Genomic DNA, 54,408 nt, shown 5'->3' with positions numbered 1-54,408 from the left:
ACAAAAAAGCCCTCTCACGAGGGCTTTTGCATGTCAGGCGAAACCGCGCCGAAGAATCAAAGCTGCGGATTGAGCTTTTCGACCTTCGAATGCAGCTTGTTCAACGCCGCGATATACGCCTTCGCCGACGCCGCGACGATATCCGGATCCGTGCCCACGCCGTTCACGATGCGCCCGCTCTTCGACAGACGCACCGTGACTTCGCCCTGGGCCTGCGTACCGGTCGTGATCGCGTTGACCGAATACAGCACGAGTTCCGCACCGCTTCCCACCTTCGATTCGATCGCGTGCAGCGTCGCGTCGACAGGCCCGTTGCCGCCCGCCTCGCCCGTGACTTCGGTGCCTTCCACCGCGAAAACGACCTTCGCTTGCGGCTGTTCGCCGGTTTCCGAATGCTGCTTCATCGACATGAAGCGGAAGTGCTCCTTCGCCTGCGCCTCGGCGGATTCCTCGGAGACGATCTGCATGATGTCTTCATCGAAGATTTCGGCCTTGCGGTCGGCGAGGTCCTTGAAGCGCGCGAACGCCGCGTTCACGTCGGCCTCGGATTCGAGTTGCACGCCGAGTTCTTCGAGACGCTGCTTGAACGCGTTACGGCCGGACAGCTTGCCGAGCACGATCTTGTTGGCCGACCAGCCCACGTCTTCCGCGCGCATGATCTCGTAGGTGTCGCGCGCCTTCAGCACGCCGTCCTGGTGGATGCCCGACGCGTGCGCGAACGCGTTCGCACCGACCACCGCCTTGTTCGGCTGCACGACGAAGCCGGTGATCTGCGAAACGAGCTTGGAGGTGGGCACGATCTGCGTCGTGTCGATGCCCAGATCGAGGCCGAAGTAATCCTTGCGCGTCTTCACCGACATCACGATTTCTTCGAGCGACGTATTGCCCGCGCGTTCGCCCAGACCGTTGATCGTGCATTCGACCTGCCGCGCGCCGCCGATCTGCACGCCCGCGAGCGAATTGGCGACGGCCATGCCGAGATCGTCGTGACAGTGCACCGACCAGATCGCCTTGTCGGAATTCGGCACGCGTTCGCGCAGCGTCTTGACCAGGTGGCCGTAGAGTTCCGGCACGCCGTAGCCGACCGTATCCGCGATATTGATGGTGCGCGCGCCTTCGTCGATCACTGCTTCGAGCACGCGGCAAAGATAGTCGATGTCCGAGCGGCTGCCGTCTTCCGGCGAGAATTCGACGTCATCGGTGAACTTGCGCGCGAAGCGCACCGCGAGGCGCGCCTGATCGTAGACCTGGTCCGGCGTCATGCGCAGCTTCTTTTCCATGTGCAGCGCCGACGTCGCAATGAACGTGTGGATACGGAACTGGCCGGCGGGCTTCAACGCATCGGCGGCGCGCTGGATGTCCTTGTCGTTCGCGCGGGCGAGCGAGCAGACCGTGCTGTCCTTCACGAGCGACGCAATGGTGTTGATCGCGTCGAAATCGCCGTTCGAGCTGGCGGCGAAACCCGCCTCGATCACGTCGACCTTCATGCGCTCCAGTTGCTTCGCGATGCGGATCTTCTCTTCCTTCGTCATCGACGCGCCGGGGGACTGCTCGCCATCGCGCAAGGTCGTGTCGAAGATGATCAACTTGTCTGCTGCCATGTTGGGCTCCTGTGGGGAGATTTATCGATTGTTGGAGATATCGAGATGAAACTCAAAAGGGAATTCGGGTGTTCGCGCCACCGCTGGCGTCGAAAACCTGAAAAGGACGAGCAGACGGGAGGCGAGACGAATTAGCGCGGTAGGCGCGCTAGCAGCGATAGTGCGCGTAGCGGCGCACCAGCCGGGAACAACGAGAAGGGGAACGGGAAAAAGTTCATTCAAAAACTATAACGGCTTTTAGAGGCGCGTGCAATGAGGCTTTCCGATTGCCGCGCCTGCATAGCGCGAAAACAAAAAAGCCTGCATCCGATAAGGAAGCAGGCTTTTCCCGATGGCGACAGTCGATCAGTAACCGCCGATCGATGCGCTCACGCGCTGGCGCAGGTCCGAGCCATCGCCGACCTGGGCGTTCTCGATGCGGCGCGCGCCCTGAAAGCGCTTTTCCCAGTAACCGTCTTCCATGTCGTCGACGCGGATCGTGCTGCCGGTAGACGGCGAATGGACGAACTTGTTGTCGCCGATGTAGATGCCGACGTGCGAGAACGAGCGGCGCATTGTGTTGAAGAACACGAGATCGCCCGGCTTGAGATCGGCGACGGTCACTTTCTCGCCTACGCGACTCATTTCTTCGGCACGGCGCGGCAAGGTCATGCCGAGTGTGTCCTGGAAGACGTAGCGCACGAAGCCGCTGCAGTCGAGACCGGAATCCGGGGTGTTGCCGCCCCAGCGATAACGCACGCCGATCATGTTGAGCGCGCCGACGACGACGTCGCCGGCCTTGCTCGCCACGCCCGACAGGAACGACTTCGCGCCGCCCGGACTGCTGGCGGCGTCTGCGCTTGTTGCATCGCTGGATTTGCTGGAGGAGAAAATGCCGTTGGCGGCATTTTGGCTGCTACTGCTGACTTCATCGGCGAACGCGCCGGAAGTTGTTGTCATCAGAAGGCCGATTAACATGCCCGCGGCGGCGCGCGCGCATGTCTGAGTCATCGTTAGTGGCTGCATCGGTCGGTAGGTTTTACAATTAAAGGCTGCTAAATCAGGGAGATACGTGAAAGTTTGAAGGGATACTAGCCATAAAGTATTTAACTGTCAAAAGAAATAGAAAAATACAATTGAGTTGGGCACCCAATTGGTGAAAAAGAAAGATTTTTAGGAATCCAGGGCTGCTCTCAAAAGCTTTCTTGTGTATTCGTCGGAAGGGTTCGCAAAAATCTTCTCTACCTCGCCCGACTCCACGACAAAACCATTTCGCATCACCGCGACGCGATGCGCCATTGCGCCGATGACCTGCAGGTCGTGGCTAATGAAAACGTAACCGAGATTGTGCTTCTTCTGAATGTCGGCCAAGAGCGCAAGTACTTGAGTTTGAATGGAAACATCGAGTGCGCTGGTCGGTTCGTCGAGGATCAGGATGCTCGGTTCGAGCACAAGCGCGCGTGCGATCGCGATGCGCTGCCGCTGTCCGCCGGAAAATTCGTGCGGATAGCGGTCCAGCGCCGCGCGCTCCATGCCGACTTCGCGCAGAACCGCGATCACCTTCGCGCGCCGGGCGCTTGCATCGAGCTCGGGGCGATGCAGCGCGAGCCCTTCCCCGACAATCCGCTCCACCGTTTGGCGCGGCGACAGCGAACTGAACGGATCCTGAAACACCACTTGCAGATTCGAGCGCAGCACGGTTTTTTCGCGTCCGCGAAAATCGCCGATGGCGCGCCCCTGAAACTGCACCATGCCGGTCGAGATGCGCTGCAGGCCGAGCAGCGCCATCGCGAGCGTGGACTTCCCGGACCCCGATTCACCGACGATGCCGAGCGTCTCGCCCTGCCGCACGGTCAGCGTCACGTCGTCGACGGCCTTGAAGCGGCCGCGCCGGAACCAGCCGGCGAAACCCGGCAGTCGCGTCGGGTAATCGACGGACACGTCCTTCGCGTCGAGCAGCACCGGCGCGATGGGCAACACCGGCAGCACGGCGCGCTTCGGCTTGCTCTCTATCAGCCGCTTCGTGTACGGATGCTGTGGCGACGTGAAAATCGCCTCGACCGTGCCGCTTTCGACGAGCACGCCCTGCTCCATCACCGCGACGCGCTCGGCGAAGCGCCGCACGAGATTCAGGTCGTGCGTGATGAGCAGCACGGCCATGCCGCGCTTCTGCGCCTCGTCGCGCTGAAGCTCCAGCAGCAACTCGACGATCTGCGCGCGGATCGTCACGTCGAGCGCCGTGGTGGGTTCGTCGGCGAGCAGAAGACGCGGCCGGCACGCGAGCGCCATCGCGATCATCGCGCGTTGACGCTGACCGCCAGAGAGCTGATGCGGATAACTGTCCACGCGCCGTTCCGGCTCGGTGATGCCGGTGCGCGCGAGCAGCGCGATGGCGCGCTTTCTCGCCTCGCGAGGGCTCAGGCCGTCGTGCAGCTGGATCGTCTCGCCGATCTGGTCGCCGACCGTGTAGAGTGGATTGAGCGCGGTCATCGGCTCCTGGAAGATCATCGCGATGTCGGAGCCGCGCAGACCGCGCATCGCGTGCTCGCTCTTCGACAGCAGTTCCTCGCCGCCGAAGCGGATCGATCCGGTCACTTCGGCATCGCGCACGAGGCGCAGGACCGACAGCGCCGTCACGCTCTTGCCCGAGCCCGACTCGCCGACGAGCGCCACACGCTCGCCCGCGCGGATAGCGAGATTCACGCCGTCGACCGCGAACGTGTCGCCGAAGCGCACCCGCAGGTCTTCGATCGAAAGCAAAGGCTCGCTCACTGGCCCCCCCCCGCCTTCACCGCGTCCGCGATGCGCGTATCGAGCGCATTACGCAACGCATCGCCCATGAAGGTGAGCAAGAGCAGCGTCGCGACGAGCACGCCGAAGGTCGACAGCGAGATCCACCAGGCATCGAGATTGGCCTTGCCCTGCGCGAGCAGTTCGCCGAGCGAGGGCGTCGGCGACGGCACGCCCAGCCCGAGAAAATCGAGGCTCGTCAGCGCGAGAATCGCCCCGCTCATGCGAAACGGCAGAAACGTGATGACCGGCGTCAGGCTGTTGGGCAGCACGTGCCGACAGATGATCTGCCAGTTCGACAGGCCCATCGCGCGCGCGGCGCGGACGTAGTCCTGCGTGCGATTGCGCAGAAATTCGGCGCGCACGTAGTCCGACAGCCCGATCCATCCGAACAGCGACAGCAGGATGATCAAGAGAATCAGGCTCGGCTCGAATATCGACGCGAAGATGATGAGCAGATAGAGCTCCGGCAACGCGCTCCATATCTCGATCAGACGTTGCCCGGTGATATCGATCCTGCCGCCGAAATATCCCTGCACCGCGCCCGCGACGACGCCGAGCATCGTCCCGATCGCCGTCAGCACGAGCGCGAACAGCACCGACACGCGAAAGCCGTAGACGAGCCGCGCGAACACGTCGCGGCCGCGATCGTCGGTGCCGAGCCAGTTCTCGCGCGAAGGCGGCGCCGGGTTCGAGCCCTTCGAGAAATAGTTGAGCGTGTCGTAGTAGTAGTGATTCGGCGGATAGATCGCGAAGTTGCCGGGCACGCTGAACCGGTCGCGCACGAACGGATCGAGATAATCGGCGGGCGTCGGGAAATCGCCGCCGAAGGTCGTCTCGGCATAGGTCTTCACGAGCGGAAAATAGAAATGCCCTTGATAGCGCACGACGAGCGGCTTGTCGTTCGACCACAGCGGTCCCGCGAGACTGATGACGAACGCCGCGATGAACACGATGAGGCTCCAGTAGCCCAGCCGGTTGCGCTTGAAGCGCTGCCATACGCGCCGCCCGGGCGGCACCGATGCCTCGCCGCGCAGCGGTTGCGCATCGCTGGCGCTGGCGTCGCGCCGTGACGATCGGGGTGAAGCGGCTCGATTCAAATCAGCGCTCCAGTTGTTCGAATTGAATGCGTGGATCGACCCAGACGTAGCAGAGGTCCGAGATGAGCTTGGTCGCAAGGCCGATCAGCGTGAAGAGATACAACGTGCCGAGCACGACTGGATAATCGCGCCGCACGACGGATTCGTACGAGAGCAGCCCGAGCCCGTCGAGCGAGAACAGCGTCTCGATCAGCAGACTGCCCGTAAAGAACGCGCCGATGAACGCCGCCGGAAAACCGACGATCAGCGGCAGGAGCGCGTTGCGGAACACGTGCTTCCATAGCACGCGCCGCTCGCTCAGGCCCTTGGCGCGCGCGGTCAGCACGTATTGCTTGCGGATCTCGTCGAGAAACGCGTTCTTCGTGAGCATCGTGATGATGGCGAAGCTGCCGACCACCGACGCCACCACGGGCAACGTGATGTGCCACAGATAATCGAGAATCTTGCCGCCGGGCGAAAGCGTGGCCCAGTTGTCGGACGTGAGATTGCGCAGCGGAAACAGTTGCCAGAACGTTCCGCCGCCGAAGAGCACGAGCAACAGCACGCCCAGCACGAAGCCCGGAATCGCGAAACCGACAAGCACGACGAGACTCGTCGCGACATCGAATTTCGAGCCGTTCCTGACCGCCTTCGCGATGCCGAGCGGCACCGATATCAAATAAGTGATGAAGAAGGTCCACAAACCGATGCTGATCGACACCGGCAACTTCGACACGATCAGCGACCACACGCTCTGATGCCTGAAGTAGCTTTCGCCGAGATCGAAGCGCGCGAACTTGCCGAGCATCAGGAAATAGCGTTGCAGCGGCGGTTTGTCGAAACCGTAGAGCTTCTTGAGCTGCTCGACCTGTTGCGCATCGACGCCCGTATGCGTGCGCAGGCCGAAGCCGCCGCCGCCTTCCGACTGGCCGCGCCGCAGATCGTGCACGGCCTGCTCGACGGGGCCGCCCGGCACGAACTGGATCACGACGAACGTGAGCGTCAACACGCCGATGAGCGTCGGGATCATCAAGAGAATGCGTTTAAGGATGTAGCTCCACATGGCGCGTCCTCGTCACTTCGCGGCGTGCGCGGGCTTCGCCCACCACGTCGATATCACCCATTCCTCGGCGCCGTAGTACAGCGGCAATGTCGACGGATAAGCGAGCGTATTGCGATACGCCACCCGATGCGTCGCCGAGTACCAGTGCGGCACCACATAGTAGCCGTTCATCAGCACGCGATCGAGCGCGTGCGTCGCGTCGACGAGCTGCTCGCGCGTCTGAGCGGAGATCACCTTCTGCAGGATCGCGTCGACGGCCGGCGACTTCACGCCCGCGAGATTGTCCGAGCCCTGCTCGTCGGCGGACTTGCTGCCGAAGCGCGAAACCTGCTCGGTGCCCGGCACCTGCACGTCCGGCATGCGCACGCTCGTCATGTCGAAGTCGAACGCATCGAGACGCTTCTGGATCAGCGCGTAATCGACGGTGCGAAAGTTCATCGTGATGCCGAGCTTCTGCAGGTTGCGCCCGAACGCGGCCGCGACCGGCTCCATCGATGCGCCGCCGCCGGTGTCGTCGAGGATCTCGAAGACGAAGGGCTCGCCCTTCGCGTTGCGCAGCGCGCCGTCGCGATAGGTCCAGCCCGCTTCCGCGAGCAACTGGCGCGCCTTGATGAGATTGGCGCGCAGCGAGCCGGGCGGATCGGTGTCCGGCTGACGCGGCATCTCGCCGAACACGGACGGATCGAGCTGGCCCTTCAGCGGATTCAATATCGCCAGTTCGCCTTCGTTCGGCGTGCCCTTCGCTTGCAGGTCCGTGTTGACGAAGAAGCTGTCGATACGCTTGTACTGATTGAAGAACAATTGCCGGTTGAGCCACTCGAAATCGAGCGCGAGATCGAGCGCCTGACGTACGCGCACGTCCTTGAAAAGCGGCTTGCGCGTGTTCATGAAGAAGCCCTGCATGCCCGTGCCGTTGTGCTGCGGGAATTCGCGCTTGATGAGCTCGCCGCTGTCGAAGCGCTTGCCGATGTCGCGCCGCACCCAGCTTCGCGCGACGTACTCGACGAGCACGTCGTACTCACCCGCCTTGAACGCTTCGAGACGCGCGGTGGGATCGCCGTAGAGCTTGTAGTCGATATGCGCGAAATTGAACAGGCCGACGCGCACCGGCAGCGCCGCGCCCCAGTAATCGGGATTGCGCCTGTACGAGATCGTGCGCCCGTTGTCGTATCGTTCGATCAGATACGGCCCGCTGCCGATGGGCTTCTGGAATGCGATCTGATCGAACCGGATGCGCGTGCCGTCCGGCTTCATGCCCCACTTGCGCGAGAACACCGGAATGCCGCCCGCGAGCAGCGGCATCTCGCGCGTCGCGATCTTGAACTCGAAGCGGATCGTGAGCGGATCGACGATCACCGCACGCGCGATCTGACCGAAGTAGACCGAAAACTGCGGCGCGGCCTGCGGACTCTTGAGCGTCTCGAACGAAAACTTCACGTCTTCCGCCGTGACCGGATCGCCGTTGGAAAAGCGCGCCTTCGGATTGATGTGGAAGGTCGTCGACATGCCGTCGGGCGCGACCGAGATATCGTCGGCCAGCAGGCCATAAGCTGTCGACACTTCGTCGGAGCTGCCCGCCGTCAGGCTCTCGAACATCAGCGAAAGGCCGGGCGCGGGATTGCCGCGTAGTGTGAACGGATTGAATTTGTCGAAGCTCGTGAGCCGGTTCGGGTTTGCGAGCACGAGCGTGCCGTCGCGCGGCGCGTCGGGATTCACGTAGTCGAAGTGCTTGAATCCGGCCGGATACTTCGGCTCGCCGTATTGCGCGATCGCATGCACCGCGTGAGCCGGACTCGCGAACCCCGCGATCGATCCGCTGAACGCAAGCGCGATGAACATGCGTGAGGCGCCGGATGAGCGGATCGTCGTGCGAGTCGTCATGTGCCTCTTGGCGCGATGTGAAGGTGTGACGCGATTGAGTGACCCGGGCAGACGCCCGAAGCGAACGCCGCGAGAATCCTCGGCGGGGCATTGCGATGTGAGAGAATTCTACCCAAAATCACGCACCGTTCGGCCCGGCATCCAGGCGCATGCATGCGGGCCGATCGCGCGACGCACGCTACGCGCGGCATCCGCTATTTTTGTTCATCTCGGCGCCCGCGCGCGACACTGACATCAAAGAAGGAGCATTCATGGGCTTTCTCGCTGGAAAACGAATTCTGCTGACGGGCCTGCTGTCGAACCGCTCGATCGCTTACGGCATCGCCGAGGCTTGCAAGCGCGAAGGCGCGGAACTGGCGTTCACGTATGTCGGCGAACGCTTCAAGGAGCGCATCACCGAGTTCGCGACCGAGTTCGGCAGCGACATGGTCTATCCCTGCGACGTCGCCGACGATGCGCAAATCAACGCGCTCTTCACGTCGCTGAAAGAACGCTGGGACTCGCTCGACGGCCTCGTGCATTCCATCGGCTTCGCGCCGCGCGAAGCCATCGCGGGCGACTTCCTCGACGGCATGACGCGCGAGAACTTCCGCGTCGCGCACGACATTTCCGCGTACAGCTTCCCGGCGCTCGCCAAGGCCGCGCTGCCGATGCTGAAAGACGGCTCGTCGCTGCTTACGCTCTCCTATCTCGGCGCCGAACGCGCCCTGCCCAACTACAACACGATGGGACTCGCGAAGGCATCGCTCGAAGCGAGCGTGCGTTACATGGCGGCGTCGTCCTCGCTCGGCGGCAAGGGCGTGCGCGTCAACGCCATTTCGGCCGGCCCGATCAAGACACTCGCGGCAAGCGGCATCAAGGGTTTCGGCAAGATCCTGAACTTCGTCGAAGAAAACGCGCCGCTCAAGCGCAACGTGACGATCGAGCAAGTGGGCAACGTCGCGGCGTTCCTGCTGTCGGATCTGTCGGGCGGCGTGAGCGCGGAAGTCGTCCACGTCGATGCCGGGTTCCATGCGGTCGTCGGCGGAATGGGCGGCGAAGCGGAATAACCGCTCGCTCCCTGCATCAAAAAAGAAGCGCCGCTCACTTTTCGTGAGCGGCGCTTTTTCTTTTGCGAGGCTCGCGCGCCCAGCCCTCAACGATGGCCGTGCGGACCGCCATGTCCATTGCCGTGTCCATTGCCATGCCCCGGCGGCGGACCGTGCGGACGCGGCGGAGGCGGTGGCGGACGATGCCCGTGATAGCGATTCCAGTCGTAGCGGCTCCAGTAGCGGCGTCCGTCCCAGTATCGATTGCCGTGCCAGCCGATGACGACCGGCGGCGCATACATCGGCGCGGGCTGATAGACGACGGGCGGCGGCGGAGGCGCATACACCGGCGTAGGCGCGACATACACCGGCGCCGGAATGCCGATATTCACGCCGACGTGAACGTCCGCCGCTCGCGCGACGATGCTCGTCGCGCCCAGCGCCGCGATCGCCAGCACGCCCGCGGCCATTCGTCCGGAAAAGTTCTTTTTCATATGCACCCGACCTCGCCTTTCTGCTTGTTCGCTTCCGACGCAATATAACGGAAAGCTTTCAGTGCAATATTTCAGTTTTGTAAGTTGTTGCGCGACCTGGCCTTACGTCAGGAGAAAGCTTACCTTTTGTTACATTGCGTCCAGGTGGGAACTTCCCGGCGGTGTTGTTTTATCGGCAAATCCGCCCTTTGCTGCTCGAGCGGCAATGAAAAGGCCACCCTGAAACGGGTGGCCTTCGATAGCGGCCAACGCAGACGCCAGGCGATCAGCGCCAGCCGTTGTGACGGCCGTTGTCGTGTCCATCATGCCCGTGGCCGTGGTCATGACCGTAATGGCGGTAGTAATCGTCGTGGTTCCAGTAGCGACGGCCATCCCAGTAACGGTCGCCATGCCAGCCGATCACGATGGCCGGTTGCGCATAGACCGCCGGCGGAGGCGGCGCGTACACGACGGGCGGCGGAGGCGGCGCATACACCGGCGCAGGCGCGACATACACAGGCGCGGGCACCCCGATGTTGACGCCCACGGACACTCCCGCATTCGCCGCGCCGGACAACATCAGACCGCCGACCATCACGGCGCCAGCCAGCACGGAAGCCTTCGATACCTTGTTCATGTGAAGCCCCACCTCGATGGGTTGTTTGTTGTGTTGACGGGACTATATCGGACGGATGCCGTGCCAAGTGTTCGACTTCGTAACCTGCTATTACCGAGAGAAAACTTACAAAAAGTAAGCTTTGGCGCATGAAAAACGGCGGCCTTCCTCTTGAGAAGGCCGCCGTCCGCAAGAGGCGCTGCGCCGTCAGTTCGGCAACTCCTGCCCCTTGGTTTCCGGTGCGAGCGGAATCACCGCGAGGCCGATGAGAAACGCAATCGCGGTGATCGCGATCGGCGCGCCGAGCGTCTTCATGTTGAGCACCATCGCGCCGATGCCGAAGTTCACGATCGCGCCGAAGAAGCGGCCCACTGAGGTGCAGAACGCGAAGGCCGTCGCACGCACGCGGGTTTCGAACTGCTCGGGCAGCCACAACGAGAAGAGCGCGAAGTTGCCGCCGAAAAAGCCCAGCACGACGAGCAGCGCGATGAACGGCAGGAGCCCGTTCGGCAGATAGAACGCCCAGCCGAAGGCGAGCGCGATCGACGCCGCCATGCCGACGAAATACACCGCGAGCGTCTTTCTGCGACCGATCTTCTCGGCCATCGGCGGCAGCGCGAGACAGCCGACGATCGTGCCGATGGAAAGCAGCCCGGTCGCGATCGACGCCATGCGCGCCGCCTCGGCCTTGCTCATGCCGGCCTTGGTCGCGAGCTGAATCACCGCGGACGGCTCGTACACCGCGCCCGCCCACAGACCGATGATCGCCACCGTCAGCAGCACGGCCGCGACGGTCGTGCGCTTGCGATATTGCGCATTGAAGATCGCCTTGAGCGAGCTTTCGTGTTTGACATGCGGATGAGCGGACTCGGCGCGCTCCCACTTGTCGGTTTCCTTCACGCGCAACAGCACCAGGATCGACACGACGACCGGGAACAGGCCGACGAGGAACATCGCGCGCCAGCCGAACGCCGCGCCGATCGTATAGTTCAGCGCCGCGGCGAGAAAGAAGCCCGCGTAATAGCCGGTCTGCAGATAGCCCGCGCCCATTTTGCGACGATCCTCGGGCCACGCTTCCGCGACATACGTTCCCGCCAGCGCCCATTCGCCGCCGATACCCACGCCCGCGAAGAAACGATAGATGCCGAGCTCCCACACGTTGTGCGCGGTCGCCGCGAGGCCCGTGAAGATCGCGAACGTGAAGATGGTCGCCGCGAGCACCTTGGTGCGTCCGAAACGGTCGGCGAGCGGCCCCCAGATGAACGACAACCCCCATCCCACCAGAAACAGCGCGAAGAGAATCGAGCCTGCCAGCCCGATATTCGCCGGCGTCGCTTCGTAGCCGGAGCGCGGCAGCAACTCGGTGAGCGCGGGTGCCAGCACGAGCGCATAGATGAACGAATCCATGCCGTCGAGTGTCCAGCCGGCCCATGCGCCCCAGAAGCCGGTGATCTGCGACCGGTTGAGCGGCGTCTTCGTGGCGCGCGTGGCGCCTATCTGTCGATCCAGCGTTGTCGGCATGGCCATGTCTCTCCAAAGGAATTAACGACGCGCCGTGAATGGTGTTTGTTATGGCGTCTAGGGAAAGCACCGGGGGTTCCGTGTGCGTTTTTATATATAATATTTGAACATCGACACACGACAAGTCCGCACTTTCACCTAGCCATGCCGACAGATCTCTCCGCCGGATCGCAGCCTCCGGCTTCATTTCGCGACGCGCAGTTCGAACCGCGCCAGAGCACGTCGCGCTTCATCGCGGATGCGCTGCGCGCCGCGATCGTAGAAGGTTCGCTGCTGCCGGGCGAGCCGCTGCGCCAGGACGCGATCGCGCGGCAGTTTTCCGTCAGCGCGATTCCGGTGCGCGAGGCGTTTCGCCAGCTCGAAAGCGAGGGCTGGGTGACGATCGAGCCGAATCGCGGCGCGGCCGTCAGCCTGCAATCGGCCGACGAGGCGCGCGAGATCTACGAGATTCGCGCGTCGCTGGAAAGTCTCGCGATCGGCATCGCGATCGGGCATCACACGCCCGATACCCTCGCCGTCGCGAAGCACCTGCTCGAAGCCGCGGAAAGCGAGCCCGATCCCGCGCTCTACGTGGTGCGCAACGAGCAGTTCCATATGTCGCTCTACGCGCCCGCGGACCGCCCGCGCCTGATGGAGCTGATCGGCCAGATGCACCGGCGCGGCGAGCGCTATCTGCGCCTGAAGCTGGGACTGCCGATCCATAAGGACGCGTCCGATGCCGAGCATCGCGCGATCTTCGATGCGCTCGTCGCGCGCGATATCGAGCAGGCGCAGACGCTCGTCGCGCGCCATCTGCTCGCGACGGGCGAACTCATCCACCGCTTTCTCGCCGATGCGCAGGCGCTCGCACAATCGAGCCACGTCAAGAAGAAGCGCCGCGCATCTTCCCGAACGACCACTCCGAAGGCCGACCGATGAACTCATCCACCTCCGCCGACGCGCTCTCGTCAACCCGCAACTGGAACACGCGCGCGCAGGAAAAAGCGCGGCGTCTGAAACTGATCGAGCCGTGGATGAGCGGCCCGGTGCTCGATGCCGCGCGCATCGTCGATGCATTGAGCGCGCTCATCGTCGCCGGCGACCGTGTCGCGCTCGAAGGCAACAACCAGAAGCAGGCCGACTTCCTCTCGCGCGCGTTCGCGAAGCTCGATCCTGCGCGCGTGCACGACATCCATCTGCTCATCTCGAGCATCAGCCGGCCCGAGCATCTCGCGCTCTTCGAGCAGGGCATCGCGCACAAGGTGGACTTCGCGTTCGCGGGACCGCAGAGCCTGCGCGTCGCGCAATTGCTCGAAGACGGCCTGCTGGAGATCGGCGCGATCTATACGTACATCGAACTGTATGCGCGCATGTTCATCGATCTGACGCCGCAAGTCGCGCTAGTGTGCGCGGTGCAGGCCGACCGGCACGGCAATCTGTACACCGGCGCAAACACCGAGGACACGCCGACGATCGTTGAAGCCACCGCGTTCCGGCACGGCATCGTGGTCGCGCAAGTGAACGAGATCGTCGATGAACTGCCGCGCGTCGATATTCCCGGCTCGTGGGTCGATGTCGTCGTGGAGGCGGATCGCCCGTTCGCGGTCGAGCCGCTCTTCACGCGCGATCCGCGCCACATCGGCGAATTGCAGATCCTGATGGCGATGATGACGATCCGCGGCATCTACGAGCGCTACGGCGTCACCACGCTCAATCACGGCATCGGCTTCGATACCGCCGCGATCGAACTGCTGCTGCCGACGTACGGCGAATCGCTCGGCCTGAAGGGCAGGATCTGCACGAACTGGGCGCTCAATCCGCACCCGACGCTCATTCCCGCGATCGAATCGGGCTGGGTGCAGAGCGTGCATTGCTTCGGCAGCGAAGTCGGCATGGAGGACTACATCGCGGCGCGCTCCGACGTCTTCTTCACCGGCCGCGACGGCAGCCTGCGCTCGAATCGCGTGTTCTGCCAGCTTGCGGGGCAATACGGCGTCGATCTCTTCATCGGCTCGACCTTGCAGATGGACGCCGACGCGAACTCGTCGACGGTCACGCTCGGACGGCTCGCGGGCTTCGGCGGCGCGCCGAACATGGGGCACGATCCGCACGGCCGCCGTCATTCGAGCGAAGCGTGGCTCAAGCTGCTGAAGGACGACGGCCCGAATCCGAAGATCGCGCGCGGCCGCAAGCTCGTCGTGCAGACGGCCGAGACGTACAAGAAAGGCGGCGAGCCGACCATCGTCGATGCGCTCGACGCGATCGCCGTCGGCGAAAAGAGCGGCATGCCGATCGCGCCCGTGATGATCTACGGCGACGACGTCACGCACGTCGTGACGGAAGAAGGCATCGCGTATCTGCATGCGGCCGAAGGCGTCGACGAGCGGCGCGCCGCGCTCGCGGCGGTCGCGGGCGTGACGCCGATCGGCATGCGCGCCGATCCGTCGAAGACCGCCGAGCTGAGAAGGCGCGGGATCGTCGCGTATCCGGAAGACCTGGGCGTGCGACGCGGCGAAGCGAAGCGTTCGTTGCTCGCGGCGCGCAGCATCGACGATCTCGTCGCGTGGTCGGGCGGACTCTATGCGCCGCCGGCGCGCTTCAGAAGCTGGTGATCGCGATGACGAGCATGACAGCGGCCCAGCCCCTCTTGCGGCGCGGCATCGAAGCATGCGTCCCATCGCCGTCGATGATCGCCGCCCACGCCGTCGATGCGCTGATCGCCGAGGCGCGCCTCACGCCGAAGCCCGCGCTCGTCGATGAGCGCGGCAGCGGCGCGCATCGCGATCTCGATCTGGACACGATGCTGCGTTCCGCGCATGCATTGCATCCGACCTTTCTCGCGATTGCGCGCGCGGCGTCACATGCCGCGCCATCGCAAGTCTTGCGCGAGCAGCTGGCGCGCATCGGCCGCGAAGGCGAAGCCGCGATGATGCGCGCGACCGACGGCAGCAATGCCCATCGCGGCGCGATCTGGATCGTCGGTCTGCTGTGCGCGGGCGCGGCGATGCATGCGCCCGACGAGACCGAAGCGATCTGCATCTCCGCGGCGAAAATCGCGCGTTTCGAAGATCGCTATGCGCCGGCGGCATCGTCGGCAAGCCACGGCGCGCGCGTCGCCGAACGCTATCGCGTATCGGGCGCGCGCGGCGAAGCGCGCGATGGATTTCCGCATGCGCGGCGGGTCGGACTGATCGCGCTCGACGGCGCGCGCATGCGCGGTCTCACCGAATCCGACGCGCGCCTCGATGCGCTCATCGCGATCATCGCGTCGCTGGACGACACATGCCTCTTGCATCGCGGCGGACTGGACGCGCTCCACGCGGCCCGACGCGGCGCGAAGCAGGTGATGAATCGCGGCGGCGCGGGCACGCAGGAAGGACGCGCCGCGCTGATGCGACTCGACGCCGAATTGCTGGCGCTGAACGCATCGCCCGGCGGCGCCGCCGATCTGCTCGCGGCGACTCTCTTTCTCGACAGTCTCAGGCGCCTTGTTTAAGGCCCATCGAAGAGGAACGAACGATGGAAAACATGCGATACGAATATCCCGCCAAACGGACCGTCACGCGCCGCGCGCACGTGGGCGTGGTCGGCTCGGGCGATCTCGAAGTGCTGCTCTCGCCATCGACGGGCGCGAATGCGGAAGTGGTCATCCGCACGAGCGTCGATGGTTACGGTCACGTATGGAAGAGCGTGCTCGACCGCTTCTTCCAGCGCTACGACGGCGCGGCGAAATTCGAGCTGAACGATTTCGGCGCGACGCCCGGCGTCGTCATGCTCCGCCTCAACGAAGCCGTCGAGGCGAGCGAAGGAGACACGCCATGAACGCACACGACACGTTCCTCGCGCGGCACAGCTTCATCGAACTGACGGCACGCGAGCGCGCGCAGGCGCTGCTCGATCGCGGCACATTCCGCGAACTGCTCGGCCCGTTCGATCGCATCGAATCGCCGTGGCTCGCGATGCAGAACATCGTTTGCCAGTCAGACGACGGCGCGGTCATCGCGCGCGGCACGCTCGGCGGCGAGCCCGCGGTGATCGCGGCCATCGAGCCGGCGTTCCAGGGCGGCAGCATCGGCGAAGTATCGGGCGCGAAGATCGCGGCGGCGCTCGAACTCGCGCTGGGCGAATTCGAAGCCGGACGCGCAATCCGTCCCGTCGTCCTGTTCGAAACCGGCGGCGTGCGTCTGCAGGAAGCGAATCTCGGTCTCGCCGTCATCGCGGAGATTCAGGCGGCGATCGTCGCGCTGCGGCGGCATGTGCCCGTGGTCGGCGTGATCGGCGGAATGGTCGGCTGCTTCGGCGGCATGTCGCTCGCCGCCGCGCTCTGCAGCGAGCTCGTGATGACGCGTCAGGCGCGCCTCGGCATGAACGGGCCGGAAGTGATCGAGCAGGAAGCGGGCATCGAAGAACTCGATTCGGGCGACCGCCGTCTCATCTGGTCGATGATCGGCGGCGAGGAGCGCGTCGCGGTGGGTCTCGCGGACACGCTCGTCGAAGACGATACCGACCAGGTCCGCGACGCGGTGCTCGCCGCGTTCGAGCGCGGCGTGCCGGCGCGGCATCGCAGCGAGAATGTGGACGGCTTCATCGCGAGGCTCGCGGACGTGAACCCCGACGCCATCGATCCCGACACACTGCGCAAACTGTGGGGCACATCATGACCGACATACTCTCCCGTGGCGCGCGCTGGCTCGACGCGCTGACTTCGAATGCCGCGCCGGCCGACAGCGGTCCGATCCGCGCCCGCGACGGTCAGATCGGCGGCGAGCGCGCCAGCTTCTTCGCCGTCGTTCCCGATCCGCAGAACCGCTTTCCCCGCGCGACGGACAACGTCGTCGGACTCGAGCAAGGCTGGCTGCTCGCGCGCGCCGTGCGCCGTGCGACCGACGCCGATCGCGACGCCGATGTGAAGCGGCCGATCATCGCCGTGGTCGACGTGAAGAGTCAGGCATACGGACGTCGCGAGGAACTGCTCGGCATTCATCTCGCCTGCGCCGCGGCCGTCGACGCCTATGCGAGCGCGCGACTCGCGGGTCATCCGGTGATCGCGCTGATCGTCGGGCCGGCGATGTCGGGTGCGTATCTCGCGCACGGCTATCAGGCGAACCGCATCGTCGCGCTCGATGCGCCCGGCACCGCCGTGCACGCAATGGGCAAGGAAGCCGCCGCGCGCGTCACGCGTCGCAGCGTCGAGAGTCTCGACGCGCTCGGCGACACGGTCTTGCCGATGTCGTACAAGATGAGCACGTATGCGAAGCTCGGCTTGCTGCACGAACTGATCGACGGAGTCGACGCCGACGCGCCCTCTTCCGCCGACATCGAGCGCGTGAAGGCGTCGCTCGCGGCGGCGGTGAAGGATGCGCGCAACGGTCCACGCGATCTGTCGAACCGTCTCGCCTCCGCCGATGCGCAACGCACGCGCGCCGCGTCGATCGAAGTGCGCAGGCGCATGCGCGAGCAGTGGAGCGCGTGATGCAGCGCGCGCCGCGTCCGCACGATCTGCTGCGCGTCGCGCCCGACGCGCCGCCTCTGGCCGATGCGCCCGCATGGGTCGCCGCGTCGATCGCGCGCGCGCCGTTCGTCGTCGTGCGGCGCGCGCCTCGCATCGGCGATGCGATCGCGGTCGGCGTGCGCGGCATGACGCGGGCCGAACGCTTCGGCACCTGGCTCGAACCGCGCCGGATCAGCGCGATGCTCACGCCCGAAGATCTGTGCGCGCGCGAGCCCGATGCCGCGCGCCGCGACCTGCCCGCTTTCGCGTTGCTGCGCGCGGTCAGAGCGATCATCGACGGATGCGGCCTCGACTGGGGGCCGGCCGGCAGCGCGGGATTCGAACTGGCGAGCGCGATGCCGACGATCACGCGCGACAGCGACCTCGATATCGTCGTGCGCGCGCCGACGCCGTTGCCGCGCGAAACCGCATCGTCGCTCTTCGACGCGCTTTCTCGCGCCGCGCAACAGGAAGGCGCGCACATCGACGTGCAGATCGAAACGCCCGACGCTGCCTTCTCGCTCGCCGAATTCGCGCGCGCCAGTCTCCGTGTGATGCTGCGGCACACTGACGGCCCGCGTCTCGTCGCCGATCCGTGGGCGGCCGCATGATCGCGTATCTCTTTCCCGGACAGGGCGCGCAAACGCCGGGCTTCCTGCACCGGCTCGGCGGCGGCGAGCCGCATCCGGCGATCGTCCGCACACTCGGCGAAGCGTCCGATCTGCTCGGAGCAAACGTCCTCGAACTCGATGGCGCCGATGCGCTGAAATCGACCGTCGCGGTGCAACTCACGCTCGTCGTCGCGGGCGTAGCCGCGGCGCGCGCGCTCGCCGATTCGGGCATCGAGCCGCAAGCCGTCGCGGGCCTGTCGGTGGGCGCGTATGGCGCGGCGGTCGTATGCGGCGCGCTCGCCTTCGACGATGCGCTCGAGCTCGTGCGCCTGCGCGCCGAACTGATGGAAGAAGCCTGGCCGCGCGGCTACGGCATGCTCGCCGTGCTCGGGCTCAACGAAAGCGAGATCGCCCGCGCGATTGCCGACAGCGGCGCCGATGCCTATATCGGCAATCTGAACGCGCCGCGTCAGATCGTCATATCGGGCAGCGATGCCGCGCTCGCGAAGGTTCGCGACATCGTGCTGTCGCGCGGCGCCCGCCGTGCCGAGCGGCTGTGCGTGAGCGTGCCGTCGCACTGCGTGCTGCTGCAAAGCGCCGCCGAACGACTGATCGACGCGGCGGCCAACGTGCGGATCGAGACGCCGCGCATCGCCTATGTCGGCAATCGCGGCGCGCGCGTGCTGCGCCGTGCCGACGCCATCCGCGAAGACCTCGCCACCAATCTGCGCTATCCGGTGCGCTGGCACGATTCGACCATCGCGCTCTCCGAGCTCGGTGCGAAGGTGTTCGTCGAGATGCCGCCGGGACAGACGCTCACTCCGCTTGCGGCCGAAGCCTTGCCGGATGCCGCGTCGATCGCGATGGACGCATCGCCGGTCGCCTCCGTGGCGGCTCGCGTGCGCTCCGCATGCCGCCGCGCGCAGGATTGATTCGCTTCGCGCGCGCGACTGATGCACGTTTCGCGCTGGCGTTTCCATCGCTTTTGCCGACAAAATCGGAATTTTCGGCTAGCTTACAAGTCGACTGTCATTAGCATTTCGCTGCGCCCGCGCATTTTCGCGCGGCGACAACCATAACGACATTCGAAAGGCAAAACTATGACGATCTTCCGCATCGCGCTGGCGGCTTCCGCCGTGGTCACACTTGCGTCGTGCAGCAGCATGGGAAGCATGGATCCGACGCAACTTATGCAGTCCGGGCAACTGGCGACCCAGGCGCTCTCGCTCAGCGATTCCGACGTCCGCACGCTGTCCGACAAGTCGTGCGCCGAACTCGACAAGGAAAACCAGATCGCGCCGGCCAACAGTCCGTACACGCAGCGCCTGAACAAGATTTCGAAGCAGCTCGGCGACAACATCAACGGCGTGCCCGTCAACTACAAGGTTTATCTGACGAAGGACGTCAACGCGTGGGCGATGGCGAACGGCTGCGTGCGTGTCTACAGCGGCCTCATGGACCTGATGAACGACGACGAAGTGCGCGGCGTCGTCGGCCACGAAATGGGCCACGTCGCGCTCGGGCACACCAAAAAGGCGATGCAGGTCGCCTACGCAACATCGGCGGCGCGCACGGTGGCGTCGTCGGCGGGTGGCGTAGTCGGAAGCTTGTCGGGGTCGCAGATCGGCGATCTGTCGGAAAAGTTCGTCAACGCGCAGTTCTCGCAATCGCAGGAAACGGCCGCCGACGATTACTCGTTCGACACGCAGAAGAAGAAAGGCTACGACCCGAAGGGTCTCGTCACCGCGTTCCAGAAACTCGCGACCATCGACGGCGGCAAGTCGAGCATGCTGAGCTCGCATCCGGCGTCGCCGGCGCGCGCGAAGCATATCGAGGATCGGATCGCGTCGGGAAAGTGACGCCGGCCTGAGCGCGATGCGCGGGCGTCGGAACGCCCGCGCATCGGCGCGAGAAGAATCAGAAGAAGTAGTAATGCACGCCCACGGTCAGGCTGTCGTTGCGACGATGGCCGCCCTGGTAGCTCGCCGAATCGCCGGTGTACTCGCCGGCCACGCTCCAGTTCTTCGCGAACTTGTATTCGACGCCGCCGCCGTAATGCAGACGCGCATCGGGCCACGTGCCCGTGAAGCCGACGCGTGCGTACGGCATGATGTTCCCGTTGACGGGGATGCCGATCTTCAGGTCGATGCCGCCGTCCTTCTTGGTCGTCGAGCCGCCATGGAAATCCATGAAACCTTCGACACCGACCACGAAACGGTCGACGTCATAGTTCACGCCGGCCACGATGCCGGGAAAGAAGGTCGTATGCGTGGATTTCGGATTCGGACCCGTGATGTCCGACCAGTTGACGCCGAACTTGGCGCCCACATAGGGACCTGCGAACTGGCTATGCGGACCTTGTACACCCATCAATTTGAGAAGCGTCGGATCGAGCGCTTCCGAATGCGCCTGCGCAGTGCAAAACAACGTCAAAAGCGCCGGAGCAATGAACTTCCTGAGACTTGCCATAACTGAACTGAACCGTGAGAAGTCATTGCCCGAAGGCGCCGGCGCAACCGTGCAACGACTGTAAATCGGGACAACGAACACTTGCGTTGCGTTGCTCTCTGCTTGCGCACAGGCAAGCAAACCGCGAGATTAGTGATCTACGGTCATCATCGAAATCGGGAATGTCTTAAAGAGAAGTTGCCTTTTGTCACGGACACTTCGTGCAGGATGACGAATTAATGCACGATCACGTGGGCAAATTTGAACGCCAAAAGAAAAAGCCCCGCAAGTTTTTAACCTTGCGGGGCCTTTCTACGACAACTGGCGGAGACGGAGGGATTCGAACCCTCGATCCAGTTTTTAGCCAGATGCTCCCTTAGCAGGGGAGTGCCTTCGACCTCTCGGCCACGTCTCCCAAACTTTTCGTTGCACCGGGAGTGCAGTGCAACGAGATCGAGATAATAGCCTGTTCGCAGGCTCGGGTCAAATTCACATGACGATTTTTTTCAAAACAGCCAATATGGAATCACCTGCTTCGCGATCCGCAACGGTGCGAAGGACGTGAACTCGTCCGCGAGCCTTCGCATCCGCGTCACGAACTTACGCGCGATCCAGCTCGAACGCCTTGTGCAGCGCGCGCACGGCGAGCTCGGTGTACTTCTCGTCGATCAGCACCGAGATCTTGATTTCGGACGTCGAGATCATCTGGATGTTGATGCCCTCTTCCGACAGCGTGCGGAACATCGTGCTCGCGATGCCCACGTGCGAACGCATGCCGACGCCCACCACCGACACCTTCGACACCTTCGGGTCGCCCAGCACGGTTTCGGCCTGAACGTGACCCTTCACCTGGTTATTCAGGATTTCGAGCGCGCGCTGGTAGTCGCCGCGGCCGACCGTGAACGTGAAATCGGTCTTGCCGTTCACGCTCTGGTTCTGGATGATCATGTCGATGTCGATGTTCGCATCGGCGACCGGCCCGAGAATCTGATACGCGACGCCCGGCTTGTCGGGCACGCCCATGACCGCGATGCGCGCTTCGTCGCGCTGGAACGCGATGCCAGAAATCACTGCTTTTTCCATGTTCTCGTCTTCTTCAAAAGTAATCAGGGTGCCGGAGTGCATCTCGTCGGCGAGCGGCATCAGCGGATCGGTCAGGCTCGAGAGCACGCGCGTCTTCACCTGATACTTGCCCGCAAACTCGACCGAGCGAATCTGCAGCACCTTCGAGCCGAGGCTCGCCATTTCCAGCATTTCCTCGAAGGTCACGCGATCGAGCCGGCGCGCTTCTTCGACGACGCGCGGGTCGGTCGTGTAGACGCCGTCGACGTCCGTATAGATCAGGCACTCGTCTGCCTTCATCGCCGCCGCGATCGCAACCGCCGACGTATCCGAGCCGCCGCGTCCGAGCGTCGCGATATGGCCTTCCGGATCGACACCCTGAAAGCCCGTGATGACCACGACCCTGCCCGCGTCGAGGTCCTTCAGCACGCGCTCGCCGTCGATCTCGCTGATGCGCGCCTTCGTGAACGCGCTGTCCGTCTTGATCGGCACTTGCCAGCCGGCATAACTGACGGCTTCGAGGCCTTCGGCGTGCAGCGCGATGGCCAGGAGGCCCACGCTCACCTGCTCGCCCGTGGAGGCAATCATGTCGAGCTCGCGCGGGTCCGGGTCGGCCTTGATGTCTCTCGCGAGGCCGAGCAGGCGATTGGTTTCGCCGGACATCGCCGAGGGCACGACGACCATCTTGTGGCCGGCCTTGTGCCATTTGGCGACGCGCTTGGCGACGTTCTTGATGCGCTCGACCGAGCCCATCGAGGTGCCGCCGTATTTGTGTACGATGAGTGCCATTTGCGTTCTGAACTGGAGGGAAAACCGCGCTTCACGCGCTCAATGCGCAGCGCTAGAGACTCGTGCTCGGTCGCTTCAGGGGATGTCGAAGCCGGCTACGATACGCGGGCGCTGCCGCACGCCCGTCGCGCGCTCGCACAGAGGGTTGTACGCGGCGCACGGATGCGTGGTTGCGGGCGAAATCGAGTCTTTTGAACGGAGATGCCGCGCAAAAACGCGCTTGGGCGAAAACGAGTTACCGTACCCGATCGAGGGTGAAATTACAAGATGAAGCGCCCGTGACGGCGATTTTACCGGCTTCGGCGCAACGTCCGCCGAAGCCGGCCTACGCGAGCAAAAGATCCGGCCGCCACGAAATGCGGCGCAACGGGCCATGCGACGCGTTCGGCGCGGCTTCGCGGTTCACGCCCACATGCGGGACGAAAAGCAGCGCCTCGCCGATGAACAGCAGCGGCACATCGCGCTTCCAGGACGGCACGCCGTGTTCCTGAAACAGGTTCTTGAGGGTGCGGCTCGGCGCCTCGGCCGCGACGCGCATGCGCTCGCCGCCCGCGCGGGAGCGCGCGACGAGCGGCGCGGCGCGCAGCACGCCCTCCCCGACGACGTCCTCAGCGGCAGCATCGACGGGCTCGAACACGAACGAGCCGCGCCATTGCGGCAGACGCCACACTTCATCGCCCTGCCAGTGCAACTCGACCGCCGCCTTGAGCGCGGGCGCGCCTTCGTCGAGATCGGGCGCATCGCCGCTATCGCCCGGTTCCCAGAACAGCAGATTGCGATACACGCGCAGGCAATGCCCGGCATGATCGACGCGCAGCGCGTGGCCATCGCGCGCGCTGGCGGCATCGCGCACCTGGCGCAGCATGTCGGCGATGCGCGCCGTCGATGCCGCCAACAGGCCGCGCGCGCGAATCCAGAAACGCATTGCGTTGATCGCGCGTTCGTCGTCGAGTGTGAGGAATGCATCGAGCGTGAGCGCGCCCTCTTCGTCCGCGCTTTGCAGGCGCGCCAGATCGATCTGCGCGAGCTGGTCCAGAAGCCGCTGCGCCGACGCGGCATGCGAAGCCGTGCGCGCGAGCGCATCGCGGAACCCGGGAAAATGCACCGCGAGCATGGGCAGCACGTCATGGCGCAGCGCGTTGCGTGAATAACGCGTGTCCGCGTTGGATTCGTCGTCGATCCAGTTCAGGTCGCGCTCGTGCGCGTATTGCTCCAGTTGCGCGCGCAGCAATCTCAAAAGCGGGCGCAGACGCGGCACCGCGCCGTCTGCGCGCTGCGGCGCCATCGCGGCGAGGCCCGCGACGCCCGCGCCGCGCAACAGTTGCAGCAACACGGTTTCGGCCTGATCGTCGGCGTGATGCGCGATCAGGAGCGCTGCCGCACCGTGCTCGTCGCAGAGATCGTCGAGGGCACGGTAGCGCGCGTCGCGCGCCGCTGCTTCGAGACTCTCGCCGCCCGCGCGCGCGACATCGACATGACGCGCGGCGTAGCGCACGTCGAGCGACGCCGCGAAGCGCTCGCAATGCGCGGCCCACGCGTTGGCGTTCGGGCTCAGACCATGATGAACGTGCAGCGCGATGACGCGTCGCGCGCCGAAGCAGTGCACGGCGGCATCGAGCAATACGGTGGAGTCGAGCCCGCCGCTCAGCGCGACGGCACACAGCGAATCGGAGGGAAGTTCCGCGTCCGAAACCGCCGCGCGCACCGCCTCGAACACGAGGCGGCCGGCCGGGGTTTCGTTATCGGAAGTCACGAGCTTTCGTGAGGGATGAGATGACGAAGATGACCGGACTACGCGCCCGGCAGCGATTCCTTGAACTTGCCGTAGGCCATCAGCTTGTCGAAACGGCGCTCGCGCAAGTCGTTGACGCTCATGCCCTGGAACTGGCGCAGGGAATCGGCAAGCGCGCGGCGCAGGAACGCGGCCATGCCTTTCGGATCGCGATGCGCGCCGCCGAGCGGCTCGTTCACGATCTTGTCGATGAGGCCGAGCGCCTTCAGGCGATGCGCCGTGAGACCGAGCGCCTCGGCCGCTTCCGGCGCTTTCGCCGCGCTCTTCCAAAGGATCGACGCACAGCCTTCCGGCGAGATGACCGAGTAAGTGGAGAACTGCAGCATCATCACGGTGTCGGCGACGGCGATCGCGAGCGCGCCGCCGGAACCGCCTTCGCCGATGATCGTCGTGATGATCGGCGTCTTGAGCTCGGCCATCACGTACAGATTGCGGCCGATGGCCTCGGACTGCCCACGCTCTTCCGCGCCGATGCCCGGATACGCGCCCGGCGTATCGACAAAGGTGAAAATCGGCAAGCCGAATTTCTCGGCGGTACGCATCAGACGCTCGGCCTTGCGATAGCCTTCAGGACGCGGCATGCCGAAGTTGCGCAGCGCGCGCTCCTTCGTGTCGCGGCCCTTCTGATGGCCGATCACCATGCACGGCTGGCCGTTGAAGCGCGCAAAGCCGCCGACGATCGCGAGGTCGTCGGCGAACGCGCGGTCGCCATGCAATTCGTGGAAATCGGTGAAAAGCTCGCTCACATAGTCGAGCGTGTACGGACGCTGCGGGTGACGCGCGATTTGCGATACCTGCCACGGCGACAGATTCGCGTAGAGATCTTTCGTGAGCTGCTGGCTCTTCTTCGACAGCCGCTCGATTTCTTCCGAAATATCGACAGCGGAATCGTCCTGAACGAAGCGGAGTTCTTCGATCTTCGCTTCGAGTTCAGCGATCGGCTGCTCGAAATCCAGAAACGTGGTCTTCATGTGTTCGAGTCCTAGGAACATCGGGCAGCGCGTATTCTAACCGCGTCCGTCCCTCAAAAATTCGCGCGGGAACTATCGATTATAAGACAACGATAGCTCGCGCTTGCGCGTCTGAGATGCGCGCCCCGCGCGCGTGCATTCTAGTGATCCGCCGGAATCGGATTGAGACTGCGCCACATATACCAGGTCGCCACCGTGCGCCACGGCTCCCAGTTGGCCGCCACTTCGCGTGCCTCGCTGCGCGTCACGGGCTCCCCGCTGAAATAGTTGACGCTGATCGCCTGAATCAGGCCGAGATCGTCGAGCGGCAAAACGTCCGGGCGCGACAGATTGAAGATGAGGAACATCTCCGCGGTCCATCGGCCGATGCCGCGAATCTGCGTGAGCTCGGCGATCACGGCTTCGTCGTCCATCGACGTCCATGCGTCGACATGCAGCGCACCCGATTCGAAATGCTGCGCGAGATCGAGAATGTACTCGGCCTTGCGTTTGGACAAGCCACACGCCTGCAGCTTCTCATGGCCGAGCTTGATGAAGTGCGCGGGGTGGACTTCCGGGCATGCGCCCTTCACGCGTTCCCAGATTGCCTGCGCCGCCTTCACCGAGATCTGCTGACCGGCAACCGAGCGCGCGAGTGTCGAGAACGGATCGCCGAGATTGACGAGATGAATCTCGCCGAACTTGGGGATCAGCTTCTTCAGTATGCGATCGCGTTTCATGAGATCCGCGCACGCGCGATCCCAGTAGTCGGGACGAGCGACTTCACGCGTGAGACCGCCGATCTGCACCGGCACCGCGGCGTCGGACGTGACGACGCGCGACTTGCGCACGACCTCGCCACGTTCCGCGACGAGCGCCTGCGCGCTCGCGCCATCGCCGCCGACCGCGCGACCGTTGCCCTTCGGTGGCGACGCTTCGGCTTCTTCCGTGCCCGCCTTCGATGTCCGCGCGACGCCGTTCAGACGTGCAGCCGCCTCGGGCTTCGTCGCCTTGAGCACGGCGCTTCTGGCCGGCTTTGCGCCGACACCGGCACGCTTGACCGCCGCTTTGCGGCCGCCCGTTGCACCTGCGCCATCGATCTTCTGCGTGGTCTCTTTCGTTTGTGCGCTGCGCGTGCGCTTCGTTGCGCCCGACGCATCGCTGACAGACGCGGGTCGCTTGACCGGCGCCTTCCTGGCCGTTGCCATCTTGCCTCCTGCCTGGTGAGTCGATCAGAGGGTTCGAATGTCCGCGCTCAAACGCGGCGCCATTCGGTCGACCCACCCGGTTTGTCTTCAAGCGCAATACCGGCTTCGAGCAATTCAGCGCGAATCCGGTCTGCTTCGGCATAGTTCCTCGCCTGCTTCGCGGCGATGCGCTCGGCGATCTTCGCTTCGATCTCCTGCGGCGAGAGCCCCTGCTCCGAGCCCGTGCCGCTCGCCTGCTGCAGGAACGCACGCGGCTCGCGCCCGAGCAGACCGAGCACGCCCGCGAGACCCTTGAGCTGGCGAGCGAGCGCGGCATCGCGCGTACGGTTCACTTCGCTCGCGAGATCGAACAACACCGACACGGCCACCGGCGTGTTGAAGTCGTCGTTCATCGCAGACTGGAAACGCTGCGCGTTCGCTTCGTTCCAGTCAAGTTGCTGATTGTCCGGCTCGACATCCTTCAACGCCGTATATAGGCGCGTCAACGCGTTCTTCGCGTCGTCGATATGCACATCGCTGTAGTTCAGCGGCGACCGATAGTGTGCCCGCGCAATAAAGAAGCGCACGACTTCGGCATCAAATTTTTCAAGCACTTCGCGGATCGTGAAGAAGTTGCCGAGCGACTTCGACATCTTCTCGCTGTCGATCTGCACGAAGCCGTTGTGCATCCAGTAGTTCACGAACTGCTTGCCGGTCGCGCCTTCGCTCTGCGCGATCTCGTTCTCGTGGTGCGGGAACTGCAGATCCATGCCGCCGCCGTGAATGTCGAACTGCTCGCCGAGCAAGGTGCAGCCCATCGCGGAACATTCGATGTGCCAGCCCGGACGCCCGCGCCCCCACTTCGAGTCCCAGCCCGAATCGGCGGGCTCGTCGGCCTTCGCCTGCTTCCACAGCACGAAGTCGAGCGGATCTTCCTTCGCGTCGTTCGCCGCGACGCGCTCGCCCGCGCGCAAGTCTTCGATCGACTTGCCCGAAAGCTTGCCGTAGTCGGCGAACTTGCGGACCGCGTAGTTCACGTCGCCGTCCTTTGCGTGATACGCGTAGCCGTTCGCCTGCAACGTATCGATCATGCCGAGCATCTGCGGGATGAAATCGGTCGCGCGCGGTTCGATATCCGGGCGCGCGACGCCGAGCGCATCCGCGTCTTCATGCATCGCCGTGATGAAACGATGCGTGAGCGACTTGATCGGCTCGCCGTTCTCGACCGCGCGGCGGATGATCTTGTCGTCGATGTCCGTGATGTTGCGCACGTACGTGACCTGATAGCCGAGCGCGCGCAGCCATCGTTGCACGATATCGAACACCACCATCACGCGCGCATGGCCGATGTGACAATAGTCATACACCGTCATTCCGCAGACATACATGCGTACCTCGCCGGCGCGAAGCGGCGTGAAGGGTTGCTTGTCGCGAGCGAGCGTGTTGTAGATGCGCAGCGAGTTCATAGAAGGCGAAGCATGGGCCGGAGTCAACCGTGTGCCGGGGCAGCAGGCGGCGTGATCGATGCGCGCGGGAGCAGAGAGAGACCCACACGCGAGCGCGAACACGACGGTCATGCGACCAGGACGGAGACGGCCACGAGTGGCGAAAGACAGTCGGACGCCGGCGCGAGATGCTCGCCTGGAATAACCAGGCGCACGACACGTGCGCGGGACGTGCAGACCTTTTGTTAGAATGGGTCGGAGTATAACACCGGGACTTGAGCCTATGAAATCTCGAAGCGGCCGCGCGGCGGGCATTGCAAGCCGCGCTCCGGGCCGGGCAGAAAGCCTTGCCGGACAGCGTGCCGCATCGGGCGTTTCTGCTCGTTCTGCAGTGCTCGCGCGCATTCACGTGTTCGGGCGATCTCCGTCTCCTTCGCCGCTTTCGTGGCTTCTTTCGCTGCATCATTCATTGACTCGATTCCAAGTGACTCCAAGCCAGGCGCGCACGCCTCTGCAACTCTCTTGCCGGTTCGTTACCCGTACGCTCGCCATTGCGACGCTCGGCTTGGCCGCCTGCGTCGGCATGTCCGGGGCCGCGCTCGCGCAGACCTCGACCGCCACGCGCGACGACACGCCGCAGATCGATTCGGCCATCGCGGGCAAGGACTGGAACGCCGCGCTCACGCAACTCGATGCGCGCATCGCGAGCAATCCGCGCGACGTGCAGGCGAAGTTCAAGCGCGCCACCGTGCTCGCGCGGCTGAATCGCGACGACCAAGCCATCGCCGCCTTCACCGAGCTCACGCAGGCCTATCCCGAACTGCCGGAACCGTATAACAACCTCGCCGCGCTCTACGCGAAGAAAGGCCGCTACGAGGACGCGCGCGCCGCGCTCGAAACAGCGGTCAAGGCGAACCCCGGCTATGCGCTCGCCTACGACAATCTGGGCGATCTTTATCTGCGTCTCGCGAGCGAGTCGTACAAGCGCGCGCAATCGCTCGGCTCGAAGAGCCCGCTGACCAGCCAGCGCATCACGGCGATTCAGAACATCTACACGCCGCCGAAGAAGCGCGCGGCCGCGGCGGAAGGCGCATCGGGCGCGGCGAGCACGCCGCACGCGGCCGCCGACGAATGGGCGCCCGCGTCCGGCGCCGCTTCGACGTCGACGATGCCCTCGCCCGACCAGTACTCGCCGTTCGGCGGCCCGACCGGCCCGCTGCCGACGACGCCCTACGTCGCGCCGCAAGCGCAGCCTTGAGCACGCGCCCTTCGCGGCCGACTGATTGCATTCACCACACGAGGATCGATCCTTCATGAAATTCCTGATGTTGGCGCTTTCGAGCACTGCCCTGATCGCGAGCGCGCCGGCGTTCGCCCAGCCGAATGCGCAGGCCGCGCACCCCGCCGTGCTCTTCAAGACCACGCAAGGCGACATCAAGGTCGAGCTGTATCCCGAGAAGGCGCCGAAGACGGTCGCGAACTTTCTCGATTACGTGAAGTCCGGTCAGTACAGCGGCACGATCTTCCATCGTGTGATTCCGGGCTTCATGATCCAGGGCGGCGGCTTTAGCACGAGCTTCGCCGAGAAGCCGACGCGCGCGCCGATTCCGCTCGAAAGCAAGAATGGCCTGAAGAACGCCACGGGCACGATCGCGATGGCCCGCACGAGCGACCCGAACTCGGCCACGGCCCAGTTCTTCATCAATACGGTCGATAATGCGGGTCTCGACTATCCGAGCCCGGACGGCAATGGCTATGCGGTGTTCGGCAAGGTCGTCGCGGGCATGGACGTCGTGAAGAAGATCGAAGGCAGCCCGACCACCACGCGCGGCCCGATGCAGGACGTGCCGCAGAAGCCGACCGTGATCGAGTCGGCCACCGTGGTCTCGCAGTAATCCGAAGCGCCTGTCGCTACCCGGCGCGCCTCGCGCCAGGGCTCAATCAAACACAATGGAGAGAACATCATCATGGTCGAACTGCATACGAATCACGGCGTGATCAAGCTGGAACTGGACGCCGAAAAGGCGCCGAAGACGGTCGAGAACTTCCTCAGCTATGTGAAGAAGGGCCACTACGACAACACCGTGTTCCACCGCGTGATCGACGGCTTCATGATTCAGGGCGGCGGCTTCGAGCCGGGCATGAAGCAAAAGCCGACCGACGCGCCGATCAACAACGAAGCCAATAACGGACTCAAGAACGATAACGGCTCGGTCGCGATGGCGCGCACGAACGATCCGCATTCGGCGACCGCACAGTTCTTCATCAACGTGAAGGACAACGACTTCCTGAACCACTCGTCGCCGACGCCGCAAGGCTGGGGCTATACGGTGTTCGGCAAGGTCGTCGAAGGCATGGACGTGGTCGAGAAGATCAAGAAGGTCAAGACCGGCTCGAAGGGCTTCCATCAGGACGTCCCAGTCGACGACGTGGTGATCGAAAAGGCCGTGGTGGTCTGATCCCGGTCGTTGCATGATCGATACGAAGACTTCATTCGATCGCGAAGCAGCGGGCGCAGCGAAAAACGCGCGTCCGCTGTTTTTCATTGCCGATCTGCACCTCTCCGAAGCGATTCCGAAAACCGTCGCCGCCTTCGAGCATTTCATCGAGGTGACGGCGAACGACGCGGACTCCGTGTTCATTCTCGGCGACCTGTTCGAGTTCTGGATCGGCGACGACATTCTCGATGGTCCCGCGACCGACGCGCGCGCCAACTTCGCGCGCCGCATGACGCGCCTCATGCATACGCTCTCCGAGCGCGGCATCGGCCTCTATGTGATGCACGGCAATCGCGATTTCCTGCTGGGCAGGCGCTTCATGAAGGACGCGGGCGCGCTGCCGCTGCCCGATCCGTTCGTCATCACCGCGTTCGGCAAGCGCGTCGTCCTCGCGCACGGAGACGGGCTCTGCACGGCCGATCGCGCGTATCAGGGCTTTCGCAGATTCGCACGCAACAAGCTCGCGCAGCGGCTCTTCCTGGCGCTCCCGCTCGACACGCGCCTCGGGATCGGCCAACGCATGCGCACGAAAAGCGAAGGCGCGCGCGTGACGGGCGTCAAGGCAAAGTACGACGTCACCAGGAAAGCGGTCGCCGAGCTTTTCATCAACAGCCGCACGAATACGCTGATTCACGGCCATACGCATCGCCCCGCGATGCATCGCGAAGTCCAGGGTGTGCGCTGGGTTCTGCCCGACTGGGAACTCGACGCGAACACGCCGCGCGGCGGCTATCTGCGCCTCGACGACGAAGGCGTGCGCGCCCTGCCGCTTTAACGTTCGACCGGCGCGGCGCGCTCTTCCGTCGTCTTGCCGTCCATCGACGTGCACAGACGTTTGAGATCGACGAGCGCGGCGCCATCGACGGCATTGAGCGCTTCCACACGCGCGCCGAGCCGCTCGAGCGCCGCGACGATTTCGTCGATGCGCTGCGTCTGCGTCGACGCGTGATCGATCAGGCCGTGGATCGCGAGCGACACGGGATCGTCCGCGTTCGGCGTGATGCCGTAGGCGCAAAAGGCGTTGCGCGCGGGTTCATCGGACTTCTTCTCGACGGCCGGCAACACGATGCGCGCCGGATTGCCCACCGCGGTGCCGCCCGCCGGCACCGGCTTCACGACGACCGCGTTCGAGCCGATCTTCGCGTCCGCGCCGACCGTGAAACCGCCGAGCACCTTCGCGCCCGCGCCGACAATCACGCCGCGCCCGAGCGTCGGATGGCGCTTCGCGCCGCGCGTGAGCGACGTGCCGCCGAGCGTCACGCCCTGATAGATCGTGCAGTCGTCGCCGATCTCGGCCGTCTCGCCGATCACCACGCCCATGCCGTGATCGATGAACACACGCCGCCCGAGCGTCGCGCCCGGATGGATTTCGATGCCGGTCAGAAAGCGCGCGAACTGCGACACGAAGCGCGCGAGCCAGCGCCACTGCCCGCGCCAGCACGCGTTCGCCACGCGATGCAGGACGATCGCGTGCAGCCCGGGGTAACAGGTGACGACTTCCCAGGCGCTGCGGGCGGCGGGATCGCGCTCGCGAATGGCGGCGATGTCTTCGCGAAGTCGGTCGAACATGGCGATGTCTCTGTAGGGGAGTGAACGCTTTGCACGAATCGCGCAAAGCTTATCTCGGCGTTCGCCGTTTTTCGCCGATTGTAGGACGCGCGCGGCCAGTCCGCCCGATGCCCCCGATGGCAGCGCGGTCGCTGCCAGGACGCACGCCCGTTCAGTGCTTTCCGGATCGAAGCAGGATGTGCTTCGCGATTCCGCGCAGGATGTTCACTTCTTCGCGCTCGAGCCCCGAACGGGCGAACATGCGCCGCACACGCGACATCAGTTTCTTCGGATTGGCCGGGTCGAGGAAATCGAGCGCGACGAGCGCCTCTTCGAGATGCGCGTACATGCCTTCGATTTCATCGCTCGACGCGCTCTGCCCCGCCGATTCGACGATCGCGAGCGGACTCGCGGGCGCCTGAAACGCGAGTCTCAGTTCGTAGGCGAGCACCTGGACGGCCTGCGCGAGATTGAGCGAGCTATAGGCGGGATTGGCCGGAATATGCGCGAGCGCGCTGCAGCGCTCGACGTCCGCGTTGGACAGCCCCGTGCGCTCGTTGCCGAACACGAGCGCGATGTCGCCGTGCCGCACGAATTCGTGCGCGCGCTCGGCAAGCGCACGCGGCGGCATCTGCGGCGGGCCGTACTCGCGCATGCGCGCGGTCAGGGCGACCGACCAGCGCACGCCGACGAGCGCCTCGGCCAGCGTGCCGACGACGTGCGCGGATGCGAGCACGTCATCGGCGCCGGAGGCCATCGCGATGGCTTCGGGCTCGTTCTTGACGTCGGCTACGCGCGGTGCGACGAGGACGAGGCGCGCGAAGCCCATCGTCTTGAGCGCGCGCGCGGCCGCGCCGACGTTGCCCGGATGGCTCGGCTCGACGAGGATGAAGCGTGTTGATGTGAAGCCGCCGGCGGGCGCGGAGAGATCGTTGGGTTCCAAGGCGCGGTTCGTGCTGAAATTGAAAAAGGTGCCAGCCCGATATGCTAACGCGCTTTGCCGAACCGGCGGTAACGCGCGGCCACTTTCGGGTAAAATGACGCCTTCGCGCGCCGCGAGCGGTTCTTGGATTCAGTCGAACCTTCGCGCGAACGCCCCGCTCTTATTCAATTCGTCTTTCGTCGACATAGTCGTTGTCGCCAACTTTTTCGCCTGCGCGCGTTCATCGACGAACGCGTCGGGCGGCCAGAGGATTTCGCTCATGCATCCGATGCTCAATATCGCTGTCAAGGCCGCGCGCCGCGCCGGACAGATCATCAACCGCGCGTCGCTCGATCTGGACCGCGTCCAGGTCAGCAAGAAACAGCACAACGACTTCGTGACGGAAGTCGACAAGGCGTCCGAAGCCGCAATCATCGAGACGCTGCACACCGCCTATCCCGATCACTCGATCCTCGCCGAAGAATCCGGCGAAACGGATCGCGAGTCGGAATTCCAGTGGATCATCGATCCGCTCGACGGCACCACCAACTTCATCCACGGCTTCCCGTACTACTGCGTGTCGATCGCGCTCGCGCACAAGGGCGTCGTGCAGCAGGCGGTCGTCTACGATCCGACGCGCAACGACCTCTTCACCGCATCGCGCGGCCGCGGTGCGTATCTGAACGAACGCCGCATCCGCGTCGGCAAGCTCGATCGCCTGTCGGATGCGCTGATCGGCACGGGCTTCCCGTTCCGCGACGGCCAGGGCCTGAACGGCTACATGCGCCTCTTCAGCGAAATGACGCTGTCGTGCGCCGGCCTGCGCCGTCCGGGCGCGGCGGCGCTCGATCTCGCGAACGTCGCGGCCGGGCGTCTCGACGGCTTCTTCGAGCAGGGTATCCATCCGTGGGACGTGGCGGCCGGCAGCCTGATCGTGACCGAAGCGGGCGGACTCGTCGGCAACTACACCGGCGAATCGGATTTCCTGTTCAAGAATGAAATCGTCGCCGCGAATCCGAAGGTGTACGCGCAGATGATCAAGATTCTCGACATGTACTCGCGCACGCGTCTCACCGGCGAGTAAGCCGCATCGACGGGGCGCGCCTCGCGCCCCTCGCCTTCCCTCCTCTCGCGCCCCGGGCGCGCCGCCTGCTCTGCATCGAATGCAGGGCTCCGTTACAGTGCAAGCTTTGCCCTCGATTCCGCCAGGGCGATGCGCACCTGTCCCCGCCTGCGCCGCGCGTCGCGCCACTCGTCCCGCCCGCTCATGAAGAAAGGCTTCTACACGATCATTGCCGCGCAGTTCGTTTCGTCGCTCGCCGACAATGCGCTCCTGATCGCCGCGATCGCCATGCTCGCCGTCGTGCATTCGGCGCCCTGGGTCACGCCGCTCCTGCAGATCTTCTTCACCGTTTCGTATGTGGTGCTCGCGCCATTCGTCGGTGCATTCGCCGATGCGATCCAGAAGCGCCATGTCATGTTCGTCTCGAATGCGCTCAAGGCGGCCGGCTGCGCGTTGATGATCGCGGGCGTCCATCCGATGATCGCGTACGGCGTCGTCGGCCTGGGCGCGGCCGCCTATTCGCCCGCGAAGTACGGCATTCTCACCGAGCTTCTGCCGCCGCAGAAGCTGATCGCGGCGAACGCGTGGCTCGAATCCGCGACCGTGGGCTCGACGATTCTCGGCACCGTGATCGGCGGCGCGCTCGTGAGTCAGGTTGTCTCGCGCTGGGTCACGCATGCGCATCTGCCGTTCGTGAGCACGGCCGCGCACGCCGCGCTCTTCGCCGTGATGCTGATCTATGCGTCCGCGGCCGTCATCAACGTGTTCATTCCCGACACCGGCGCGCGCTATCCGAACCTCTTGAACGAGCCGACGAAGCTCGTCCACGACTTCTCGCACTGTTTCATGGTGCTGTGGAAAGACAAGCTCGCGCAGATCGCGCTGTGGGTCACGACGCTGCTCTGGGGCGCGGCCGTCACCCTGCAGTTGCTCGTCCTCAAGTGGGCCGATGCGAATCTCGGCCTGTCGCTCTCCAAGGCCGCCGTGCTGCAGGGCGTGACGGGCGTGGGCATCGCGCTCGGCGCGGCGGCGGCATCCGCGTGGATCGTGCTGCGCCAGTCGCTGAGAGTGTTGCCGGTGGGCGTGCTGATCGGCGCGGTGGCGGTCGCGATGGCGTTCTACAACAAGGACCTGTTTCCGGCCGGCGCGGGCGTGCACATCGGTCCGCTGTTCGCGCCGGCGTACATCCTGATGGCATATCCGCTGATGATCGCGCTCGGCGGCTTGTCGGGCTTTTTCATCGTGCCGATGAATGCGATCCTCCAGCATCGCGGCGCGACGCTCCTATCCGCCGGGCATTCGATCGCCGTGCAGAACTTCAACCAGAATCTCGCCGTGCTCGCGATGCTCGGCGCGTACGCGCTGCTTCTGACGACCAACGTGCCGGTGCAGTGGATCATCGTCGTGTTCGGCGTTTTCGTCTGCCTGATGATGGCGCTCGCAATGCGCCGCCACACGCAGAACGAGCGCGAAACGGATCTCGTTGCGCTCGTCGAGGAATGAACCTTGCTCGACGGTGTATTCTGGGTTCATGCCCCGGCGCCGGCTCACGAGGAAGAAAAGGGATGTAACGCGGGCGGCGGGGTCGGGTCGTAACGCTACAAAGGCGCGCCGCGGCCGGTCGCGCCCGAGCCGCACGGCGTATCGCGGTCCGGACCCGGCGCTATTCAGTTCTCGGCAACGTCAATAAAGGAGCAAGGAAATGGGATTGTTCACACGTTCGACGCTCGACAGCAAAATCAATGGCGCAGCCGACCTCGGCCAGCGCGCGGTGCGCGGTGCGAGCGACGCGGTCGATTCGGCCAGCGGCCAGTTGCGCAGTCTGCTCGATGATCTGGAAAGCTCGATCCAGAACGCGAAGGACATCGATGCGGACAAATTGCGCAAGGAGTTGCAATCGAAACTCAAAACCGCGCGTTCGCAGATGAACGGCGCGGGCGGCGCTCTGGCGGGCAGGCTCAACGATGCCGCCGGTTACGCCGACGACTTCGTGCACGACAAGCCGTGGCACACGCTTGGCGCGGTCGCGGGTCTCGCGTTACTGGTCGGTTATCTCGCCGGGCGCGCGTGACGCGTCTCGTAGTCTGTGAAAGCGGATTCCGGAACGGCATTGCGTCCGTTCCGGGGCCGGTCTTCGTCCGCGCAAGCACGTCATTGCGCTAGCCACGTCCCGTTGGCCATTCGGCCGACTCCGCCGTCGTCGCACGACGGGTTAAACTCATACCCTATCGGCTGATTGATGGCCGGCGCACGTCGCGCCCGGCCGTCTGGTCATTCTGGCCTTCATAGCACGCAAGATGGGCAATCAAACGGCAACTCCCGACACCTTCACAGACACAGCCGCGCCGCTCGCGGATCTGTCACAGCACACGCCGATGATGCAGCAGTATCTGCGCATCAAGGCGGAGCATCCCGGCACGCTCGTCTTCTACCGAATGGGCGATTTCTACGAGCTTTTCTTCGACGACGCCGAAAAGGCCGCACGTCTGCTCGATCTCACGCTGACGCAGCGCGGCGCGTCGGGCGGCAATCCGATCCGGATGGCGGGCGTGCCGCATCACGCCTGCGAGCAATATCTCGCGAAGCTCGTGAAACTCGGTGAGTCGGTGGCGATCTGCGAGCAGATCGGCGACCCGGCGACATCGAAGGGACCGGTCGAGCGCAAGGTCGTGCGCGTGGTCACGCCGGGCACGCTGACCGACGCCGCCCTGCTCTCCGACAAGAGCGACGTCTATCTGCTGGCGCTGTGCCCCGCGCACAACCGCCGCGGCGTGGTGACGAGCGTCGGCCTCGCGTGGCTCAATCTCGCGAGCGGCGCGCTGCGCCTCGCGGAAGTCGCGCCCGGGCAAGTCGGCGCGGCGCTCGAGCGCATTCGACCGGCGGAAACGCTCATTGCCGATTCGATCACCGACGTGCAGGCATCGCTCGGCGTGACGCATCCCGGCGCGACGACGCGCGTTCCGGCGTGGCACTTCGATGTCGGCTCCGGCACGCAGCGTCTGCGCGAGCAACTCGATGTCGCGAGCCTGGACGGATTCGGCGCGCAGACGCTCACCTGCGCGTGCGGCGCGGCCGGCGCGCTGCTGCTCTACGCCGCCGCCACGCAAGGCCAGCAGTTGCGCCACGTGCGCAGCCTGAAGGTCGAATACGAATCGGAGTACATCGGGCTCGACCCCGCCACACGGCGCAATCTCGAACTCACCGAGACGCTGCGCGGCACCGAATCGCCGACGCTCTTCTCGCTGCTCGACACCTGCTGCACGACGATGGGCAGCCGCCTGTTGCGCCACTGGCTGCATCATCCGCCGCGCGATGCATCGATCGCGCAGGCGCGCCACCAAGCGATCGGCGCATTACTCGACGCGCCCGCGAGCGGCGGCCTCGACACGCTGCGCGGCGCACTGCGCAAGATCTCGGACATCGAGCGCATCACGGGGCGTCTCGCGTTGCTGTCGGCGCGGCCACGCGATCTGTCGAGCCTGCGCGACACCTTCGCCGCGCTGCCCGATCTGCGCGCGCTCGCCGCCGCCGTGGCCGCGCACACGCCGGCGCTCGAACGCATCGACGTCGCGCTGGAGCCGCCACACGAGTGCCTCGATCTGCTGACGAATGCCATCGCGACGGAGCCGGCCGCGCTGATTCGCGACGGCGGCGTGATCGCGCGCGGCTACGATCCCGATCTCGACGAGTTGCGCGATATTTCGGAGAACTGCGATCAATTTCTGATCGATCTCGAAGCGCGCGAGCGCGCGCGCACCGGCATCGCGAATCTGCGTGTCGAGTACAACAAGGTGCACGGCTTTTACATCGAGGTCACGCGCGGGCAGACCGACAAGGTGCCCGACGACTATCGCCGCCGTCAGACGCTGAAGAACGCCGAGCGCTACATCACGCCGGAGCTGAAGGCGTTCGAAGACAAGGCGCTCTCCGCGCAGGAGCGCGCGCTCGCCCGTGAACGCGCGCTTTACGACGCGCTGCTGCAAAACCTGTTGCCCTTCATCGCGGACTGCCAGCGCGTCGCCAGCGCACTCGCGGAACTCGATCTCCTGTGCGCCTTCGCCGAACGCGCCCGCGCGCTCGACTGGGTCGCGCCGGAATTCACGTCCGACACGGGCATCGACATCGAACAGGGACGGCATCCGGTCGTCGAGGCGCAGGTCGAGCAGTTCATCGCCAACGACTGTTGTCTTAGCCAGGACCGCAAGCTCCTGCTCATCACCGGCCCGAACATGGGCGGTAAGTCCACCTTCATGCGTCAGACCGCGCTGATCGCGCTGATGGCCCATGTCGGCAGTTACGTTCCCGCCAGACGCGCGCGTTTCGGCGCGCTCGATCGCATCTTCACGCGCATCGGCGCGGCCGACGATCTCGCGGGCGGCCGCTCGACCTTCATGGTCGAGATGACCGAGGCAGCGGCGATTCTCAACGACGCGAGCGCATCGAGCCTCGTGCTGATGGACGAAATCGGACGCGGCACATCGACCTTCGACGGCCTCGCGCTCGCGTGGGCGATCGCGCGGCATCTGCTCACGCACAACGGCTGCTACACGCTCTTCGCGACCCACTACTTCGAGCTCACGCAGTTGCCCGCGGAGTTCGCGCAGGCGGCGAACGTGCATCTGTCGGCGGTCGAGCACGATCACGGCATCGTGTTCCTGCACGCGGTCAGCGAGGGCCCGGCGAATCAGAGTTACGGTCTGCAGGTCGCGCAACTCGCCGGCGTGCCCGGTGCGGTGATTCGCGCGGCGCGCAAGCATCTCGTGCATCTGGAGCAGCAGTCGATCAGCCAGCCTGCCGCGCAATTCGATCTGTTCGCGAGCCAGCCCTATGCGCCGTACGGAGACGATGCCCCTCACGACGATGAAACGGTGGAAGCACCGGAGCATCCTGTGATGGAGAGGCTGCGCGCGCTCGATCCGAACGATCTGCGTCCGCGCGATGCGCTCGATCTGCTCTACGAACTGCATGAACTGGCGAAGCGTGCGCCGGATGACTCGCGTTGAGCGTGCCGCTCCTCGCATCGAGCGTGCTGCCGCGGCACGCCTGACGAGCGCCCTGGCGATCGCGGCCGCGCTCGCGTGCGGCGCGATCGCGCAGGCGCGCGCCGAAGGCAACGCGCCGCTCGGTTTCGCCGTGATCTCCGACGCACTGTCCCGCCCCGCCGACGAAGCGCCCGTGCGCCGCATGCTCGAAGCGATCGGCCGCGACGGCGGCATCGAATTCATCGTGTACGACGGCAATTTCAAGGGCGCAGCCGAGCCGTGCCGCGACAGCATCTATCAGGCGCGACACGACTTGCTGGACGCGTCGCGCACGCCGCTCGTGCTGCTGCTCGGCCAGCACGACTGGGCCGATTGCGGCCTCGCGCACGCGGGCGCTTACGATCCGGTCGAACGGCTCGACTTCATCCGGCAACTCTTCTTCGTCGATGCCGGCGCGCTCGGACAAAGCCCGCTCACGCTCTCGCGCGAAAGCGATGTCGCGCGCTTTCGCACGTTCCGCGAAATCGTGCGCTGGCAGTCGCAAGGCATTGCATTCATCGGACTGAACGTCCCCGGTCCGAACAATCACTATCTGACCGCGGGCGGACGCAACGGCGAGTTCGAGGATCGCGCCGTCGCGACGACCTTCTGGCTCGAACACGCGGCGGAATCGGCGCGACGTACCGAGATGCGCGCCCTCGTCATCATGCTGCAGGCCGATCCGGACTTTTCGCGCTATGAACGACGCGAACGCTTCGCGTGGCTGCGCTTCTCGCGGACGAATCAGCCGCGCGATGGCTTCCTCGAACTGAAGCGCAGTCTCGTGAAGGTGGCCGAGATCTTTCGCGGGCCCGTCATCGTGATTCACGGCACGGACGCGCCCGAGCCGAACGGCTTTCACATCGATCAACCCTTGCGCAACGACAAGGGTTTGATCGTCACGAATCTCACGCGCGTCGCGATCGCGTTCAAAAAGCCGCAATCGCAGTGGCTCGAAGTACAAAGCGACGCACAGTGGCATCCGCCGTTTCGACTGCGCCTGCGTGACGTGAAGGACGCGCGCGCTCGCGAGCCGAACGCGCCGCAGCCCGAGACGCCCGCCGCGCCGTCCTCCGCGCCCTATCCCGTGCCTCAGCCCACGATGCCCGCATCGGTGCCGCCCGCCCTGCCGCGCAACGATCTGCCGGAGTCGCTGCCCGCGCCGCCGTCGATGCCGCTGCCGGCGTCCGACCTGCCGCCGATCCTCACGCCGCCGCAATCCTTGCCGCCGATCTATCCGGTGCCCGCATCGGGCGTGCAAAACGGAACGCCCGGATAATAAAAAAAGCGCAGCCGAAGCTGCGCTTTTGTCATCGGCCGACGCGCTCAATGCAGCGTCGGGCCTGCGTCCTTGCGGGGCTCGTCGTCATCGTCGTCTTCGTCGTCATCGACGACGTGCAAGCCGTCCGCGCCGTGCGCGTGCTGATGCTCGATCTCGTCGTCCGTCGCCGTGCGCACCTCCTGCACCGACAGCGCGAAACGCAGCGCCATGCCCGCGAGCGGGTGATTGCCGTCCAGCACGACTTTGTCTTCGGCGACATCGGTGACGGTGTAGATGAGCGAGTCGATGTCGTCGTCGCCGTCTTCGGGCGTGCCTTCGAACTGCATGCCGACTTCCAGCGGCTCCGGAAAACGGCTGCGCTCTTCGATCTTCACGAGTTCGGGATCGTACTCGCCGAATGCATCCTGCGGCTCGAGCTGAATGAGCGTTTCATAGCCCGCCTCTTGACCGTCAAGCGCTTCCTCGATCTTGGGGAACGTGCCATCATAGCCGCCGTGCAGATAGACCATCGGCTCGTCGCTCTCCTCGATCAGATTGCCTTGCGCATCCGATAGCTTGTAAGCGACCGAAACGACAGTGTCTTTCGCAATTTTCATTGGATCCTCCAAGATACAAGCCTCGATTATACGATGCCCAAGCGGCCCCAAGACGCAACTCCATCCCCCGTTTCCGGCCTTCCCGAGCAAGCGCGCGCGCCTTTGCCAGACGAACTCACACCGCTGTTGGGCAACCGCACGCCCCGACAGTTCATGCGGCGTTACTGGCAGAAGAAGCCGCTCCTGATCCGGCAGGCAATCCCCGATATCGCCGCGCCGCTCGCGCGCGACGAACTGTTCGAACTCGCCGATCTGGACGATGTCGAGTCGCGGCTCATCACGCATTTTCGCAATGCGTGGAACCTGGAGCACGGCCCGTTCGCACCCGACGAATTGCCTTCGGTCAAGAAGCGCGAGTGGACCCTGCTCGTGCAAGGCGTGAATCTCCATGACGACCGCGCGCACGCGCTGATGAACCGGTTCCGCTTCATTCCGGACGCGCGCCTCGACGACCTGATGATCTCGTACGCGACCGACGGCGGCGGTGTCGGGCCGCACTTCGACTCTTACGACGTGTTTCTGCTTCAGGTCCATGGGAAGCGCCGCTGGCGTATCGGCGCGCAGCGCGATCTTTCGCTAAAACCCGGACTGCCGTTGAAAGTTTTACAGCACTTCGAGCCAGAGCAAGAATGGGTGCTGGAGCCGGGCGATATGCTCTATCTCCCGCCGCATATCGCGCACGATGGCATTGCCGAAGGCGAATGCATGACGGCATCGATCGGCTTTCGCGCGCCCTCTTCCCACGAACTCACGGCGCAGTTCCTCTATCATCTCGCCGAGCGCGCCAGCGATGCGTCTGAAGGCGCTCGCGGAAATGCACGGTATCGCGATCCGGCTCAGGAGCCGGTGGCGAATCCGGCGGCGCTGCCGGCGCTCCTCGTCGAGCGCGTTGGCGCGATCCTTGCGAATGTCGACTGGAACGAAAAAGACATTGCTGCGTTTCTGGGCACTTATCTGAGCGAGCCGAAAGCGAACGTCGTATTCGACTCTCCCGAGCGCGCGCTGAATGAGCAAAAATTCATTGAACGGGCGAAAAAGACCGGCATCAGGCTCGATAGAAAGACCATTTTGCTCTACGACGCGCGGTCTTATTTCGTTAATGGCGAATCGGCGGCGATGTCGTCGAAGCTGAAAAAGTGGCTCCCCGAATTGGCCGATTCCCGGCGTCTGGAGGCGAAACGCTTTGTAACACTTACAGACGAATCGTCAATGACAGCGCTGCTGCACGAATGGTATCGTGCGGGCTGGATTCTGACGGGCGCTTTGCCTTGACAGGCTTGCCTCTACGAGGCTTCCCGGCACCCTGCGGATGCTAGAATTCTGTTGTTCCGCAATATGAAAGTTTGTATGAGAAAGACAACGTATCGTCCCCTGATTTATCGACGGTCGTTACGAAAGTGCCTATAATTTCCGGCCAAGCCGTAGGAAGTCTCACATAAAAAAAGATTGTGAGTCTCCACAGCGGCCCAGGTCGGTGTTGGAGCACACATTACCGGTACTTTGCGCTGTTGCTTACCTTTAACCATAAAAGGACGTGATCATGAAGAAATCCCTCCTCGTAGCATCCCTGTTGGCTGCTGTTGCTCTGGCTGCATGCAACAAGTCTAGCGAAACGGCTGCTCCGAGCGCTGCAAGCGATACGTCGGCGGCTTCGGCTCCGGCTGCTGCTGCTTCGGACGCAAACGCTGCAGCATCGAGCGCAGCAGCTGCTGCAAGCGACGCAGCTTCGGCTGCTGGCGCTGCTGCTGGCGCAGCTTCGGACGCTGCCGCTTCGGCTGCTGCTCCGGCATCGGGCGCAAGCCAGTAAGGCTTGGCGACGACGCAGGCTGCTCGATTCGGCCTGCAAACGAAAAAACCGGCTCTTGGGCCGGTTTTTTCATATCTGCTTCCTGCGCTGATTCTGCTGTCGGGATAACGCCCTATTCAAAGCGTGAGCCAGTCGAACCCTTCCGCCTGGGTCGCGACCACGACGTCGACCGCACACGCGCCCAAGGCAGACGCAAGCGCAGCCTGCGCGAGATGCGGCAGATTGTTTTGCTGGCTCAGATGCGCGGCCACGAGATGGCGCAGCCGGGAACGATCGAGCGACGCGAGAATGGCCGCGGCCGCTTCGTTATTCAGGTGTCCGTGCGTCCCGCCGATGCGCGCCTTGAGCGATGGCGGATAGCGGCTCGCGGCGAGCATGTCGACGTCGTGATTGGATTCGAGCACGAGCGCATCGCAACCGCTCAGCACGCTCGTGATATGCGGCGTAGACACGCCCACATCCGTCAGCACGCCGAGCCGGCAAGCACCGTCGGAGAAAACATATTGCAGAGGCTCGCGCGCGTCGTGCGGCACGGTGTACGGCAACACGCTCAGATCGCCGATCGCGACGCTTTCGTCGCCCCATAGCACGTTCAATTCGACGTCGGCTTCATCGGCGCCGATTGCGCGTGCGGTGCCCCAGCTCATGTGCAGCGGAATAGACCATCGACGCGCCAGCGTCAACGCGCTGCCGATATGGTCCGTATGCTCGTGCGTGATGACGATGGCGTCGAGATCCTCGGCGCGACAGTTCAGACGCGCGAGGCGGCGCTCGACTTCCTTGCCGGAAAATCCGCAGTCGAGCAGCACGCGCGTCGTGGTCGTGCCGCTCGATGCCTCGACGAGCAATGCATTGCCCTCGCTGCCGCTGCCGAGACTGGCGAATCTCACAATGTCTTCAGCATGTCGTTTAGTTCAACTGCGCGTGCAGCAAGGATACGATGCGCTGTGCATCGGACGACGTATCCGGCTGCCCGTTCGCATCGACGACGCCGACTTGCGTGAGCGAATCGGCCTTCGGCTTCACGTTGACGAGAAACTGGCGCGTCGGCTTCGGCGTATTGCTCGAGAAGAGCTTGCCGAAGAGACCTTCCTTTTTCAGCTCCGCCATGGAGTCCGAAAAATGGACGTAATAGATGCCCTTGTCGCGATCGCGATTATCGACCGTGAAGTTGGTGCGATCGAGCGCGAGACCCACGCGCAGCCAGGCGCGATCGAACGGTTCGGCGAGATCGAGCGTGGAGCCGCCCGCGCTCTGATCCACCGCGACCTTCGCGCCCGTCGGACGCGCTTGCGCCATCAACTGCTGCGACTGCGCATCGGTCAGGCCGAACTTCTGCATCAGCTTCGTGAGCACCGCGGCTTCGAGCTGCGGATTGCGCGGACGCGCCTCCCAGCGCGACGAGGTCTTGTCCTGACCCGTCAGCACTTCTTCCATCGCGCTGTGCGTGACGGAGATATCGGTCGAGCCATCGGACGCGCGGTCCACCTGCGTGCGGAACATGTCGCGCGTACCCGACGAGTAGGCGAAGTCGAGCAGCTTGCCCACGCTGTTCCTGAACCAGTCGTTCGGAATGTTCGCGCGGTTCTCTGCCCAGTCGGTCGCCATGATGCCGGTCTGCGGCGCGTCGGTCTTGAGCGTGAAGCCGTTCTCTTCCCAGAACTCCTTCAGCGGCCCCCAGACCTGGTCCGGCGAGCGGCCATCGACGACGAGCCACCGGCGATCGCCGTCGCTTTCGACGTGCATCCCGAACGGATCCTGCGCACTCGGCACGCCGAGCGTCGCATTGCCTGCCGGCGTGACCGAGCGCTCCGCGGCGCCGCCGAGCGCGTTGATCTTCGGCGGCGCGGCATAGCGCTGGCTGATGTCGGCCGTGGTCAGATCGGACGGAACGGCAAGCGAGGGCGCGGTTTCAGCCGCCTTGTAGTTGACGCGATCCGGCGCGAGCCAGTCGTTGAGCGTGTCGCAACCCGCGAGCGCGAAGACCGCGCTGGCGCCGAGCGACAGCACGCTCAGGCGTTTGGCACGAGTAAGAAAGGCGGAACGTTTCATGAGGTCCTTCTTTGCTGCTGATGCGCATTGCCTCGCGCCGATCCCGCTCTAGCCGAGCGGCTCAGCGAGGCCAATGTCGAGGCCAATGAGCGGCGGTTGATAACTGAAGGTGTGGTGCATTTCGATCACTTGCGGCGGCGCGGCCTTTCGGTTCTTGGTGAACTGGCGCGCCGCCACGCGTGATCAGGCGAGCAGCCCGGAGTCGCGCAACGCTTCACGCACCACGTCGTGATAGCGTGCGTCGAGCGGCGTGAGCGGCAAACGGATGCCGCCTTCCATGCGGCCGAGGGCCTGCAGCGCCCATTTGGCCGGAATCGGATTCGATTCGCAGAAGAGTTGCTTGTGCAGCGAAAGCAGCTTCAGATGAATGCGGCGCGCGGTAATCGCATCGCCTTCGATCGCGGCGCGGCAGAGCTGGCTCATTTCCTTCGGCGCGACGTTGGCCGTCACCGAGATATTGCCGTGCCCGCCGAGCAGCATCAACGCGATGGCCGTGGGGTCGTCGCCGCTGAAAATGCTGAAATGCGCGGGCGCGTGCTTGATCAGATGCGCCGCGCGGTCGATGTTGCCGGTCGCTTCCTTCACGCCGATGATGCCCGGCACGCCGGCGAGACGCAGGATCGTCTCGTTGCTCATGTCGGCAACGGTGCGGCCCGGCACGTTGTAGAGAATCACGGGCAGATCGACGGCTTCGGCAATCGCCTTGAAATGGCGATACATGCCTTCCTGCGTCGGCTTGTTGTAATACGGGACGACTTGCAGCGTGGCGTCGGCGCCGACCTTCTTCGCGTGCTTCGAGAGTTCGATGGCCTCGGCCGTCGAATTGCCGCCCGCGCCCGCGATGATCGGGAAACGCTTGGCCGTGTGCTCGACGGCCGTCTGGATCATCAGAATGTGTTCTTCGACCGACAAAGTGGCCGATTCGCCACTGGTGCCGACCACGACGAGACCGTTCGAGCCTTGCTCGACGTGCCAGTCGATCAGTTTTCGAAACGCCGGCAGATCGAGACTACCGTCCTCGTGCATCGGTGTGACGATGGCAGGGATGCTGCCGCGGATCTGGATGCCGCCGTGTGTTCCGTTTGTCATGAAACTCTATGAATTTAATCGTAAATTTAATCGCGAAAAGCGATCTTACGCGATTGTAGCGGATTAGCCGGTCAGCGCGTAACGTGGCGGACCCGGGGGTATGTTACTAATCGTGAGCGCATTTTCGGCCGGCTGCGGCTCGCGAACCGCGCAGATTCGCTGAACGTAAGCGGCGCGCGGGGCGTCGACGAATCCGTCTTCGTACGCGATGACGCGCAGGCGCCCTCTCACCGCTTCGAGCAACTCGCCGGGTTCGAGCAGAAACGCAGGATTCGACGGCTTGCCGACGCTGCCGTTGCCCGCCGCGAAGGTCTCGCAGATCAGCACGCCGCCGGGCGCGAGCGCGTTCATGAAGTGCCCGAACAGCGGCCGGTGCAGATAGTTCGTGACGACGATTGCATCGAACGTTCGGTCAACGGCAAGCGGCCAGGGCGCGCCGTTTTCGAGGTCCGCGACGAGCGTTTCGATGCGTTCGAGCGCCGACATCGACGCGAGCGCGGTCGCATCGCGGTCGACCGCCAGGACCGGAAAACCGCGCGACGCGAACCAGCGCGCGTGTCGCCCGCTGCCGGCGGCGACGTCGAGCACCGCGCCGCCGGGCGCGACGAGATGCGCCCAGCGCTCGACCCACCGACTCGGCGCGCTTTCCATCAGTTGTAGGACAGGCCCATGGCCTCGCGCACGTCGCGCATCGTTTCGGTGGCGAACTTGCGCGCCTTGTCGCAGCCGTCCGCGACGATCGCGCGCAACAGCGACGGATCGTCCATGTATTTCTGCGCGCGCTCGAGCATCGGCTGCTGCTCGCGCAGGATGCCCTCGATCACCGGCTGCTTGCACTCCAGACAGCCGATGCCCGCGCTGCGGCAGCCCTTCTGCACCCACTCGTGCGTCTTTTCGTCGGTATAGACCTGATGCAGCTGCCACACCGGGCATTTGTCGGGATCGCCCGGATCGGTGCGTCGCACGCGCGCCGGGTCGGTCGGCATCTTGCGAACCTTCTGCTCGATGGTCGCCGCGTTCTCACGCAAGCCGATGGTGTTGCCATAGGACTTCGACATCTTCTGGCCGTCCAGACCCGGCATGCGCGACGCTTCGGTCAGCAGCACCTGCGGCTCGACCAGAATGATCTTGCGCGCGCCTTCGAGGTAGCCGAACAGGCGTTCGCGATCGCTCATCGACAGGCTTTGCGACTCCTGCAACATCGCGCGCGCCTGTTCGAGCGCTTCGTCGTCGCCTTCCTGCTGGTACGCGACGCGCAGTTCGTGGTACAGCTTCGCGCGCTTGCCGCCGAGCTTCTTCGCCGCTTCGAGCGCCTTCTCCTCGAAATCCGGCTCCTTGCCGTAGAGATAATTGAAGCGGCGGGCGATTTCGCGCGTCATTTCGACGTGCGGCACCTGATCCTCGCCGACCGGCACGAGCGATGCGCGATAGAGGAGAATGTCCGCCGCCATGAGCACCGGATAGCCGAGGAAGCCGTAAGTCGACAGATCCTTTTCCCGGAGCTTCTCGATCTGCTCCTTGTAGGTCGGCACGCGTTCGAGCCAGCCGAGCGGCGTGCCCATGCCGAGCAGGAGCGAGAGTTCGGCGTGCTCGGGCACGCGGCTCTGGATGAAGAGCGTCGCCTGTGCCGGATCGATGCCCGACGCCAGCCAGTCGATGAGCACTTCCCAGACGTTTTTCTCGATCACCTCGGGCGTCTCGTAGTGCGTCGTGAGCGCGTGCCAGTCGACCACCGCGAAGAAACACGGGTATTCGGACTGCAGCCGCACCCAGTTTTTCAGCACGCCGTGATAGTGGCCGAGGTGCAGCGACCCGGTGGGCCGCATGCCGGAGAAGATACGGTCAGGGAACATGATGTTATGGGAATAGTGAAGCGAGGGGATTCAGAATAGCCGACACCGCCGTATAGCCGACGTTCACGAGCGGTCCGAGCCAGTAGCGCGTCAGCACGCCGGTCACGACGAGCGCCATCACGATGAAGAAGCCGTACGGCTCGAGCTTCGAAAACGCGATCGACGCGCGCACCGGCAGGAGCGCCATGACGACGCGGCCGCCGTCGAGCGGCGGCAACGGAAAGAGATTCAGCACGCCGAGCACGAGATTCACGCCGACGCCCGCGGCCGCCATGCGCGTGAAGAACGGTTCGTTGACGTGAAACGCCGCCAGCAGCACCGCGATCACGCCCCAGACGATCGCCTGCACGAAATTGCTGCCGGGACCGGCCGCGGCGACCCAGAGGCTGCCCCAGCGCGGATTGCGCAGGTTGCCGAACGCCACCGGCACGGGCTTCGCGTAGCCGAACATGAACGCGCCGCTCGTCACGAAGTACAGGACGATCGGGATCACGATCGTGCCGATCGGATCGATATGGCGCATCGGGTTCATGGAAACGCGGCCCAGAACGTAAGCCGTGTTGTCGCCGAGCAGTCGCGCGGCATAACCATGCGCGGCCTCGTGCAGCGTGATCGCGAAGATCACGGGAAGCGCGTAGACCGCGATGGTCTGTATCAGAGAAGAGTCCATGGGGCGGTATTGTATCAAGCAGGCAGGTCTGATCAGACGTGCGCGAGGGCGCCGGGCGCGCACTATTTCGCCCGTCATGTGCGATAACGCTTGATCGGGTCGTATGCCCGTGTGCGCTACTGCGCGGCGCTTACGCCGTGAGCCCGAACGGTTCGAGACTGCCTCTCCCCGCGCGCACGAGCACTGGCTCCCCCGATGAAAGGTCGATCACCGTCGACGGCTCCGCCGGGCACGCGCCGGCATCGATCACGAGTTCGACCTGCTTTTCCAGCCGCTCGCGGATTTCCTCGGCGTCGTTGAGCGGCTCGGTGTCGGGCGGCAGGATCAGCGTCGACGCGAGCAGCGGTTCGCCGAGCGCCTCCAGCAGCGCGAGCGTGATCGCATGATCCGGCACGCGCAGCCCGATCGTCTTGCGCGACGGATGCGAAAGCCGCCGCGGCACTTCCTTGGTCGCCTGCAGCACGAAAACGTACGGGCCCGGCGTCACGGACTTGATCAGCCGGTATTGCTGGTTGTCGACCATCGCGAAATTGGAAAGCTCGGACAGATCGCGCACGAGCAGCGACAGCAACTGCTTGTCGTCGATGCCGCGAACGCGCCGCAATCGCTCGACGGCGTCCTTGTCGTCGAGGTGGCAGCCGAGCGCATAGCTCGAATCCGTCGGCAGCGCAACGAGACCGCCGTCCTTGATGATCTGCACCGCCTGATTGATGAGCCGCGGCTGCGGATTGTCCGGATGAATGCGAAAGAACTGAGACATGGCGACGCCTTATTGTTTCGATCGTTATCACGAAGGCCCGGGCGGCGCGAATCGCGCGCGTGCGCCTCACGCGACGTGCGTGCGGAAAATCACCGGTAATGCAAGGACCGTGCGCGCACGGCGAGAAAGGCGCGTGCCGCGAAAACGCTAAAGCCAGCGCTCCCAGACGGGCGTGAGATCGTCGGGCAGCGGCGGAAGCCGGCCGAGATCGACGCGCCCTTCGCCCGCGCCGTGGAAGTCCGAGCCGCGCGACGCCTCGAAGCCGTAGCGGCGCGCGACATCGGCATATTCGCGGTACTGATCGGGCGTGTGGCTGCCCGTCACGACCTCGATCGCGCGGCCGCCGAGCTGAATGAATTCGTCGAAGAGCGCGGCGAATTCGACCGGCGTGTAATCGTATCGGCCCGGATGCGCGATGATCGGCTCACCGCCCGCATCCTTGATCCATTTCACGGCGTCCGCGAGCTTCGCCCAGCGATGCCCGACGAAACCCGGCTTGCCGTCGCCGAGGTAGCGCGCGAACACGTCCGACGTGGTCTGCGCGTAGCCCGCTTGCACGAGATATCGCGCGAAGTGCGTGCGCGAAATCATGTCGGGATCGTCAGTGAAGCGCAGCGCGCCCTCGTAGCAATCCGGAATGCCGATCGCGGCAAGCGCCTCGCCGATCGCCACGCCGCGCGCCGCGCGGCCGTTGCGCGTGCATTCGAGCCCCTTGAGCAATGCCTCGTCGTGCGGATCGACATTCATGCCGACGACATGCACCGTGCGCGACGCCCACGTCACCGAGATTTCGACGCCGGGCAGATAGCGCATGCCGAGCGCCTCGGCGGCTTCGCGCGCTTCGTCCTGCCCGCCGAGCTGATCGTGATCCGTCAGCGACCACAGCGTCACGCCGTTCGCATGCGCGCGCGCCGCCACCTCGGCGGGCGCGAACTGGCCGTCGGACACGGTGGAGTGGCAATGCAAATCGGCGTTCATCATCGGTTCTTGAGTTTCAATCACATTCTAACTGTAACGGCGTGACACGCCGATTATGTAGTTTCTGCGTTGCGTGCCGTGCCCCTCACGCGCAGAACGACTCGATCAACGCCGCCACCCGCCCGGGCTGGTCGTGATGGATCATGTGACCGGCGTCGTCGACGATTTCCTCGCGCCAGTCGGGAAACGCGTCGAAGCGCGCCTTGAACTCGGCGACGGGCATCTGGCCCGCAAAGGCCGCGAGTGTCGGCGAGTCCTTTGCCTCGACGTGCAGCACCGGCGCAGCCACTCGCGCCCACGTCGCGCTCACCTCGTCCAGCCGATACAGCGTCGGCCCGCGCAACTTGTGCGCCGGATCGGCGAGCAGATGAAAGCGTCCGTCCGCTTCCTCGCGCGACCAGTGCTGCGCGAGATATCGCGCACGCGCAAGCGGCAGACGCGGATTCGTGCGAATCAGCCGGTCGGCGACTTCGTCGAGGCTCGCGTAACTGCGCAGCGCGGGCGGCGCGCGAAGATCGTCGAGCCATTGCGCAATGCGCCCCGGCGACTGCGACGCGCGCGCCGCCGGCAGGCCGAAGCCTTCCAGATCGACTACGCGATGCACGCGCTCGGGCCGCACGCCCGCATACAGCAGCGCGACGTTTGCCCCCATGCTGTGGCCGACGAGGTTCACTCGCGCACCCGGCGCGTAGTGATCGAGCAGCACGTCGAGATCGGAAAGATAGTCGGGAAAGTAGTAGTGGCCGCCGCCCTTCTGCGCGACCGGCCAGTCCGACAGGCCGAAGCCGCGCGCGTCGGGCGCCAGCACTTGCCAGTCGCCGCCGAGCGCATCGACGACGAACTGGAACGACGCGCCGATATCCATCCAGCCGTGCAGCATGAAGAGCGTCGGGGCGTCGGGCGAGCCCCAGCGGCGGACGTGCAGACGCACGCCGCGCGCATCGACGAATTCGGAGCGCGATTCTTTCATGATGTCGTCTCGAATGTGAAAAAGGATGATCGTTCGATTATAGCGACGATGGCCGGCCCCTACTTCGCGCCGTCGAGCCCGGCGAGCGCGCGAAGCTCGGCTTCGTCGAAGCCGGCGTCGCGGCGCGCCTCGAAGTTGAACGGGCCGCGCAGCTTCGGCGCGTGATATTGCGCCGCGAGGCGTTCGTAGGTGGAATGCGGATCGAGATTCTGGCCGTCGCACAAAAAGCGGAACCAGCGATTGCCGATCAGCACGTGGCCGATTTCATCGCGCAGGATCACATCGAGAATCGCGGCGGACGCGTGATCGCCCGCCTGCGCGAGGCGCTTTCTGATCGGCGGCGACGCATCGAGGCCGCGCGCTTCGAGCGTGCGCGGCACGAGCGCCATGCGCGCGAGCACGTCGCCGCGCGTGCGCTGCGCCATTTCCCAGAGGCCGTCGTGCGCCGGAAAATCGCCATAGGCGTGACCGAACTCGGCGAGCCGCGTACTCAGTAGCGAGAAGTGATGCGCCTCCTCCGCCGCTACCTTCAACCAATCGAGATAAAAATCGAGTGGCATCGACGGAAAGCGCCAGACGGCATCGAGCGCGAGATTGATCGCATTGAACTCGATGTGCGCGAGCGCGTGCAGCAGCACGGCGCGCCCCGCCTCGGATTGCATGCCACGGCGCTTCAGCGACGACGGCTCGACGAGCTCCGGGCGCTCGGGCCGCCCGGGCAGATCGCCGGGTTCCACGAGCGCCGCATGCGGATCGATGCGCGCCGGCTCCGCGCGCGCCGTATCGAAGAGCGCGCGAGCGCGCGCCGCCTTCGTCGCGGGCTCGCGCTCACGCAGGATCGCGAGCGCCTCGCGGCGGGCGCAGACATCGCCTTCGGGGGGAATCACAGGGTCGTGCATCGAACTATCTCGAAAACGGGCATCGAAATCGCGGTCCAGCGAACGCTTACAGCAAACGGCTAAAATGGTAATCCCGGCGGACGTCGCGCACCGCGTAACAATCGGCGCGGCCACGCCCGTCACGTCCCACCGACAGGCGCGCATTGTAGCGCTGCACCGCGCCCCACCCTTACGACACCACGCCTCAGGAGACAATGTGGCTATCTACAAACTCGGCGACGACGCCCCGACCATCCACGAAAGCGTGTTTCTCGCCGACACCGCGACCATCATCGGCCGCGTGACGCTCGAGGAGAACGCGAGCGTCTGGCCCGGCGCCTCGCTGCGCGGCGACAACGAACCGATCGCCGTCGGGCGCGGCAGCAATGTGCAGGAAGGCGCGGTGCTGCATGCCGATCCGGGCTTTCCTCTGACGATCGAAAACGATGTCACCGTCGGCCATCAGGCGATGCTGCACGGCTGCACGATCAAGGAAGGCTCGCTGATCGGGATCCAGGCGGTGGTCTTGAATGGTGCGGTCATCGGCCGCAACTGTCTGGTTGGCGCGGGCGCCGTCGTTACCGAAGGCAAGGTGTTTCCGGACAACACGCTGATTCTCGGCGCGCCCGCGAAGGCGGTGCGGGAAATCGGCGAGGCGGATATCGCCCGCATGCGCGCGGCCACGGCAAGCTATGCCGACCGGCGCGAATATTACAAGGCGCAGCTCGTGCGCATCGGCTGAACGGACGTCGCGCAAGACGGCGCAGCAGCCTCAACACCCAAGGAAGAGTTGTGAACGACCAGTTGCAGAAATTCATGTTCAACGCGGCGCCCGTGCGCGGCGAGATCGTCTCGTTGCGTCATACGTGGCAGGAAGTGCTCGCGCGCCGCTCGTATCCCGTGGCCGTGCGCAACGTGCTCGGCGAAATGATGGCCGCGTGCGCGCTGCTGTCGGCGAACCTCAAGTTCGACGGCACGCTCGTCATGCAGATCTACGGCGACGGCCCCGCGAAGATGCTGGTCGTGCAATGCAATTCGAACCTGTCGCTGCGCGCCACCGCGAAGCTCGCCGAAGGCGCGGAAAGCGAGCTCGGCAATGAAATGTCGCTTCCCGACCTGCTGAACCGTCACGGGCGCGGCCGCTGTGTCATCACGCTCGATCCCGCCGACAAAAAACCGGGCCAGCAGCCGTATCAGGGCATCGTGCCGCTGTCGGGCGAGCACGGCCCGCTCAAGTCGATGGCCGAGGTCCTCGAGCACTACATGCACCACTCCGAACAGCTCGACACGCGCCTGTGGCTCGCCGCCGATACCGATCGCGCCGTCGGCATGCTGCTGCAGAAGCTTCCGGGCGACGGCGGCATCGTGCCGCATCCGGGCGAGCACGATTCCGATACGTGGCAACGCGTCTGCCATCTCGGCAGCACGCTGTCGAACGAGGAGCTCCTGAAGGAAGAACCGGAGACGGTGTTCAAGCGCCTCTTCTGGCAGGAAAACGTGCAGCACTTCGAACCCGCGCCGGCGCGTTTCCAGTGCAGTTGCTCGCGTGAAAAGGTCGGCGGCATGCTCAAGATGCTCGGCCGCGAGGAAGTCGACAGCGTGATCGAGGAGCGCGGCGACGTCGAAGTGCATTGCGAGTTCTGCAATCAACGCTACGACTTCGACGCCGTCGACGTTGCGCAACTTTTTGTCGCAAAAGAACTCTCACAAGGGGTGAGTCCGGCACCGGACCAGCGCCACTGAAATACCGCGCGAGCCTTGTCCAGCGGGGAGTTGCGCTGCGCGTAGCGGGACTGCGCAAGCACGCCGCGTCGTCTGTGGCCTCAGTCTTACGGCAGACGCAGCGCGTTATGATTGGACTCCTGCATAGATGTCCGACCCGCTGGAGGTCGCAAAATGAAAACCGTAACGCTCGACTGGAAACTACTGCCGTGCCTTGCCGGGGTCGCACTCGTCGCCGGCTGCACGATGGATCCGCCCGGCCCCTCGCCGATCTACAGCCGCCTGCCCGACACGCCGCCCGCGCCGCAACAGACGCTGACGTCGCAGCAGCAGATGGACCGTTACAACGCCATCGACAAGCAGGCGCTGAACGAATCGCAGCAAGCCGCCGCCGCGGGCAACGCCGCGAAGACGATGTCGCAGTTCTATGCGCCCGCTCCGGTTTCGATCTACGGCGGATATTCGAGCGGCGGCTGGGGCGGCCCGTACTGGGGCACCGGCGTCGGCTTCAGCACAGGGTGGTAAGCGGAGCGGCAATACACTGCCAGACGAAAAAAAGGCGCGGTCGATGACCGCGCTTTTTTGTTCGGAGCACGCGCTGGCCTTTTACTGCGCCGCGCCCTCCTGATGTTTCTTCTTCGCTTCGGCCGCTTTTTCCTTCTGCGCCTTCTTGTCCAGATCGCGCAACTCCTGCTTGGACCGCGACACGGGATTCGGCACCACGCGCAGCGGCGCCGCCGAGACTTGACCGCGCGTCGAGCCGTTCATGCCCGGCACGTTCGCGGAATTGACGGGCGCGTTCGAATTCGGCGAGACGAACTGCACGAACACCTCGCTGTCCTTCACCATCCCCATTTCGTAGCGGGCGCGCTCTTCCACGGCGGCGGTGCCGTTCTGCAGGTCCTGCACTTCGC

Annotated in this window: 54 protein-coding genes and 1 tRNA gene (1 of these 55 only partly in view); 24 read left to right on the top strand and 31 right to left on the bottom strand. The window is 64.6% G+C overall.

The window, feature by feature from the left end:
* Positions 1-56: 56 nt before the first annotated feature.
* The 6 genes from U4Y90_RS11025 to U4Y90_RS11000 form a co-directional block, all read right to left on the bottom strand.
* Positions 57-1,601, bottom strand: a complete 1,545-nt coding sequence (locus tag U4Y90_RS11025) for a 2-isopropylmalate synthase (RefSeq protein WP_321794584.1) — start codon at positions 1,599-1,601, stop codon at positions 57-59.
* A gap of 345 nt (positions 1,602-1,946) precedes the next feature.
* Entirely contained in the window at positions 1,947-2,606 is a 660-nt protein-coding gene (locus tag U4Y90_RS11020) for a C40 family peptidase (RefSeq protein ID WP_321794583.1), read from the bottom strand.
* 147 nt (positions 2,607-2,753) lie between these two features.
* On the bottom strand, positions 2,754-4,352 hold the full coding sequence (locus U4Y90_RS11015; RefSeq protein ID WP_321794582.1) for a dipeptide ABC transporter ATP-binding protein: 1,599 nt from the start codon (positions 4,350-4,352) through the stop codon (positions 2,754-2,756).
* Entirely contained in the window at positions 4,349-5,470 is a 1,122-nt protein-coding gene (locus U4Y90_RS11010) for an ABC transporter permease (RefSeq protein WP_321794581.1), read from the bottom strand. The genes U4Y90_RS11015 and U4Y90_RS11010 overlap by 4 nt, the downstream gene beginning before the upstream one ends.
* Position 5,471: 1 nt before the next feature.
* A complete protein-coding gene (locus U4Y90_RS11005; protein ID WP_321794580.1) occupies positions 5,472-6,512 on the bottom strand; it encodes a microcin C ABC transporter permease YejB in 1,041 nt (346 codons plus the stop codon).
* 12 nt (positions 6,513-6,524) lie between these two features.
* A complete protein-coding gene (locus U4Y90_RS11000) occupies positions 6,525-8,351 on the bottom strand; it encodes an extracellular solute-binding protein (protein ID WP_321794600.1) in 1,827 nt (608 codons plus the stop codon).
* 293 nt (positions 8,352-8,644) lie between these two features.
* Between U4Y90_RS11000 and fabI the strand changes: the two genes are divergently transcribed.
* On the top strand, positions 8,645-9,442 hold the full coding sequence (fabI, locus tag U4Y90_RS10995; RefSeq protein ID WP_321794579.1) for an enoyl-ACP reductase FabI: 798 nt from the start codon (positions 8,645-8,647) through the stop codon (positions 9,440-9,442).
* A gap of 86 nt (positions 9,443-9,528) precedes the next feature.
* Here the strand turns inward: fabI and U4Y90_RS10990 are convergent, their stop codons facing one another.
* The 3 genes from U4Y90_RS10990 to U4Y90_RS10980 form a co-directional block, all read right to left on the bottom strand.
* The gene (locus U4Y90_RS10990) at positions 9,529-9,915 is read right to left on the bottom strand and encodes a hypothetical protein (protein WP_321794578.1); all 387 of its coding nucleotides are present in this window, start codon (positions 9,913-9,915) and stop codon (positions 9,529-9,531) included.
* A 265-nt stretch (positions 9,916-10,180) separates the two neighbouring features.
* Complete coding sequence (locus U4Y90_RS10985; RefSeq protein ID WP_321794577.1) at positions 10,181-10,531, bottom strand: hypothetical protein; 351 nt, start codon at positions 10,529-10,531, stop codon at positions 10,181-10,183.
* 186 nt (positions 10,532-10,717) lie between these two features.
* Positions 10,718-12,031: an MFS transporter gene (locus U4Y90_RS10980; protein ID WP_321794599.1), complete on the bottom strand. Its 1,314-nt coding sequence runs from the start codon at positions 12,029-12,031 to the stop codon at positions 10,718-10,720.
* 144 nt (positions 12,032-12,175) lie between these two features.
* Here U4Y90_RS10980 and U4Y90_RS10975 point away from each other — a divergent pair, with 144 nt between their 5' ends.
* The 9 genes from U4Y90_RS10975 (at position 12,176) to U4Y90_RS10935 (ending at position 19,971) form a co-directional block, all read left to right on the top strand.
* On the top strand, positions 12,176-12,949 hold the full coding sequence (locus tag U4Y90_RS10975) for a GntR family transcriptional regulator (protein ID WP_321794576.1): 774 nt from the start codon (positions 12,176-12,178) through the stop codon (positions 12,947-12,949).
* Positions 12,946-14,622, top strand: coding sequence for a malonate decarboxylase subunit alpha (gene mdcA / locus U4Y90_RS10970; RefSeq protein WP_321794575.1), 1,677 nt, complete (start codon positions 12,946-12,948; stop codon positions 14,620-14,622). The genes U4Y90_RS10975 and mdcA overlap by 4 nt, the downstream gene beginning before the upstream one ends.
* A gap of 5 nt (positions 14,623-14,627) precedes the next feature.
* Entirely contained in the window at positions 14,628-15,506 is an 879-nt protein-coding gene (locus U4Y90_RS10965) for a triphosphoribosyl-dephospho-CoA synthase (RefSeq protein ID WP_415749324.1), read from the top strand.
* Positions 15,507-15,529: 23 nt separating this feature from the next.
* Positions 15,530-15,832: a malonate decarboxylase subunit delta gene (locus tag U4Y90_RS10960; protein ID WP_321794574.1), complete on the top strand. Its 303-nt coding sequence runs from the start codon at positions 15,530-15,532 to the stop codon at positions 15,830-15,832.
* Positions 15,829-16,671 (top strand): biotin-independent malonate decarboxylase subunit beta, encoded by an 843-nt coding sequence (locus U4Y90_RS10955; protein WP_321794573.1) that lies wholly within the window; start codon positions 15,829-15,831, stop codon positions 16,669-16,671. The genes U4Y90_RS10960 and U4Y90_RS10955 overlap by 4 nt, the downstream gene beginning before the upstream one ends.
* Entirely contained in the window at positions 16,668-17,483 is an 816-nt protein-coding gene (gene mdcE, locus U4Y90_RS10950) for a biotin-independent malonate decarboxylase subunit gamma (protein WP_321794572.1), read from the top strand. Before U4Y90_RS10955 ends, mdcE begins: the two co-directional genes overlap by 4 nt.
* The gene (locus tag U4Y90_RS10945) at positions 17,483-18,112 is read left to right on the top strand and encodes a malonate decarboxylase holo-ACP synthase (protein WP_321794571.1); all 630 of its coding nucleotides are present in this window, start codon (positions 17,483-17,485) and stop codon (positions 18,110-18,112) included. Before mdcE ends, U4Y90_RS10945 begins: the two co-directional genes overlap by 1 nt.
* Complete coding sequence (gene mdcH / locus U4Y90_RS10940) at positions 18,109-19,044, top strand: malonate decarboxylase subunit epsilon (protein ID WP_321794570.1); 936 nt, start codon at positions 18,109-18,111, stop codon at positions 19,042-19,044. The genes U4Y90_RS10945 and mdcH overlap by 4 nt, the downstream gene beginning before the upstream one ends.
* 168 nt (positions 19,045-19,212) lie before the next feature.
* A complete protein-coding gene (locus U4Y90_RS10935; RefSeq protein WP_321794569.1) occupies positions 19,213-19,971 on the top strand; it encodes a M48 family metallopeptidase in 759 nt (252 codons plus the stop codon).
* 58 nt (positions 19,972-20,029) lie between these two features.
* Here U4Y90_RS10935 and U4Y90_RS10930 read toward each other — a convergent pair whose 3' ends face one another.
* From U4Y90_RS10930 to cysS, 7 genes are all read right to left on the bottom strand, one after another.
* A complete protein-coding gene (locus U4Y90_RS10930) occupies positions 20,030-20,581 on the bottom strand; it encodes a porin family protein (protein WP_321794568.1) in 552 nt (183 codons plus the stop codon).
* Between the two features lie 301 nt (positions 20,582-20,882).
* Positions 20,883-20,975, bottom strand: a tRNA-Ser gene (locus U4Y90_RS10925).
* 185 nt (positions 20,976-21,160) lie between these two features.
* The gene (locus U4Y90_RS10920; protein WP_321794567.1) at positions 21,161-22,411 is read right to left on the bottom strand and encodes an aspartate kinase; all 1,251 of its coding nucleotides are present in this window, start codon (positions 22,409-22,411) and stop codon (positions 21,161-21,163) included.
* Between the two features lie 325 nt (positions 22,412-22,736).
* The gene (gene tilS / locus U4Y90_RS10915) at positions 22,737-24,164 is read right to left on the bottom strand and encodes a tRNA lysidine(34) synthetase TilS (protein WP_321794566.1); all 1,428 of its coding nucleotides are present in this window, start codon (positions 24,162-24,164) and stop codon (positions 22,737-22,739) included.
* Positions 24,165-24,202: 38 nt separating this feature from the next.
* Entirely contained in the window at positions 24,203-25,174 is a 972-nt protein-coding gene (locus tag U4Y90_RS10910; protein WP_321794565.1) for an acetyl-CoA carboxylase carboxyltransferase subunit alpha, read from the bottom strand.
* A 140-nt stretch (positions 25,175-25,314) separates the two neighbouring features.
* Positions 25,315-26,361 (bottom strand): DNA repair protein, encoded by a 1,047-nt coding sequence (locus U4Y90_RS10905; protein WP_321794564.1) that lies wholly within the window; start codon positions 26,359-26,361, stop codon positions 25,315-25,317.
* A 47-nt stretch (positions 26,362-26,408) separates the two neighbouring features.
* Positions 26,409-27,806, bottom strand: coding sequence for a cysteine--tRNA ligase (cysS, locus tag U4Y90_RS10900; protein ID WP_321794563.1), 1,398 nt, complete (start codon positions 27,804-27,806; stop codon positions 26,409-26,411).
* 463 nt (positions 27,807-28,269) lie between these two features.
* Here cysS and U4Y90_RS10895 point away from each other — a divergent pair, with 463 nt between their 5' ends.
* From U4Y90_RS10895 to U4Y90_RS10880, 4 genes are all read left to right on the top strand, one after another.
* Positions 28,270-29,043: a tetratricopeptide repeat protein gene (locus U4Y90_RS10895; RefSeq protein ID WP_415749323.1), complete on the top strand. Its 774-nt coding sequence runs from the start codon at positions 28,270-28,272 to the stop codon at positions 29,041-29,043.
* A gap of 55 nt (positions 29,044-29,098) precedes the next feature.
* Complete coding sequence (locus tag U4Y90_RS10890; protein ID WP_321794562.1) at positions 29,099-29,680, top strand: peptidylprolyl isomerase; 582 nt, start codon at positions 29,099-29,101, stop codon at positions 29,678-29,680.
* A gap of 72 nt (positions 29,681-29,752) precedes the next feature.
* Positions 29,753-30,244, top strand: coding sequence for a peptidylprolyl isomerase (locus U4Y90_RS10885; RefSeq protein WP_321794561.1), 492 nt, complete (start codon positions 29,753-29,755; stop codon positions 30,242-30,244).
* 13 nt (positions 30,245-30,257) lie between these two features.
* On the top strand, positions 30,258-31,058 hold the full coding sequence (locus U4Y90_RS10880) for a UDP-2,3-diacylglucosamine diphosphatase (protein ID WP_321794560.1): 801 nt from the start codon (positions 30,258-30,260) through the stop codon (positions 31,056-31,058).
* On the opposite strand, the gene cysE is transcribed toward U4Y90_RS10880, so the two are convergent.
* The 3 genes from cysE to U4Y90_RS10865 all read right to left on the bottom strand — a co-directional run bounded on the left by cysE (position 31,055) and on the right by U4Y90_RS10865 (position 33,035).
* On the bottom strand, positions 31,055-31,852 hold the full coding sequence (gene cysE / locus U4Y90_RS10875; protein ID WP_321794559.1) for a serine O-acetyltransferase: 798 nt from the start codon (positions 31,850-31,852) through the stop codon (positions 31,055-31,057). The genes U4Y90_RS10880 and cysE overlap by 4 nt on opposite strands.
* Before the next feature lie 151 nt (positions 31,853-32,003).
* Positions 32,004-32,774: an RNA methyltransferase gene (locus tag U4Y90_RS10870; RefSeq protein ID WP_321794558.1), complete on the bottom strand. Its 771-nt coding sequence runs from the start codon at positions 32,772-32,774 to the stop codon at positions 32,004-32,006.
* 129 nt (positions 32,775-32,903) lie between these two features.
* The gene (locus U4Y90_RS10865; RefSeq protein WP_321794557.1) at positions 32,904-33,035 is read right to left on the bottom strand and encodes a hypothetical protein; all 132 of its coding nucleotides are present in this window, start codon (positions 33,033-33,035) and stop codon (positions 32,904-32,906) included.
* On the opposite strand from U4Y90_RS10865, the gene U4Y90_RS10860 reads away from it, so the two are divergent.
* From U4Y90_RS10860 to U4Y90_RS10840, 5 genes are all read left to right on the top strand, one after another.
* Positions 33,034-33,837, top strand: a complete 804-nt coding sequence (locus U4Y90_RS10860; protein ID WP_321794556.1) for an inositol monophosphatase family protein — start codon at positions 33,034-33,036, stop codon at positions 33,835-33,837. The two genes, U4Y90_RS10865 and U4Y90_RS10860, sit on opposite strands and share 2 nt — an antisense overlap.
* 183 nt (positions 33,838-34,020) lie before the next feature.
* Positions 34,021-35,319 (top strand): lysophospholipid transporter LplT, encoded by a 1,299-nt coding sequence (gene lplT / locus U4Y90_RS10855; RefSeq protein ID WP_321794555.1) that lies wholly within the window; start codon positions 34,021-34,023, stop codon positions 35,317-35,319.
* A 199-nt stretch (positions 35,320-35,518) separates the two neighbouring features.
* A complete protein-coding gene (locus U4Y90_RS10850) occupies positions 35,519-35,887 on the top strand; it encodes a glycine zipper domain-containing protein (RefSeq protein ID WP_321794554.1) in 369 nt (122 codons plus the stop codon).
* A gap of 226 nt (positions 35,888-36,113) precedes the next feature.
* Positions 36,114-38,819, top strand: coding sequence for a DNA mismatch repair protein MutS (gene mutS, locus U4Y90_RS10845; RefSeq protein WP_321794553.1), 2,706 nt, complete (start codon positions 36,114-36,116; stop codon positions 38,817-38,819).
* A complete protein-coding gene (locus U4Y90_RS10840) occupies positions 38,806-40,116 on the top strand; it encodes a hypothetical protein (RefSeq protein ID WP_321794552.1) in 1,311 nt (436 codons plus the stop codon). The genes mutS and U4Y90_RS10840 overlap by 14 nt, the downstream gene beginning before the upstream one ends.
* Positions 40,117-40,163: 47 nt before the next feature.
* Here the strand turns inward: U4Y90_RS10840 and U4Y90_RS10835 are convergent, their stop codons facing one another.
* A complete protein-coding gene (locus tag U4Y90_RS10835; protein ID WP_321794551.1) occupies positions 40,164-40,715 on the bottom strand; it encodes a peptidylprolyl isomerase in 552 nt (183 codons plus the stop codon).
* Positions 40,716-40,748: 33 nt separating this feature from the next.
* On the opposite strand from U4Y90_RS10835, the gene U4Y90_RS10830 reads away from it, so the two are divergent.
* Complete coding sequence (locus U4Y90_RS10830) at positions 40,749-41,987, top strand: cupin domain-containing protein (RefSeq protein WP_321794550.1); 1,239 nt, start codon at positions 40,749-40,751, stop codon at positions 41,985-41,987.
* A gap of 268 nt (positions 41,988-42,255) precedes the next feature.
* The gene (locus tag U4Y90_RS10825; RefSeq protein ID WP_321794549.1) at positions 42,256-42,522 is read left to right on the top strand and encodes a hypothetical protein; all 267 of its coding nucleotides are present in this window, start codon (positions 42,256-42,258) and stop codon (positions 42,520-42,522) included.
* Positions 42,523-42,638: 116 nt separating this feature from the next.
* Here U4Y90_RS10825 and U4Y90_RS10820 read toward each other — a convergent pair whose 3' ends face one another.
* From U4Y90_RS10820 to U4Y90_RS10775, 10 genes are all read right to left on the bottom strand, one after another.
* The gene (locus U4Y90_RS10820) at positions 42,639-43,412 is read right to left on the bottom strand and encodes an MBL fold metallo-hydrolase (protein ID WP_321794548.1); all 774 of its coding nucleotides are present in this window, start codon (positions 43,410-43,412) and stop codon (positions 42,639-42,641) included.
* Between the two features lie 19 nt (positions 43,413-43,431).
* Positions 43,432-44,574 carry an outer membrane protein assembly factor BamC gene (bamC, locus tag U4Y90_RS10815; RefSeq protein WP_321794547.1) on the bottom strand — a complete coding sequence of 381 codons (1,143 nt, stop codon included), beginning with the start codon at positions 44,572-44,574 and terminating at the stop codon, positions 43,432-43,434.
* 183 nt (positions 44,575-44,757) lie between these two features.
* Positions 44,758-45,663: a 4-hydroxy-tetrahydrodipicolinate synthase gene (gene dapA, locus U4Y90_RS10810; protein WP_321794546.1), complete on the bottom strand. Its 906-nt coding sequence runs from the start codon at positions 45,661-45,663 to the stop codon at positions 44,758-44,760.
* A 63-nt stretch (positions 45,664-45,726) separates the two neighbouring features.
* A complete protein-coding gene (locus tag U4Y90_RS10805) occupies positions 45,727-46,314 on the bottom strand; it encodes a class I SAM-dependent methyltransferase (RefSeq protein WP_321794545.1) in 588 nt (195 codons plus the stop codon).
* Complete coding sequence (locus U4Y90_RS10800) at positions 46,314-47,516, bottom strand: tryptophan--tRNA ligase (protein WP_321794544.1); 1,203 nt, start codon at positions 47,514-47,516, stop codon at positions 46,314-46,316. The genes U4Y90_RS10805 and U4Y90_RS10800 overlap by 1 nt, the downstream gene beginning before the upstream one ends.
* A gap of 4 nt (positions 47,517-47,520) precedes the next feature.
* Complete coding sequence (locus U4Y90_RS10795; RefSeq protein ID WP_321794543.1) at positions 47,521-48,186, bottom strand: site-2 protease family protein; 666 nt, start codon at positions 48,184-48,186, stop codon at positions 47,521-47,523.
* A gap of 130 nt (positions 48,187-48,316) precedes the next feature.
* The gene (locus tag U4Y90_RS10790; protein ID WP_061162189.1) at positions 48,317-48,946 is read right to left on the bottom strand and encodes an L-threonylcarbamoyladenylate synthase; all 630 of its coding nucleotides are present in this window, start codon (positions 48,944-48,946) and stop codon (positions 48,317-48,319) included.
* Between the two features lie 147 nt (positions 48,947-49,093).
* A complete protein-coding gene (locus U4Y90_RS10785; RefSeq protein WP_321794596.1) occupies positions 49,094-49,924 on the bottom strand; it encodes a 3',5'-nucleoside bisphosphate phosphatase in 831 nt (276 codons plus the stop codon).
* A gap of 85 nt (positions 49,925-50,009) precedes the next feature.
* A complete protein-coding gene (locus U4Y90_RS10780) occupies positions 50,010-50,894 on the bottom strand; it encodes an alpha/beta hydrolase (protein WP_321794542.1) in 885 nt (294 codons plus the stop codon).
* 59 nt (positions 50,895-50,953) lie between these two features.
* Positions 50,954-51,793: a ferritin-like domain-containing protein gene (locus U4Y90_RS10775; RefSeq protein ID WP_321794541.1), complete on the bottom strand. Its 840-nt coding sequence runs from the start codon at positions 51,791-51,793 to the stop codon at positions 50,954-50,956.
* 196 nt (positions 51,794-51,989) lie between these two features.
* On the opposite strand from U4Y90_RS10775, the gene U4Y90_RS10770 reads away from it, so the two are divergent.
* From U4Y90_RS10770 to U4Y90_RS10760, 3 genes are all read left to right on the top strand, one after another.
* A complete protein-coding gene (locus U4Y90_RS10770) occupies positions 51,990-52,514 on the top strand; it encodes a gamma carbonic anhydrase family protein (RefSeq protein ID WP_321794540.1) in 525 nt (174 codons plus the stop codon).
* A gap of 50 nt (positions 52,515-52,564) precedes the next feature.
* Entirely contained in the window at positions 52,565-53,515 is a 951-nt protein-coding gene (gene hslO / locus U4Y90_RS10765) for an Hsp33 family molecular chaperone HslO (RefSeq protein ID WP_321794539.1), read from the top strand.
* Between the two features lie 153 nt (positions 53,516-53,668).
* Complete coding sequence (locus U4Y90_RS10760; RefSeq protein WP_321794538.1) at positions 53,669-54,019, top strand: hypothetical protein; 351 nt, start codon at positions 53,669-53,671, stop codon at positions 54,017-54,019.
* Positions 54,020-54,100: 81 nt separating this feature from the next.
* Here the strand turns inward: U4Y90_RS10760 and ftsB are convergent, their stop codons facing one another.
* Positions 54,101-54,408: the 3' portion of a cell division protein FtsB gene (gene ftsB / locus U4Y90_RS10755; protein WP_321794537.1), read on the bottom strand. Its footprint extends 163 nt past the window's final position; the window shows 308 of its 471 coding nt (coding positions 164-471); its start codon lies off the right edge, out of view; the stop codon is at positions 54,101-54,103.

It is taken from the genome of Caballeronia sp. J97 (assembly GCF_905220305.1).
Lineage (GTDB): Bacteria > Pseudomonadota > Gammaproteobacteria > Burkholderiales > Burkholderiaceae > Caballeronia.
Note: the sequence above shows the minus strand (reverse complement) of the source record. Positions and strands in the feature narration are given on the sequence as shown.

Bases quoted from the DNA above. Each gene is read 5' to 3' on its own strand.
- U4Y90_RS11025 (WP_321794584.1), bottom strand. From the start codon at position 1,601: ATGGCAGCAGACAAGTTGATCATCTTCGACACGACCTTGCGCGATGGC.
- U4Y90_RS11020 (WP_321794583.1), bottom strand. From the start codon at position 2,606: ATGCAGCCACTAACGATGACTCAGACATGCGCGCGCGCCGCCGCGGGC.
- U4Y90_RS11005 (WP_321794580.1), bottom strand. From the start codon at position 6,512: ATGTGGAGCTACATCCTTAAACGCATTCTCTTGATGATCCCGACGCTC.
- U4Y90_RS11000 (WP_321794600.1), bottom strand. From the start codon at position 8,351: ATGTTCATCGCGCTTGCGTTCAGCGGATCGATCGCGGGGTTCGCGAGT.
- fabI (WP_321794579.1), top strand. From the start codon at position 8,645: ATGGGCTTTCTCGCTGGAAAACGAATTCTGCTGACGGGCCTGCTGTCG.
- U4Y90_RS10990 (WP_321794578.1), bottom strand. From the start codon at position 9,915: ATGAAAAAGAACTTTTCCGGACGAATGGCCGCGGGCGTGCTGGCGATC.
- U4Y90_RS10985 (WP_321794577.1), bottom strand. From the start codon at position 10,531: ATGAACAAGGTATCGAAGGCTTCCGTGCTGGCTGGCGCCGTGATGGTC.
- U4Y90_RS10980 (WP_321794599.1), bottom strand. From the start codon at position 12,031: ATGCCGACAACGCTGGATCGACAGATAGGCGCCACGCGCGCCACGAAG.
- U4Y90_RS10975 (WP_321794576.1), top strand. From the start codon at position 12,176: ATGCCGACAGATCTCTCCGCCGGATCGCAGCCTCCGGCTTCATTTCGC.
- mdcA (WP_321794575.1), top strand. From the start codon at position 12,946: ATGAACTCATCCACCTCCGCCGACGCGCTCTCGTCAACCCGCAACTGG.
- U4Y90_RS10965 (WP_415749324.1), top strand. From the start codon at position 14,628: ATGACGAGCATGACAGCGGCCCAGCCCCTCTTGCGGCGCGGCATCGAA.
- U4Y90_RS10960 (WP_321794574.1), top strand. From the start codon at position 15,530: ATGGAAAACATGCGATACGAATATCCCGCCAAACGGACCGTCACGCGC.
- U4Y90_RS10955 (WP_321794573.1), top strand. From the start codon at position 15,829: ATGAACGCACACGACACGTTCCTCGCGCGGCACAGCTTCATCGAACTG.
- mdcE (WP_321794572.1), top strand. From the start codon at position 16,668: ATGACCGACATACTCTCCCGTGGCGCGCGCTGGCTCGACGCGCTGACT.
- U4Y90_RS10945 (WP_321794571.1), top strand. From the start codon at position 17,483: ATGCAGCGCGCGCCGCGTCCGCACGATCTGCTGCGCGTCGCGCCCGAC.
- mdcH (WP_321794570.1), top strand. From the start codon at position 18,109: ATGATCGCGTATCTCTTTCCCGGACAGGGCGCGCAAACGCCGGGCTTC.
- U4Y90_RS10935 (WP_321794569.1), top strand. From the start codon at position 19,213: ATGACGATCTTCCGCATCGCGCTGGCGGCTTCCGCCGTGGTCACACTT.
- U4Y90_RS10930 (WP_321794568.1), bottom strand. From the start codon at position 20,581: ATGGCAAGTCTCAGGAAGTTCATTGCTCCGGCGCTTTTGACGTTGTTT.
- U4Y90_RS10920 (WP_321794567.1), bottom strand. From the start codon at position 22,411: ATGGCACTCATCGTACACAAATACGGCGGCACCTCGATGGGCTCGGTC.
- U4Y90_RS10910 (WP_321794565.1), bottom strand. From the start codon at position 25,174: ATGAAGACCACGTTTCTGGATTTCGAGCAGCCGATCGCTGAACTCGAA.
- U4Y90_RS10905 (WP_321794564.1), bottom strand. From the start codon at position 26,361: ATGGCAACGGCCAGGAAGGCGCCGGTCAAGCGACCCGCGTCTGTCAGC.
- cysS (WP_321794563.1), bottom strand. From the start codon at position 27,806: ATGAACTCGCTGCGCATCTACAACACGCTCGCTCGCGACAAGCAACCC.
- U4Y90_RS10890 (WP_321794562.1), top strand. From the start codon at position 29,099: ATGAAATTCCTGATGTTGGCGCTTTCGAGCACTGCCCTGATCGCGAGC.
- U4Y90_RS10885 (WP_321794561.1), top strand. From the start codon at position 29,753: ATGGTCGAACTGCATACGAATCACGGCGTGATCAAGCTGGAACTGGAC.
- U4Y90_RS10880 (WP_321794560.1), top strand. From the start codon at position 30,258: ATGATCGATACGAAGACTTCATTCGATCGCGAAGCAGCGGGCGCAGCG.
- cysE (WP_321794559.1), bottom strand. From the start codon at position 31,852: ATGTTCGACCGACTTCGCGAAGACATCGCCGCCATTCGCGAGCGCGAT.
- U4Y90_RS10860 (WP_321794556.1), top strand. From the start codon at position 33,034: ATGCATCCGATGCTCAATATCGCTGTCAAGGCCGCGCGCCGCGCCGGA.
- U4Y90_RS10865 (WP_321794557.1), bottom strand. From the start codon at position 33,035: ATGAGCGAAATCCTCTGGCCGCCCGACGCGTTCGTCGATGAACGCGCG.
- lplT (WP_321794555.1), top strand. From the start codon at position 34,021: ATGAAGAAAGGCTTCTACACGATCATTGCCGCGCAGTTCGTTTCGTCG.
- U4Y90_RS10850 (WP_321794554.1), top strand. From the start codon at position 35,519: ATGGGATTGTTCACACGTTCGACGCTCGACAGCAAAATCAATGGCGCA.
- mutS (WP_321794553.1), top strand. From the start codon at position 36,114: ATGGGCAATCAAACGGCAACTCCCGACACCTTCACAGACACAGCCGCG.
- U4Y90_RS10840 (WP_321794552.1), top strand. From the start codon at position 38,806: ATGACTCGCGTTGAGCGTGCCGCTCCTCGCATCGAGCGTGCTGCCGCG.
- U4Y90_RS10835 (WP_321794551.1), bottom strand. From the start codon at position 40,715: ATGAAAATTGCGAAAGACACTGTCGTTTCGGTCGCTTACAAGCTATCG.
- U4Y90_RS10830 (WP_321794550.1), top strand. From the start codon at position 40,749: ATGCCCAAGCGGCCCCAAGACGCAACTCCATCCCCCGTTTCCGGCCTT.
- U4Y90_RS10825 (WP_321794549.1), top strand. From the start codon at position 42,256: ATGAAGAAATCCCTCCTCGTAGCATCCCTGTTGGCTGCTGTTGCTCTG.
- bamC (WP_321794547.1), bottom strand. From the start codon at position 44,574: ATGAAACGTTCCGCCTTTCTTACTCGTGCCAAACGCCTGAGCGTGCTG.
- dapA (WP_321794546.1), bottom strand. From the start codon at position 45,663: ATGACAAACGGAACACACGGCGGCATCCAGATCCGCGGCAGCATCCCT.
- U4Y90_RS10805 (WP_321794545.1), bottom strand. From the start codon at position 46,314: ATGGAAAGCGCGCCGAGTCGGTGGGTCGAGCGCTGGGCGCATCTCGTC.
- U4Y90_RS10800 (WP_321794544.1), bottom strand. From the start codon at position 47,516: ATGTTCCCTGACCGTATCTTCTCCGGCATGCGGCCCACCGGGTCGCTG.
- U4Y90_RS10795 (WP_321794543.1), bottom strand. From the start codon at position 48,186: ATGGACTCTTCTCTGATACAGACCATCGCGGTCTACGCGCTTCCCGTG.
- U4Y90_RS10790 (WP_061162189.1), bottom strand. From the start codon at position 48,946: ATGTCTCAGTTCTTTCGCATTCATCCGGACAATCCGCAGCCGCGGCTC.
- U4Y90_RS10785 (WP_321794596.1), bottom strand. From the start codon at position 49,924: ATGAACGCCGATTTGCATTGCCACTCCACCGTGTCCGACGGCCAGTTC.
- U4Y90_RS10780 (WP_321794542.1), bottom strand. From the start codon at position 50,894: ATGAAAGAATCGCGCTCCGAATTCGTCGATGCGCGCGGCGTGCGTCTG.
- U4Y90_RS10775 (WP_321794541.1), bottom strand. From the start codon at position 51,793: ATGCACGACCCTGTGATTCCCCCCGAAGGCGATGTCTGCGCCCGCCGC.
- U4Y90_RS10760 (WP_321794538.1), top strand. From the start codon at position 53,669: ATGAAAACCGTAACGCTCGACTGGAAACTACTGCCGTGCCTTGCCGGG.